55 protein-coding genes and 2 riboswitches (2 of these 57 running past the window's edge) are annotated in these 54966 nt (G+C 68.6%); of the genes, 20 read left to right on the top strand and 35 right to left on the bottom strand.

From position 1 onward, the window contains the following. The 3 genes from SLNSH_RS13110 to SLNSH_RS24885 all read right to left on the bottom strand — a co-directional run. Nucleotides 1-412, bottom strand: partial view of an acetate--CoA ligase family protein gene (locus tag SLNSH_RS13110; RefSeq protein ID WP_106337443.1) — the 5' end (the start) only. 1730 nt of this gene lie to the left of the window's left edge; the window shows 412 of its 2142 coding nt (coding positions 1-412); the start codon lies at nt 410-412; its stop codon lies beyond the left edge, outside the window. A 281-nt stretch (nt 413-693) separates the two neighbouring features. After that, nucleotides 694-1995 (bottom strand): oxalate/formate MFS antiporter, encoded by a 1302-nt coding sequence (gene oxlT, locus SLNSH_RS13105; protein WP_106337442.1) that lies wholly within the window; start codon nt 1993-1995, stop codon nt 694-696. A 188-nt stretch (nt 1996-2183) separates the two neighbouring features. Then, a complete protein-coding gene (locus SLNSH_RS24885) occupies nt 2184-2321 on the bottom strand; it encodes a hypothetical protein (protein WP_158266753.1) in 138 nt (45 codons plus the stop codon). Between the two features lie 353 nt (nt 2322-2674). Between SLNSH_RS24885 and SLNSH_RS13100 the strand changes: the two genes are divergently transcribed. From SLNSH_RS13100 to SLNSH_RS13085, 4 genes are all read left to right on the top strand, one after another. Continuing rightward, nucleotides 2675-3385 carry a GntR family transcriptional regulator gene (locus tag SLNSH_RS13100; RefSeq protein ID WP_106337460.1) on the top strand — a complete coding sequence of 237 codons (711 nt, stop codon included), beginning with the start codon at nt 2675-2677 and terminating at the stop codon, nt 3383-3385. 23 nt (nt 3386-3408) lie between these two features. Then, the gene (oxc, locus tag SLNSH_RS13095) at nt 3409-5139 is read left to right on the top strand and encodes an oxalyl-CoA decarboxylase (RefSeq protein ID WP_106337441.1); all 1731 of its coding nucleotides are present in this window, start codon (nt 3409-3411) and stop codon (nt 5137-5139) included. A 14-nt stretch (nt 5140-5153) separates the two neighbouring features. After that, on the top strand, nt 5154-6431 hold the full coding sequence (gene frc, locus SLNSH_RS13090) for a formyl-CoA transferase (protein WP_106337440.1): 1278 nt from the start codon (nt 5154-5156) through the stop codon (nt 6429-6431). A gap of 257 nt (nt 6432-6688) precedes the next feature. Next, nucleotides 6689-7450: a sulfite exporter TauE/SafE family protein gene (locus tag SLNSH_RS13085; protein ID WP_106337439.1), complete on the top strand. Its 762-nt coding sequence runs from the start codon at nt 6689-6691 to the stop codon at nt 7448-7450. Nucleotides 7451-7612: 162 nt separating this feature from the next. On the opposite strand, the gene SLNSH_RS13080 is transcribed toward SLNSH_RS13085, so the two are convergent. After that, nucleotides 7613-8212, bottom strand: a complete 600-nt coding sequence (locus SLNSH_RS13080; RefSeq protein WP_106337438.1) for a biotin transporter BioY — start codon at nt 8210-8212, stop codon at nt 7613-7615. A 175-nt stretch (nt 8213-8387) separates the two neighbouring features. Between SLNSH_RS13080 and SLNSH_RS13075 the strand changes: the two genes are divergently transcribed. Next, nucleotides 8388-9299, top strand: a complete 912-nt coding sequence (locus SLNSH_RS13075; protein ID WP_106337437.1) for an MBL fold metallo-hydrolase — start codon at nt 8388-8390, stop codon at nt 9297-9299. 60 nt (nt 9300-9359) lie between these two features. Continuing rightward, nucleotides 9360-9581, top strand: coding sequence for a hypothetical protein (locus tag SLNSH_RS13070; RefSeq protein ID WP_106337436.1), 222 nt, complete (start codon nt 9360-9362; stop codon nt 9579-9581). 383 nt (nt 9582-9964) lie between these two features. On the opposite strand, the gene SLNSH_RS13065 is transcribed toward SLNSH_RS13070, so the two are convergent. Both SLNSH_RS13065 and SLNSH_RS13060 read right to left on the bottom strand, forming a co-directional pair. Next, the gene (locus tag SLNSH_RS13065; protein WP_245422327.1) at nt 9965-10681 is read right to left on the bottom strand and encodes a DUF1499 domain-containing protein; all 717 of its coding nucleotides are present in this window, start codon (nt 10679-10681) and stop codon (nt 9965-9967) included. 163 nt (nt 10682-10844) lie between these two features. After that, nucleotides 10845-12473, bottom strand: a complete 1629-nt coding sequence (locus SLNSH_RS13060; protein WP_106337434.1) for a long-chain-fatty-acid--CoA ligase — start codon at nt 12471-12473, stop codon at nt 10845-10847. A gap of 135 nt (nt 12474-12608) precedes the next feature. On the opposite strand from SLNSH_RS13060, the gene SLNSH_RS13055 reads away from it, so the two are divergent. Next, nucleotides 12609-13082, top strand: coding sequence for a MarR family winged helix-turn-helix transcriptional regulator (locus tag SLNSH_RS13055; RefSeq protein ID WP_245422325.1), 474 nt, complete (start codon nt 12609-12611; stop codon nt 13080-13082). Nucleotides 13083-13184: 102 nt separating this feature from the next. Here the strand turns inward: SLNSH_RS13055 and SLNSH_RS13050 are convergent, their stop codons facing one another. From SLNSH_RS13050 to SLNSH_RS13030, 5 genes are all read right to left on the bottom strand, one after another. Beyond that, nucleotides 13185-13886, bottom strand: coding sequence for an HAD family hydrolase (locus SLNSH_RS13050; RefSeq protein ID WP_106337432.1), 702 nt, complete (start codon nt 13884-13886; stop codon nt 13185-13187). A 73-nt stretch (nt 13887-13959) separates the two neighbouring features. Continuing rightward, complete coding sequence (locus tag SLNSH_RS13045; RefSeq protein ID WP_106337431.1) at nt 13960-14334, bottom strand: hypothetical protein; 375 nt, start codon at nt 14332-14334, stop codon at nt 13960-13962. Between the two features lie 141 nt (nt 14335-14475). Further along, nucleotides 14476-16665 carry a glycine--tRNA ligase subunit beta gene (gene glyS, locus SLNSH_RS13040; RefSeq protein WP_106337430.1) on the bottom strand — a complete coding sequence of 730 codons (2190 nt, stop codon included), beginning with the start codon at nt 16663-16665 and terminating at the stop codon, nt 14476-14478. Between the two features lie 239 nt (nt 16666-16904). Beyond that, complete coding sequence (locus SLNSH_RS13035) at nt 16905-17510, bottom strand: cysteine hydrolase family protein (RefSeq protein ID WP_106337429.1); 606 nt, start codon at nt 17508-17510, stop codon at nt 16905-16907. 161 nt (nt 17511-17671) lie between these two features. Further along, nucleotides 17672-18598, bottom strand: coding sequence for a glycine--tRNA ligase subunit alpha (locus SLNSH_RS13030; RefSeq protein ID WP_106337428.1), 927 nt, complete (start codon nt 18596-18598; stop codon nt 17672-17674). A gap of 180 nt (nt 18599-18778) precedes the next feature. Here SLNSH_RS13030 and SLNSH_RS13025 point away from each other — a divergent pair, with 180 nt between their 5' ends. Next, nucleotides 18779-19042, top strand: coding sequence for a hypothetical protein (locus tag SLNSH_RS13025; RefSeq protein WP_106337427.1), 264 nt, complete (start codon nt 18779-18781; stop codon nt 19040-19042). A gap of 116 nt (nt 19043-19158) precedes the next feature. Further along, nucleotides 19159-19464, top strand: coding sequence for a hypothetical protein (locus SLNSH_RS13020; RefSeq protein WP_196240255.1), 306 nt, complete (start codon nt 19159-19161; stop codon nt 19462-19464). Nucleotides 19465-19518: 54 nt separating this feature from the next. Here the strand turns inward: SLNSH_RS13020 and SLNSH_RS13015 are convergent, their stop codons facing one another. Together SLNSH_RS13015 and SLNSH_RS13010 are read right to left on the bottom strand one after the other, a co-directional pair. After that, the gene (locus tag SLNSH_RS13015; protein WP_106337426.1) at nt 19519-20280 is read right to left on the bottom strand and encodes a tRNA1(Val) (adenine(37)-N6)-methyltransferase; all 762 of its coding nucleotides are present in this window, start codon (nt 20278-20280) and stop codon (nt 19519-19521) included. Beyond that, nucleotides 20270-20509 (bottom strand): putative signal transducing protein, encoded by a 240-nt coding sequence (locus SLNSH_RS13010; protein ID WP_106337425.1) that lies wholly within the window; start codon nt 20507-20509, stop codon nt 20270-20272. The genes SLNSH_RS13015 and SLNSH_RS13010 overlap by 11 nt, the downstream gene beginning before the upstream one ends. Before the next feature lie 182 nt (nt 20510-20691). On the opposite strand from SLNSH_RS13010, the gene SLNSH_RS13005 reads away from it, so the two are divergent. Next, entirely contained in the window at nt 20692-21723 is a 1032-nt protein-coding gene (locus tag SLNSH_RS13005) for a polyprenyl synthetase family protein (protein WP_425352995.1), read from the top strand. 44 nt (nt 21724-21767) lie between these two features. Here SLNSH_RS13005 and SLNSH_RS13000 read toward each other — a convergent pair whose 3' ends face one another. The 3 genes from SLNSH_RS13000 to SLNSH_RS12990 all read right to left on the bottom strand — a co-directional run bounded on the left by SLNSH_RS13000 (nt 21768) and on the right by SLNSH_RS12990 (nt 26366). Then, nucleotides 21768-22682, bottom strand: coding sequence for a 4-(cytidine 5'-diphospho)-2-C-methyl-D-erythritol kinase (locus SLNSH_RS13000; protein WP_106337424.1), 915 nt, complete (start codon nt 22680-22682; stop codon nt 21768-21770). 4 nt (nt 22683-22686) lie between these two features. Beyond that, nucleotides 22687-24471 carry a tetratricopeptide repeat protein gene (locus SLNSH_RS12995; protein ID WP_245422323.1) on the bottom strand — a complete coding sequence of 595 codons (1785 nt, stop codon included), beginning with the start codon at nt 24469-24471 and terminating at the stop codon, nt 22687-22689. 215 nt (nt 24472-24686) lie between these two features. Continuing rightward, nucleotides 24687-26366, bottom strand: coding sequence for an electron transfer flavoprotein-ubiquinone oxidoreductase (locus SLNSH_RS12990; RefSeq protein WP_245422321.1), 1680 nt, complete (start codon nt 26364-26366; stop codon nt 24687-24689). Between the two features lie 180 nt (nt 26367-26546). On the opposite strand from SLNSH_RS12990, the gene SLNSH_RS12985 reads away from it, so the two are divergent. Continuing rightward, nucleotides 26547-27350: a uracil-DNA glycosylase gene (locus SLNSH_RS12985; protein ID WP_106337422.1), complete on the top strand. Its 804-nt coding sequence runs from the start codon at nt 26547-26549 to the stop codon at nt 27348-27350. A 144-nt stretch (nt 27351-27494) separates the two neighbouring features. Here SLNSH_RS12985 and SLNSH_RS12980 read toward each other — a convergent pair whose 3' ends face one another. The 8 genes from SLNSH_RS12980 to SLNSH_RS12945 form a co-directional block, all read right to left on the bottom strand. Further along, nucleotides 27495-27983: a F0F1 ATP synthase subunit B family protein gene (locus SLNSH_RS12980; RefSeq protein WP_196240254.1), complete on the bottom strand. Its 489-nt coding sequence runs from the start codon at nt 27981-27983 to the stop codon at nt 27495-27497. A 9-nt stretch (nt 27984-27992) separates the two neighbouring features. Further along, nucleotides 27993-28541, bottom strand: coding sequence for a F0F1 ATP synthase subunit B (locus tag SLNSH_RS12975; protein ID WP_106337421.1), 549 nt, complete (start codon nt 28539-28541; stop codon nt 27993-27995). Between the two features lie 145 nt (nt 28542-28686). After that, complete coding sequence (locus tag SLNSH_RS12970; RefSeq protein WP_091831801.1) at nt 28687-28914, bottom strand: F0F1 ATP synthase subunit C; 228 nt, start codon at nt 28912-28914, stop codon at nt 28687-28689. Nucleotides 28915-28973: 59 nt separating this feature from the next. After that, nucleotides 28974-29720, bottom strand: a complete 747-nt coding sequence (locus tag SLNSH_RS12965; RefSeq protein ID WP_106337420.1) for a F0F1 ATP synthase subunit A — start codon at nt 29718-29720, stop codon at nt 28974-28976. A 105-nt stretch (nt 29721-29825) separates the two neighbouring features. Further along, nucleotides 29826-30185: an AtpZ/AtpI family protein gene (locus SLNSH_RS12960; protein WP_106337419.1), complete on the bottom strand. Its 360-nt coding sequence runs from the start codon at nt 30183-30185 to the stop codon at nt 29826-29828. Nucleotides 30186-30493: 308 nt separating this feature from the next. Next, on the bottom strand, nt 30494-33955 hold the full coding sequence (gene smc / locus SLNSH_RS12955) for a chromosome segregation protein SMC (RefSeq protein ID WP_106337418.1): 3462 nt from the start codon (nt 33953-33955) through the stop codon (nt 30494-30496). Between the two features lie 87 nt (nt 33956-34042). Further along, nucleotides 34043-34684, bottom strand: a complete 642-nt coding sequence (locus SLNSH_RS12950) for a DsbA family protein (RefSeq protein ID WP_196240256.1) — start codon at nt 34682-34684, stop codon at nt 34043-34045. 200 nt (nt 34685-34884) lie between these two features. Further along, entirely contained in the window at nt 34885-35379 is a 495-nt protein-coding gene (locus SLNSH_RS12945; RefSeq protein ID WP_106337417.1) for a DUF721 domain-containing protein, read from the bottom strand. Between the two features lie 77 nt (nt 35380-35456). Between SLNSH_RS12945 and mutY the strand changes: the two genes are divergently transcribed. Next, nucleotides 35457-36545: an A/G-specific adenine glycosylase gene (mutY, locus tag SLNSH_RS12940; RefSeq protein ID WP_106337416.1), complete on the top strand. Its 1089-nt coding sequence runs from the start codon at nt 35457-35459 to the stop codon at nt 36543-36545. Nucleotides 36546-36644: 99 nt separating this feature from the next. On the opposite strand, the gene SLNSH_RS12935 is transcribed toward mutY, so the two are convergent. The 4 genes from SLNSH_RS12935 to SLNSH_RS12920 form a co-directional block, all read right to left on the bottom strand. After that, entirely contained in the window at nt 36645-37820 is a 1176-nt protein-coding gene (locus SLNSH_RS12935; protein WP_106337415.1) for a site-specific DNA-methyltransferase, read from the bottom strand. A 130-nt stretch (nt 37821-37950) separates the two neighbouring features. Next, nucleotides 37951-38601, bottom strand: a complete 651-nt coding sequence (locus tag SLNSH_RS12930; RefSeq protein ID WP_106337414.1) for a ribonuclease HII — start codon at nt 38599-38601, stop codon at nt 37951-37953. Nucleotides 38602-38694: 93 nt separating this feature from the next. Then, on the bottom strand, nt 38695-39147 hold the full coding sequence (locus SLNSH_RS12925; RefSeq protein WP_106337413.1) for a VOC family protein: 453 nt from the start codon (nt 39145-39147) through the stop codon (nt 38695-38697). Nucleotides 39148-39288: 141 nt separating this feature from the next. Beyond that, nucleotides 39289-40425, bottom strand: a complete 1137-nt coding sequence (locus SLNSH_RS12920; RefSeq protein WP_106337412.1) for a PA0069 family radical SAM protein — start codon at nt 40423-40425, stop codon at nt 39289-39291. A 178-nt stretch (nt 40426-40603) separates the two neighbouring features. Between SLNSH_RS12920 and SLNSH_RS12915 the strand changes: the two genes are divergently transcribed. Continuing rightward, entirely contained in the window at nt 40604-41131 is a 528-nt protein-coding gene (locus SLNSH_RS12915) for a glycosyltransferase family protein (RefSeq protein WP_106337411.1), read from the top strand. A gap of 78 nt (nt 41132-41209) precedes the next feature. Here SLNSH_RS12915 and ypfJ read toward each other — a convergent pair whose 3' ends face one another. The 7 genes from ypfJ to SLNSH_RS12880 form a co-directional block, all read right to left on the bottom strand. After that, nucleotides 41210-42109 carry a KPN_02809 family neutral zinc metallopeptidase gene (ypfJ, locus tag SLNSH_RS12910; protein WP_106337410.1) on the bottom strand — a complete coding sequence of 300 codons (900 nt, stop codon included), beginning with the start codon at nt 42107-42109 and terminating at the stop codon, nt 41210-41212. Between the two features lie 221 nt (nt 42110-42330). Further along, complete coding sequence (gene gcvPB, locus SLNSH_RS12905) at nt 42331-43908, bottom strand: aminomethyl-transferring glycine dehydrogenase subunit GcvPB (RefSeq protein WP_106337409.1); 1578 nt, start codon at nt 43906-43908, stop codon at nt 42331-42333. Then, on the bottom strand, nt 43908-45248 hold the full coding sequence (gene gcvPA / locus SLNSH_RS12900; RefSeq protein ID WP_106337408.1) for an aminomethyl-transferring glycine dehydrogenase subunit GcvPA: 1341 nt from the start codon (nt 45246-45248) through the stop codon (nt 43908-43910). The genes gcvPB and gcvPA overlap by 1 nt, the downstream gene beginning before the upstream one ends. 8 nt (nt 45249-45256) lie before the next feature. Next, nucleotides 45257-45628 (bottom strand): glycine cleavage system protein GcvH, encoded by a 372-nt coding sequence (gene gcvH / locus SLNSH_RS12895; RefSeq protein ID WP_106337407.1) that lies wholly within the window; start codon nt 45626-45628, stop codon nt 45257-45259. 139 nt (nt 45629-45767) lie between these two features. After that, nucleotides 45768-46925, bottom strand: coding sequence for a glycine cleavage system aminomethyltransferase GcvT (gene gcvT, locus SLNSH_RS12890; RefSeq protein ID WP_106337406.1), 1158 nt, complete (start codon nt 46923-46925; stop codon nt 45768-45770). A 54-nt stretch (nt 46926-46979) separates the two neighbouring features. After that, nucleotides 46980-47073: riboswitch (glycine riboswitch) on the bottom strand. Nucleotides 47074-47076: 3 nt separating this feature from the next. Continuing rightward, a riboswitch (glycine riboswitch) is annotated at nt 47077-47181 on the bottom strand. Nucleotides 47182-47424: 243 nt separating this feature from the next. Further along, entirely contained in the window at nt 47425-48039 is a 615-nt protein-coding gene (locus SLNSH_RS12885; RefSeq protein WP_106337405.1) for a hypothetical protein, read from the bottom strand. Between the two features lie 88 nt (nt 48040-48127). Further along, the gene (locus SLNSH_RS12880) at nt 48128-48649 is read right to left on the bottom strand and encodes an invasion associated locus B family protein (RefSeq protein ID WP_106337404.1); all 522 of its coding nucleotides are present in this window, start codon (nt 48647-48649) and stop codon (nt 48128-48130) included. 353 nt (nt 48650-49002) lie between these two features. Here SLNSH_RS12880 and coxB point away from each other — a divergent pair, with 353 nt between their 5' ends. The 7 genes from coxB to SLNSH_RS12850 all read left to right on the top strand — a co-directional run. After that, nucleotides 49003-49851, top strand: a complete 849-nt coding sequence (gene coxB, locus SLNSH_RS12875; RefSeq protein ID WP_245422331.1) for a cytochrome c oxidase subunit II — start codon at nt 49003-49005, stop codon at nt 49849-49851. Nucleotides 49852-49913: 62 nt separating this feature from the next. Continuing rightward, nucleotides 49914-51530, top strand: a complete 1617-nt coding sequence (gene ctaD, locus SLNSH_RS12870; protein ID WP_106337402.1) for a cytochrome c oxidase subunit I — start codon at nt 49914-49916, stop codon at nt 51528-51530. A 178-nt stretch (nt 51531-51708) separates the two neighbouring features. Next, nucleotides 51709-52680, top strand: coding sequence for a heme o synthase (locus tag SLNSH_RS12865; RefSeq protein ID WP_106337401.1), 972 nt, complete (start codon nt 51709-51711; stop codon nt 52678-52680). Beyond that, complete coding sequence (locus SLNSH_RS25155) at nt 52680-52841, top strand: hypothetical protein (RefSeq protein WP_196240253.1); 162 nt, start codon at nt 52680-52682, stop codon at nt 52839-52841. The genes SLNSH_RS12865 and SLNSH_RS25155 overlap by 1 nt, the downstream gene beginning before the upstream one ends. 3 nt (nt 52842-52844) lie before the next feature. Further along, nucleotides 52845-53456, top strand: a complete 612-nt coding sequence (locus tag SLNSH_RS12860) for a cytochrome c oxidase assembly protein (RefSeq protein WP_106337400.1) — start codon at nt 52845-52847, stop codon at nt 53454-53456. Nucleotides 53457-53511: 55 nt separating this feature from the next. Continuing rightward, nucleotides 53512-54387 (top strand): cytochrome c oxidase subunit 3, encoded by an 876-nt coding sequence (locus tag SLNSH_RS12855; protein ID WP_106337399.1) that lies wholly within the window; start codon nt 53512-53514, stop codon nt 54385-54387. Nucleotides 54388-54566: 179 nt separating this feature from the next. After that, a protein-coding gene (locus SLNSH_RS12850; RefSeq protein ID WP_106337398.1) for an SURF1 family protein crosses the window boundary here: on the top strand, nt 54567-54966 show its 5' portion. It continues 356 nt past the right edge of the window; only the first 400 of its 756 coding nucleotides appear in the window; it begins with the start codon at nt 54567-54569; its stop codon lies off the right edge, out of view.

Here is a 54966-nt window from a genome sequence, read left to right as displayed (position 1 = left end):
TGCCGAAGGACGGGTCGGTGATGGCGCCGACCAGGGTCTCCACGGCGCCCGAGGGCAGCATCTGCTGAACCTGAATGCCCTCGATCTTGGCGTCTGCCTTATAGGCGCGGCAGTTGGTGAGGATCTTGTCGTAGGCGGCGCGGGCCTCTTCGGCCGACTTCACGCCGACGATGACGCCGCCGGCGTCCGTCTTGTGCAGGATGTCGGCGGAGACGATCTTCATCACCACCGGGAAGCCCATGCCGGTCGCGAGGGTCACGGCCTGGTCGGACGTGGTGGCGAGGCCCTCCTGCGGGAGCGGGATCTGATAGGCGTCGCAGACGCGCTTGGCCTCGGGCGCGGTGAGGGCCGTGCGGCCACTCGCCTTCACCTCCTCGAGCACCTTGCGCACTGCCGCTTTGTCGAAGCTCATGGTGTCCTCCCGTCGGACCTATTTTCGATCGTTTTGCGGTCGGCCCAGGGGCGCCGACTCGCCTCGCGCGCCGCTCCTTGTGAAGCTGGTCAACGCTGGTGCTTGGTATTTGGCATGCCAAGGACACACGCTGTCAAGGGGGGTCCCGGCGGGTTTTTCAGGCGCCGGAGCCGAACGGCTCGGCAACGCCCCGAGAGGCGCGATTCTGTTGCAGCGCACCAATAAAGAGGAAGGGCCGGACTTCCCCTCGGAAGCCCGGCCCTCGCCTTGTTGGAGCCTCGTCAGGCGGGCTGCAGAACCGCCGTCTGGGCCTTGTTGATGACTCCCTTGCGCCAGGGCTTGAGCACCGCGACCGCCAGGATGGAGGCCAGGATATTGGCGCCCGCCGCGATCAGGAACACCGTGTCCCAGCTGTTGGAGGACTGCTGCATGTAGTTGGCGAAGGGCACCAGCAGCGCCGCCGTTCCCTTGGCGGTGTAGAGCAGGCCGGCGTTCGTGGCCGCGTACTTGGAGCCGAAGGTGTCCGTGCAGGTCGACGGGAAGAGGCTGTAGATCTCACCCCAGGCGAAGAACACGAAGCCCGACAGCAGCACGAACCAGACCGGGTCGTGGCCCCAGGCGTAGAGCAGGTAGATGCCGACGCCTTCCATGCCGAAGGCGATGAACATGGTGTTCTCGCGGCCGATCTTGTCGGACACCCAGCCGAAGAACGGGCGGGTCAGGCCGTTCAGGATGCGGTCGATGGAGGCGGCGAAGGTCACCGTGGTCATGGTCAGGCCGATAAGCGTGACGTTGACGGTGTCGATCTTCCAGTCCGCCGCGATGGGCTTCAGGTTGGCGGTGACCATCAGGCCGCCGGCGCCCACGATGACGAACATGAAGTACATCAGCCAGAAGATCGGCTGCTTCAGCACCTCGCCAGGGGCGTAGTTGCGCCGGGTCTGCACGATGTTGGCGTTGGCCACCACGGCGGGGACCTGGCCGGCCTGCGGGGCGAGCAGGAACAGGGCGAGGATGCAGATGATGATGCCCTGGCCGATGCCGAACCAGTAGAAGGTCGCCTGGTAGCCGGAGCCGGCGATCATGGCCTGGATCGGGGCGACCGTGAGCGCCGATCCGGCGCCGAAACCGGCCGCGGTGATGCCGGCCGCCAAGCCGCGCTTGTCCGGGAACCACTTGAGCGCATTGCCCACGCAGGTGCCGTACACGCCGCCGGCGCCGATGCCGGCCACGATCTGACCCAGGTAGAGCATGTTCAGGCTGGTGGCGTAGGAGTTGATCACCCAGCCGATGGCGCAGAAGATGCCGCCGACGAAGACCACGGCGCGGGGGCCATACTTGTCGACGAACCAGCCCTCGATCGGGACGAGCCAGGTCTCGAACAGGACGAAGAGCGTGAAGGCCCACTGGATGGCCGCACGGTCCCACTTAAACGTCTTCTGGATGTCTGGCACAAAGAACGTCCAACCGTATTGCAGGTTGGCGATCATCACCATGGCGGCGACACCCAGCGCGAGCTGGGTCCACCGGTACGCGTCACTGACGCGCGGAGCCGTGGCTCCGCCCTCTGCGTAATTGGTCATTTCCATCCCTCATGCGTTCTTTTGTGACTTGGCGCCACGCATGTAAGGAGGTCAGAGTGGTATATGTTATGCCAACGTGCAAGCGACAAAAAAGCCGGACGCACAGGGCGCCCGGCCTGGAAGTTCTTGGGAGGAGAAGACCGGACCCACGCGCCAGCCTCAGCTTGGCGCGGTGGTCATAACCTTGATCAGAGGCCGAAGGGGCCGACCGCGCCGTTGCGGCGATTGATCTCGCCGACGCGGTTGAGGAACGCGATCACGGAGGCAAGGACGCGATCGAGGAGGGAAGACTGGCGGCGGGCGCCGTACAGAACGTTGGTGGCCATCGGGTGAACTCCAGACAATTGTGAAACTCGCGGGCGGTCCAAGTGGGTCAGCCGCCTTGACCCATTATCTGGCATACCAGACACCAGACCTGTAGTGTGCGGCGCCGCATTCCAGCTGCGCATTTTTTGCAACGCAGCGAAAGTTGAAGTTTCAAAAGGAATTCCACCCAGCGGCTCCGCCGCGTTGACAGCTGGTGTTTGGCATGCCACGAATTTGGCATGCGACGTGCCAGCCCCCACCTTTCCGAAGGTCGCGCATGACCAAGGACGCCAGCGCGCAGGCGAACGGCGAGTCGCGAACGGTCCCGGGAGAAATCCTCTCCTTCGAGCGAGCGAGCGAGAACGCGACAGTCATGCTCGACATCGAACCCATGAAGCCGGAGCTCACCTTCAAGAAGCGCGCCTACACCGCGCTCAAGAAGGCGATCACCGCGATGGATCCCTACGGGACGCCCGAGCCGGTCTGGCTCGACGAGCGTCAACTCTCGGAGCAGCTCGGCGTCAGCCGCACGCCCGTGCGGGAAGCAATCGCCATGCTGGAGCACGAGGGGTTCGTGCGCTCGGTGCCGCGACGCGGCATCGTGGTGGTGCGCAAGAGCCTGCGCGAGATCGTGGAAGCCATTGAGGCCTGGGCCGCGCTCGAGAGCATGGCGGCCCGGCTCGCCGCTCACCACGCCTCCATGGCCGACATCAAGGGCCTGCGCACCCTGTTCGAATCATTCGGCGACCAGCACCCGCCCTCCTCCTTCGTGAGCGAGTATTCGGCAGCGAACATCGCCTTTCATCAGCGCCTGATCGAGCTCGGCGGGTCCGAACTCCTCGTCGACCTCACCGCCAACCTGCTGCTGCACGTGCGGGGCATCCGGCAGCTGTCGATCGGCAAGACGGAGCGCATCGCCCGCTCGTTCGACGAGCACCTGGGCATCATCGACGCCCTGGAACGGCGTGACGCGGACCTCGCGGAACGCCTCTCCAAGGAGCACACGCTTGGCCTCGCGGCCTATGTCGAGAAGCACGGCAAGGAGCTTCTCGGCGGCGGGCCCGTGCGGCCCGGAAGAAACTGAAGAACACGAGTGGAGGAAACAGAATGAGCGCTGCCCTCAGCGAGAGCACGGCCGTTTCCAAAGAGCGCGAGCTCACGGACGGCTTTCACCTCGTCATCGACGCCCTGAAGCTGAACGGGATCGAGACCATCTACAACGTGCCGGGCATCCCGATCACCGACCTCGGACGCATGGCCCAGGCCGCCGGCCTCCGGGTGATCTCGTTCCGCCACGAGCAGAACGCCGGCAACGCCGCCGCCATCGCGGGCTATCTCACCAAGAAGCCGGGCGTCTGCCTCACGGTGTCCGCGCCGGGCTTCCTGAACGGCCTGACCGCGCTGGCGAACGCCACCACCAACTGCTTCCCCATGATCCTCATCTCAGGCTCGTCCGAGCGCGAGATCGTCGACCTGCAGCAGGGCGACTACGAGGAGATGGACCAGCTCGCCATCGCCAAGCCCCTGTGCAAGGCCGCGTTCCGCGTGCTGCACGCGGCCGACATCGGCATCGGCGTGGCGCGCGCTATCCGCGCGGCGTGCTCGGGCCGCCCGGGCGGCGTCTACCTGGACCTGCCGGCTAAGCTTTTCTCTCAGGTCATGGACGCCGAGAAGGGCGCCAAGTCGTTGGTGAAGGTCATCGATCCCGCCCCGGCGCAGATCCCCTCCCCCGAAGCCGTGAAGCGCGCGCTCGAGGTGCTGAAGAGCGCCAAGAAGCCGCTCATCATCCTCGGCAAGGGCGCGGCCTACGCGCAGGCGGACGACGCCATTCGCGAACTCGTCGAGAAGAGCGGCGTTCCGTTCCTGCCCATGAGCATGGCGAAGGGCCTCCTGCCCGACACCCATCCGCAGTCGGCCGGCGCGGCGCGCTCGACCGTGCTGAAGGATTCGGACGTCGTGATGCTGATCGGCGCCCGCCTCAACTGGCTGCTGTCGCACGGCAAGGGCAAGACCTGGGGCGAGGCGCCCAAGAAGTTCATCCAGATCGACATCGAGCCGAAGGAGATGGACTCCAACGTGGAGATCGTCGCGCCGCTGGTGGGCGACATCGGCTCGGTCGTGAATGCGCTGCTGCAGGGCATGGGCGCCAACTGGCCCGCCCCGCCGGCCGACTGGGTGAAGGCCGTCTCGACCAAGAAGGACGAGAACATCGCCAAGATGGCTCCGCGCCTCATGAACAACAAGTCGCCCATGGACTTCCATGGCGCGCTTGGGGCTCTGCGCACGGTCATCAAGGAGCGGCCCGAGACCATCCTGGTCAACGAGGGCGCCAACACCCTCGACCTCGCCCGTGGCGTCATCGACATGTACCAGCCGCGCAAGCGCCTGGACGTGGGCACCTGGGGCGTGATGGGCATCGGCATGGGCTTCGCGATCGCGGCCGCGATCGAGACCGGCCACCCGGTGCTCGCGGTCGAGGGCGACAGCGCCTTCGGCTTCTCCGGCATGGAGGTCGAGACGATCTGCCGGTACAAGCTCCCGGTCTGCGTCGTCATCTTCAACAACAACGGCATCTACCGCGGCACCGACGTGAACACGGCGGGCGATGACCCTGCCACCACGGTGTTCGTGGCCGATTCCCGCTACGACAAGATGATGGAGGCCTTCGGCGGCGTCGGCGTGAACGTCACCTCGCCGGACGAACTGCTGCGCGCGGTGAACGCGGCGCTCGACTCGCGCAAGCCGACCCTCATCAACGCGGTGATCGACCCGGCCGCGGGGTCGGAGAGCGGCCGCATCGGCAACCTGAACCCGCAAAGCGTTCTGAAAAAGAAGTAAGGGAGGAGATTCGAATGGCGTCCAAGGCTCTTGAAGGGGTGAAGATCCTCGACTTCACCCACGTCCAGTCCGGCCCCACCTGTACGCAGCTCCTCGCCTGGTTCGGCGCGGACGTGATCAAAGTCGAGCGTCCCGGCACCGGCGACATCACGCGCGGGCAGCTGCAGGACATTCCGAAGGTGGACAGCCTCTATTTCACGATGCTGAACCACAACAAGCGCTCCATCACGCTCGACACCAAGAACCCGAAGGGCAAGGAAGTCCTCGAGCGGCTGATCAAGGAGTGCGACGTTCTCGTGGAGAACTTCGGACCGGGCGTGCTCGATCGCATGGGCTTCTCGTGGGAGCGCATCCACGCGCTCAACCCGCGCATGATCGTGGCCTCCATCAAGGGCTTCGGCCCCGGCCCGTACGAGGACTGCAAGGTGTACGAGAACGTGGCGCAGTGCACCGGCGGCGCCGCCTCGACCACCGGCTTCCGGGATGACGTGCCGCTCGTGACGGGCGCGCAGATCGGCGACTCGGGCACCGGTCTCCACCTGGCGCTCGGCATCGTCACCGCGCTCTACCACCGGACCCACTCGGGCGAGGGCCAGCGCGTGACCTGCGCCATGCAGGACGGCGTGCTCAACCTCTGCCGCGTGAAGCTGCGCGACCAGCAGCGCCTCCAGCACGGGCCGCTGAAGGAATACAGCCAGTTCGGCGAGGGCGTGCCCTTCGGCGACTCGGTTCCGCGCGCGGGCAACGACTCGGGCGGCGGCCAGCCGGGCCGCATCCTGAAGTGCAAGGGCTGGGAGACCGATCCGAACGCCTACATTTACTTCATCACCCAGGCCCCGGTCTGGGAGCCGATCTGCGACATCATCGGCGAGCCGGAGTGGAAGACCCACCCCGACTACGCCACGCCGCCGGCCCGCCTCCCCCGCCTGAACGAGATCTTCGCCCGCATCGAGCAGTGGACGATGACGAAGACCAAGTTCGAGGCGATGGAGATCCTGAACGAGAAGGACATTCCCTGCGGGCCGATCCTCTCCATGAAGGAGATCGCCGAGGACGAGTCGCTGCGCGCGACCGGAACCCTCGTCGAGGTGGATCATCCGACCCGCGGCAAGTACCTCTCGGTCGGCAACCCGATCAAGCTGTCGGGGAGCCCGACCGAGGTGAAGCGCTCGCCGCTGCTGGGCGAGCACACCGACGAGATCCTTCGGCAGGTGCTCAACTACTCCGAAGCGGAGGTCAACGAGATCGCCGCCTCGGGGGCGACCGGCGCGCCACGGATGGCCGCCGAGTAATCGACCTCCACTCCACCTGGCCGGGACGAAAGTCCCGGCCTTTTTGTNCGCCGCCTCGGGGGCGACCGGCGCGCCACGGATGGCCGCCGAGTAATCGACCTCCACTCCACCTGGCCGGGACGAAAGTCCCGGCCTTTTTGTTTTTCCGTCATTGCGAGCGCAGCGAAGCAATCCAAGGGCCCGCAAGCCTCTGGGTTGCTTCGTCGCTTCGCTCCTCGCAAGGACCGGCCCTTTCGCCCCCACACGGCCTGACTGCCATGCTGCTCTCCTTCGCCCTCCTGATGCTCGCGGCCTTTGCGGCGGGCGTGGTCAACGCCGTCGCGGGCGGCGGCGCGTTTCTTACGTTTCCGGCGCTGGTGCTCGCCGGCGTGCCGCCGCTGGCCGCCAACGCGTCCTCGACGGTCGCGCTGTTCCCCGGCCAGGGCGCGAGCGCGTGGACCTACCGGCGCGATATCGCCTCCATCACGCAGGTCAACGTGCCGGCCTTCGTGGGGGTGAGCCTCGTCGGCGGGCTGCTGGGCGCGCTGCTGTTGCTGTTCACCTCCAACGAGGCGTTCGCGAAACTGGTGCCGTTCCTGATGCTGTTCGCCACGCTGGTGTTCGGCTGGGGCAACTTCGCGGGGCCCGCGGCGCTGAAGCGCTACTCGCTGGGGCCCACGGCCGTGCTTGTCGTCCAATTCCTGATCTCGATCTATGGGGGCTACTTCGGCGGCGGCATCGGCTTCCTGATGCTGGCGGCGCTCACCCTGTTCGGGCTCCGCGACATCCACGCCATGAACGGGCTCAAGATCCTGCTGGCCACGCTTATGAACGGCGCGGCCGTGGTGGCCTTCGCGGGAGCGGGCATCGTCCACTGGCCGGAGACGCTCGCCATGATGGCGGCGGGGATTGTCGGGGGCGTGCTGGGGGCCAAGGGGGCCAAGAAGGTCAGCCCCAAGGTGGTCAAGATGGCCGTGCTCAGCCTGGGGGTGGCCCTGACCATCGTGTTCTTCTGGAAACAGTACGGGGCGGCAGCCTGAGCTGTCGCAACTGGCTCGTTGTCTTTGCGAGGAAGTACAGCGACGGCGATCCAGGCCGTAAAGCGCCGCCCCCCCTGGATTGCTTCGCTGCGCTCGCAATGACGGAGAAACGAAAAACGGCGCCCGAGGGCGCCGTTTCTGCAAGGCTGGATCGGAGGTGGCTCAGCCGCGGCGCTTGTCCGCGAAGGTCCAGAGGGCCGGCACCAGGGCGGTGCCGAGGGCCGTCTTGAGCGCCGTGGCTGCGAAGAAGGGGACGACGCCAGCCGTCCATGCGACATGGGCGCTTGTGGCCATCGCCAGCCAGCCGAAGCCGAAGGCGAAGATCGCGGCGTGGCCGAGGGTCATGGCGACGCCCATGCCGACCAGCGAGCGGCCGAAGCCGCGCTCGGCCAGGTAGCCGACCAGCCAGGCGCCGGCGATGAAGCCGAGCAGGTAGCCGCCCGTCGGGCCCATCATGTAGGCGAGGCCGACGCCGCGCTCGGGGGTGTCGGCGAAGACCGGCAGGCCCAGCGCGCCCTCGAGCAGATAGGCGACCACGGTGGCGGCGGCAAGGCGCGAGCCGTAGGCGGCGCCGAGCACCAGGACGACCAGCGTCTGCATGGTCATCGGCACCGGGTAGAAGGGCACCTTAATCTTGGCCGACAGCGTCAGGAGCGCCGTTCCGACGAGCGCCAGGAACACCGAGCGGGCGAAGCCGGCGGCGTCGGCCCGGGCGGGCCAGAAGGCGGAGGCGAGCGTGGTGGGAAGCGACTGGGCGGCCATCAGGTCCTCGTCGGGTCGGTCTTGGGGAATTCTCGCGGAGAGGACTCAGCCCCTCCCCTTTCGATCGTTCCCTTCGACCTATAGGGTCTCGCGCGGGAGGCCACAAGACCGCCAAGCCTCAGACCAAAGATGGCCCGCACGGGCTTGCTCCACAGCAACAGGCAGATCCTCCGGAATGGCCGACGACATCCCCTTCGAGCGCAGCTTCGACGCCCCCGCGGGCGACCTTCAGGACATCAGCCCCCTCGTGCGCCGGATGGTGGCGGGCAACGCCGGGCCCTTCACCTTCACGGGCACCTGCACCTATGTGGTCGGCCGCGGCGAGGTCGCGGTGATCGATCCGGGCCCCGATGAACCGGCCCACGTGGCCGCCCTCCTGCGGGCCCTCGAGGGGGAGCGGGTCAAGCAGATCGTGATCACGCACACGCATCGGGACCACTCCCCGGCGGCCCGTGCCGTGCAGGAGGCGACGGGAGCCCCGGTGGTCGGCTGCGCCCCGCATCGGGCCTCGCGCCCGCTCGCCGCGGGAGAAGCCAAGCGGCTCGACGCCAGCGCCGACCGGGTCTATGAGCCGGACCGAATTCTCGGCGAGGGAGACCGGGTCGAGGGCGACGGCTGGACGTTGGCGGCCCTTGAAACTCCCGGCCACACCGCCAACCACCTTGCCTTCGCGCTGGAGGAAGAGCGCGCCCTGTTCTCCGGCGACCATGTCATGGCCTGGTCCACCACGATCGTGGCGCCGCCTGACGGCTCCATGGGTGACTACATGGCCTCTTTGGCGAAGCTGCAGGGGCGTGACGACCGGGTGTACTGGCCGGGACACGGCGGCCCGGTGACCAACCCGGCCCGGTTCGTGCGGGCGCTGATCCACCACCGGCGTCAACGCGAGGCTTCCATCCTGGACCGCGTGGCGGCGGGAGACGGGCTCATCTCGGCCATTGTTCCCAAGCTTTACGAGGGCCTCCAGCCCGCCCTGCACGGCGCGGCGGCCCTTTCAGTCTTCGCGCACCTTGAGGACCTGGTGCGTCGAGGAGCGGTCGCGACGGAAGGCGCCCCGAGCCTCGCGGGCCGGTACTGGCTGCCCTGATTTCGGAACAAGTCCCGCCGAGCGGATTTGAGCGAGGCCACTCTTTGCCGAGAGGACCTCATGTCGAAGCACCCGAAGACCAACGAACCGACTGACGCGGACCTGAAAGGCACCATCGTGATCGGCGCCAGCAAAGGCGCTACCATGGCCCAGGCCAGCGACGAGGATCTCGAAGACAGCCTCGGCGAGAACACGATCGAAGGGGACGTGGAGAACGACACCAACGCCTATGGCGGGATCGACAAGGAAGAGGCCCGCATAGGGCGGAAACCGCATTCCTGACGTTTTCGTCGGCGCAAGGACGAGCGCCAGAGGCCGGGCGCCAAACACAATCCCGGCCCCTGGCCGCTCGCCTCCCCCGGGCCTGACCGCCGGGCGCTGGCGGTCGGCCCGCCCCGGAGCCGCATTCGCCCCTGGCAGCGTTCGGCTCCAATATCCTCGTTGGACGACAGCCGAGCCGTCATGCTGAGGCGAAGCTGGCCACAGGCCGAGATCTCATAAAGAGGTAGGGGAGTTCTCCGGCATCCCTCCTTGCGAGGAGCCCGCAGGGCCCCGAAGCCATCCGAGGGGTCTGTGCGCCATTGAGGTCCATGACGGGACTTACTGGCGTTGCTTCTGGATCGCTTCGTCGCTGCGCTCTTTGCAGGGAGAAGGCTGACCAGGCGTTACTCCCGGTTGTCCACCAGCTCCTGCAAAGCGGCGAAGAAGGTCTGGATTCGGCGCGCGTTGGCGCCGAGATCGTGCTGGCCCACGCGCGACGACGACCGCATGTCCACCCGCACGCCAGCGGCCAGCGGCCGCAGGCGCACGGTCACGTCCAGGGGAAAGCGCATCACCAACGAGTGGTCGACCGCCTCGATCCGCCCCACGCCCGTACGACCCCCGGGGGCCGTGCTTTCGATGATCGTCCAGCCACGCTGCTGGGCGGCCTTGAGGGCCAGTTGGTAAGCTTCCTGGGGCGTCACCTCGAGGGTGAGCGGGGTCACGCCCGGGTAGGCCGCCTTCTGCACGGCCCGGCTCTCCGCAGGCGGGTCGGCCGGCACGCGTCCCCCGCGCATTTCCAGCGCCTTGCGGGACCGCGAGAAGGCTGGCGGATCGTTGATGTCGGTGGTCACGTCGGAAAGGCGCGGCAGCCGCACCGCCTCGATGCTCATCCAGGCAGGCAGGGCCACGATGGCGCCGGCGACCAACATGCCGCCCAGGGCCTTGCCAAAGCCCGGGCGGCCGTCACCCCAGATCACGAAGAACGCGGCGACGGCGAGCAGCACCGCCGTGATGGCGACGACGAGCCCGGCGCCCAGCACCACCACGGCCGCCGGAATCTCGATCCGTTCCGTGCGCCCCAAGGCCACCCCGAGCAGGATGACCGCGAGCGCGAACATGGCGAGCCTCCCGCTCCACAGGGCGGCGCGGGATAGTGGGAGATCAACGACGAGACGACGCATGCAGGGAGGTTACAAGGTTCGAATGCGTCCGGCCACGGCGAAGCGGGGCCGGACGCCGAGAGAGGCTCGCCTCAACGGCGCAGGTGCGCTTGGGTTGCGGTCATACGCCGGGAAAGCGGTAGTCCTTGAACCGGTCGCGCAGCGCCATTTTCTGGATCTTGCCGGTGGCCGTGTGCGGGATCTCGGGCACGAAGACCACGTCGTCAGGCATCCACCACTTCGCGATCCTGCCCTGCATGAAGGCGAGGATCTTTTCCTTGTCGGGCTGAGCGTCCGGCTTCGGCACGATGACCAGCAAGGGCCGCTCGTCCCACTTCGGATGGGCGATGCCGATCACGGCGGCCTCGGCCACGTCCGGGTGGCCGACGGCCAGGTTTTCAAGGTCGATCGAGGAGATCCACTCGCCGCCGGACTTGATGACATCCTTGGCGCGATCGGTGATCTGCATGTAGCCGTGCGGGTCGATGGTGGCGACGTCGCCGGTGTCGAACCAGCCGTCCTCGTCCAGGATCTGGCCGCCCTCCCCGCGGAAATAGCTGCGGCTCACGGCGGGCCCGCGCACCTTCAGCCGGCCGAAGGTCTGGCCGTCGCGCGGCAACTCGTTGCCGGCGTCGTCCGTGATCTTCATCTCGACCGCGAAGGGCGCCACGCCCTGCTTCATCTTGATGTCGTAGAGGGCGTCGCCCTCCAGGTCGGCGTAGTCCTTCTTGATCGAGCAGACCGTGCCCAGCGGGCTCATCTCCGTCATGCCCCAGGCATGCAGGACCTGGACGCCGTAGTTGCGCTCGAACTTCTCGGTCATCGCGCGCGGGCAGGCCGAGCCGCCGATCACCACGCGTTTCAACGAGGTCAGCGGCTTGCCGGTCTGCTCCAGGTAAGCCAGCAGGCCGAGCCAGACGGTCGGCACCGCCGCCGTGCAGGTGACCTGCATGGTTTCAAGCAACTCGTAGACCGAAGGGCCGTCCAGCTTGGCGCCGGGCATGACCATCGTGGCGCCCGCCATCGGCCCTGAGAAGGCGAAGGACCAGCCGTTGGCGTGGAACAGCGGCACCACCGGCATGGCGGTGTCGCGCGAGGACAGGTTCAGGCAGTCCGGCTGCAACGACATCATCGAGTGCAGGATGTTGGAGCGGTGCGAGTAGACGACGCCCTTGGGATGCCCGGTCGTGCCGGAGGTGTAGCACATGCCTGCCGCGGTGTTCTCATCGAACTCCAGCCAGCGGAAGTCGCCATCGGCCTCGTTGATCCACTCCTCGTAGGCGACGGCGTTCCTCAGCGTGGTCTGAGGCATATGGGCGGCGTCGGTGAGGATCACGTAGCGCCCCACCGTGGGAAGGCGATCAGCAAGCTTCTCGACCAGGGGCACGAAGGTAAGGTCGAGGAAGAGGATTCGGTCCTCGGCGTGGTTCATGATGTAGAGGATCTGGTCCTCGAACAGCCGCGGATTGACCGTGTGGTAGACGGCTCCGACCCCGGTGATGCCATACCAGCATTCCAGGTGCCGCCAGCTGTTCCAGGCCAGGGTTGCGACGCGGTCGCCCAGCTTGATCCCGTCCCGGCTCAGTCGCTGGGCCAGCTTGAGGGCCCTCTGGCGAATCTCGCGATAGGTGATTCGATGGATCGGGCCTTCGATTGAGCGCGAGATGACTTCGCGGTCGCCGTGCTCCCGGGCCGCGTGGTCGATGACGCGGCTGATCAAAAGCGGCCAATCCTGCATCAATCCGAGCATGGTCCCCTCCCAATGGGCCTCATTCGGCGCGTTTTCCGCGCTCGCGTGTGGTTGTTCATCTTATCCAAGACGATCGCTTGCGGAAGTCGTCCGGCGGTGAATAGTTTGGCCGAGGCGAGGCGACAGGGTCCCGGAGTGACTGCATCTCCCGACAGCGCAGACGTGCTGCGCACATGGTTCCGCTTCCTGCGGCTGCACCATCGGATCACGAATCGCGCGACCCAGGAATTCAAGCGCATCGGCTTGTCGGTCCCCCAGTTCGACCTCCTGTCGACGCTCTCCGAGCGCGAAGGCGTCAGCCAGCAGGAGATCGCCGAGCGGCTCTACGTCACCAAGGGCAACGTCTCCGGGCTGATCGACCGCCTGACCGCCCAGGGCCTGGTGGAGCGCCGGGCGCTCCCGGCTGACAGGCGCAGCTATGCCCTGCACCTCACGCCTCAGGGGCGCGCCCTGACCGAGAAGGGGCTGGCGCTCCAGCGCCAGCTGATCGGCGAAACGCTGGGCAAGCTGCCGGCGGACGACATCGCCCGGCTGGACGACCTGCTCGTCGCTTGGCGCGACAGGGTGCGGGAGTTGCCGGAGCACGGCTCGGGCGAGGCTGCGGCTTAGGCCCTGTGATTGGAACCCCAGGGGGCCTGGCGATCCGTGCGCCCGGCCGCCCTAAATTGCTTCGCCGCTTCGCTCCTCGCAAAGACGGCTCTGGGGTGTGCTTCACAGCCCCCGCAGGAGTGCGGGGAGTTGCGCGATCGATTCCACCACGTGGTCGGCGAAAGGCTGCAGTTCGTCGCGGGGCGCCGGGCCTGAGAGGACGGCGATCGCGACCGCTCCGGCGGCGCGGGCCGCGTGGAGATCGTGGGTGCTGTCGCCCACCAGGGCGACCTCGGAGGGAGCGGCTCCGATGGCCCCGGCGAAAGCCAGAACCATGCCGGGCTCGGGCTTTCCACCATGACCGGAATCGTAGCCGGCGACGAAATCGAGGTGGGGCGACAGGCCCATGCGCTCGGCCTGGGCCAGCGCCGAGGCTTCGGCGTCGTTGGTGGCGATGCCGAGGCGATAGCCGTCCGCCGCAAGCTCTTGCAGCACGGCCAGGGGCTCGCCGATCGGCGCCAGCCAGTGCAGGCCCCAGTGGCGGAACAGATCGTCCATCTCGGCGTGCAACTCGGGACCGTCCTCCCGGCCGAGAGCCTGCGCCCAAAGATGGCCGTAGCTCTTGGACGAGCCCGCGACCAGCGGAGAGCTGCGCAGGAACCGGCGCTCTTCGACGATGTATTGGTTCAGCTCCGCCAGACGGGCCAGGGCGCCCTCGTCTGCGCCCGCCATGGCGCGCATGGCTTCATAGGCGGCCGGTCCCCAGGTGGCGTCGAAATCGATGAGGGTGCCGTCCTTGTCGAAAAGAATGCCTTTGAGCGCCACGCCCGCCTCCGCCTCGCGCCGCCCCGCGGCGGTCCGGTCGTAGTCGGTTTGCGAGGTCCGGTCCAGCGCAAGGTCAGCAGGCGAGGACGTCCGGTCCCGATGCGGGTCCGACCATCCGGGCGAGGTCCATGCGCCGACGCAGCATGGCGAGCCGATAACCGTTCCGGCGCCCGACGGCCGTGAACGGCACGCCGCTCGCGACCTTGGCGGCGATTTCTTCGGCCAGTTCGAGCTGCTGGATGGTGCGTCGGTACAGCCCCTCTTCGAAGGTCGAAACGGCGTAGCGAAGGTGGTCGTATTCCGTCACGGAGACGCGGTCCGCGTCGCGCGCCAGAGCGCGTTCCACCGCGTTGTAGAGACAGATGAACGTCAGGTCCCGTTGCGCCTTGGGCTCCAGCATGGCGAACTGCGCGCCGATGACGGAGAGCGGAAGAGAGGCGTCGAGCATGAGGCAATCCAGCGTTCATCGAAAGCGATGGACGGCAACTTAGCCCCTCAACTCTTAACTTAAGTCAAATTTCTAGTTGTGAAGTTCGTCTTCGCAAGCGAGGCGAGGGCGTTCGCAGGCATGTGGCGCGGCGGTCTCCTCTCAGCCCTGGATGGCCGAGAAATCCGCCACAGTACGCGTCGCCTCGCGCAGCCGTGACAGGAGGCGCAAGCGGTTGGCGCGGAGCGCCGCGTCGTCGGCGTTGACCGTGACCTTGTCGAAGAAGGCGTCCACGGCCGGGCGCAGCCGCGCCAGCGCCGCCATGGCGGCTTCGAAGTCCTCGGCCGCGACCGCGGCGCCCGCCTCGGCCTCGGCGGCGTCGAGAGACGTCGCTAGGGCCTTCTCCTCGGACTGGGCGAGCTGCGTCGGGTCGACGGGCTCGGCGTAGGAGCGGCCGTCCTTCTTCTCCTCGATGCGCAGGATGTTGGCAGCGCGCTTGTAACCCGCGAGCAGGTTGCTGCCGTCCTCCGTGTCGAGGAAGCGGCCCAGCGCCTCGACGCGGCGGACGATCATCAGGAGGTCGTCGTTCCGGGCGGCGCCCTGGCCGAGCACGGCGTCGATCAGGTCGTGACGGGCGCCCTGGTCGCGGAGGTAGACCTTGAGGCGGTCGTGGAAGAAGGAGAGGAGGTCGGAAGCGAGGCCGTCATGGCCGGGCTTGTCCCGGCCATCCGCGCCAGCCCCCGCCGCGTGGATCCCCGGGACAAGCCCGGGGATGACAGCTGAATGAGCCGTGATCGTGCGCGCCAGAGGCAGCCGAATGCCATTTTCCAGCACAATCCGGATCACGCCCAGCGCCGCGCGGCGCAGCGCGTAGGGGTCCTTGGAGCCCGTCGGCTTCTCGTCAATGGCCCAGAAGCCGACCAGCGTGTCGAGCTTGTCGGCCAGCGCCACGGCGACGCTCACCGGGTCGGTGGGGACGCGATCCGTCGGGCCCTGGGGCTTGTAGTGCTCCTCGACCGCGGCGGCGACGGAGGGGTTCTCGCCCTGCAGCTCGGCGTAGCGGCGGCCCATGAGGCCCTGCACCTCGGGGAACTCGCCCACCATCTCGGTGACGAGGTCGGCCTTTGCGAGCTGGGCGGCGCGGGCGGCGAGGGCCGGGTCGGCGCCCACGACAGGCGCCAACTCCCGCGCCAGCGCCGTGATGCGCTCGACGCGCTCGCCCTGGGCGCCGAGCTTTTCGTGGAACACGACGCCGAGCGCCTTCAGCTTGGCGAGGCGCTGGTCGAGGGGCTTGCCGGCCGGCTCCGGGAAGTCCGGCAGGGGCCGCTGGTCCGTGTCCCAGAAGTGGCGGGCGTCGGACAGGCGCGCGCGCACGACGCGCTGGTTGCCGGCGACGATCTTCTCGCCGCCGTCGCTGGCCTCGATGTTGGAGACCAGGATGAAGCGGTTGGAGAGCGCGCCCGTGGCGGGGTCGCGCAGCACGAAGCACTTCTGGTTGGCCCGGATCGTGGCGCGCACCACCTCGGGGGGGATCGCCAAGAAGCTCTCGTCGAAGGAGCCGACCAGCGTCACCGGCCACTCCACGAGGCCGGCGACCTCCTCCAGAAGCCCCTCGTCCTCGACGAGCTCCAGCCCACGCGCGAAGGCGAGGTTCCTGGCGTCCGTGAGGATCATCTGCTTGCGGCGGTCGCCATCGAGCACGACCTTGGCGCGCTCCAGGGCCGTCACGTACTCGTCGAAGCGGCGCACCAGGATCAGGTCGGGCGCCAGGAAGCGGTGGCCGCGGGTGGCGTCCGAGGCGCGCAGGCCGTCGATCTCGAAATGCACGACCTCGGGGGTCTCCATCTCGGTCCCGAAGGTGCACAGGATAGACTGCAGCGGGCGCACCCAGCGCAGCGCGCCCGGCTGGGCCGAGGCGGCGCCCCACCGCATGGACTTGGGCCAGGGGAAGCTGCGGATGACGCCCGGCATGATCTCGGCGATCACCTCGGGCGTGGCGCGGCCAGGCTTCTCGACCACGGCGACGTAGAACTCGCCTTTCTTTGGATCGCTCTGCACCTGGGCCTGCGAGATGTCCGTCAGGCCTGCGCTCTTGAGGAACCCCTGCAGGGCGGCCTCGGGGGCGCCGACACGCGGGCCCTTCTTCTCCTCGCGGAGATCGGGCTGGCGGGCCGGCAGGCCCACCACGTGGAGGGCGAGGCGCCGTGGCGTGGCGAAGGCCTGGGCGCCCTCGTAGACGCAGCCCCGCTCGACCAGCGCGTCGGTGACGAGCTTCTTCAGATCCTCCGCGGCGCGCCGCTGCATCCGGGCGGGGATTTCCTCGCAGAAGAGTTCGAGCAGAAGATCGGGCATGGCGTTCGCGACGGTTCGGGCAGGGAGCGCCCGCGGCCGCGGGCCCGCTACGCTTTAAGGGGCGCGGGCGGGCGTGTCGAGGGAGGAAGGGTTGCGCGCCAATCTCACCCGGGCAACGGGGGAGGTGTCGGCGAAGCCGACAGAGTGGTCTGCGGTTCGCGCGGAGGCCTGGGTGCGCACGACCGCCCCTCCCTGCCCTGCCCCGCTACGCGGGATAGGGTTCCCCGAGACGGCGCGCCTCAGGCCTCGATCTGCGCCGCGCGGCACACGACGGCGAAGCGGTCGGCGAGCTCGGCCAATGCCGTGCGGTGGATGTCGGCGGCCGACAGGGGCGCCCCGCCCAGCGGATCGGGCAGATCGCGCGTGGCGCAAGCGTCACCCGCGACGGTGACGCGGAAGCCGATGTCGAGGGCGGCGCGGGCCGTGGAGGAGACGCACATATGCGTCATGAAGCCCACCAGGATCAGTTCCCGGCGGCCGGTGGCCTTCAGGGCTTCAAGAAGGGTCGTGTGAGCGAAGCTGTTCGGCAGGCCTTTCTCGATCACCGGTTCGGCCCCGACGGGGGCCGCCTCGTCGGCGATCTGGAAGCCGCGGGTCTCAGGGTCGAACGCGCCCCCCGAGCCGGCGCGGCCCTTGTGGACCACATGGAAGACCGGCGTGTCCTGCACCCGCGCCCGATGAAGCAGGCCGGCGAGCACCTGTAGGGCGGGCTTGACGGCCGGCAGCGCCAGCTTGCCGTCCACGTACTCGTTCTGCGCGTCGATGACGACCACGGCCGCCTCCCGGAGGCGGGATGGGGTGAGGTTGGCGCCCGCCATCTGCAGCAGGGTGCGCGGCTCGGTCATGGTGAGTCCTCCCGTTTTGGGGGGAGAGTACACGTTTCCCGCGCGTTTCGCAGAGCCCTCATCCCGTCTTTGCGAGGAGCGCAGCGACGAAGCAATCCAGGGCGGCGGGGAGTCGATTCTCCTGGATTGCTTCGCCTTCGGCTCGCAATGACGGAGGGATGCTACGCGGCGACGTAGCCGCCGGCTTCCGTTTTCAGGAAGGCGGCGCCGCAGGCCTTGGCGAGTTCGCGCACGCGCAGGATGTAGCTCTGGCGCTCCGTGACGGAGATCACGCCGCGGGCGTCCAGCAGGTTGAAGACGTGGCTGGCCTTGATGCACTGGTCATAGGCGGGCAGCGCCATGAGGTGGCGCCCGGCCTCGCCCTGCTCCCCCTTGGCCAGCAGCGAGCGGCACTCGGCCTCGGCGTCCTTGAAGTGCTGGAACAGCATCTCGGTGTTCGCCGCCTCGAAGTTGTGGCGGGAATATTCCTGCTCGGCCTGCAGGAAAACGTCGCCGTAGGTGACCTTCTGGTCGCCCTCGAGGCCATTGAAGTTCAGGTCGTAGACGTTCTCCACGCCCTGCACGTACATGGCGAGGCGCTCGAGACCATAGGTGAGCTCGCCCGAGACGGGCGAGCACTCGAAGCCGGCGACCTGCTGGAAGTAGGTGAACTGGCTCACCTCCATGCCGTCGCACCAGCACTCCCAGCCGAGGCCCCAGGCGCCGAGCGTCGGGCTCTCCCAGTCGTCCTCCACGAATCGGATGTCGTGGAGCCTCGGGTCGATGCCGATGGCGGAGAGCGAACGCAGATACAGGTCCTGCAGGTCCGGCGGGGACGGCTTCAGGATCACCTGGTACTGGTAATAGTGCTGCAGGCGGTTCGGGTTCTCGCCGTAGCGGCCGTCTTTCGGGCGACGCGAGGGCTGGACGTAGGCGGCTTTCCAGGGCTTCGGGCCCAGGGAACGCAGAGTGGTGGCCGGGTGGAAGGTGCCGGCGCCAACCTCCATGTCGTAGGGCTGCAGCACGACGCAGCCCTGCTCCGCCCAGAAGCGGTGGAGCGTGAGGATGAGGCCCTGGAACGAGCGCGTGGGCTCGAGAGCGTCGGACATGGCGGGTTTCCGGCAAGAGGTTGGCGAAGTCGGCGCGACCCTATGCAGGGGGCCGAGGCGGGTCAAGGACGCCCTGTCTTTCGTGCTACGCCCTGCGCGTGTGCGCTGACGCACCGCAGTGATTGGGTTGTGGTCCCATGGTGCCGCCCAAGCCCGAACGGGCATTGCTGGGAGGCTCACATGTCGCTGAAATCCATTCTCGGACTCGCCGGTCTGGCCCTGGCGATCACCCCCGCTGCGATGGTGGCCATCGACGCCGCCTCGGCGCGCCAGCCCGCGCCCGTGCCCGTACCCACCCCCGTCGCCGAGCTGCGCGCCGACATGGAGAACGCTGCGCGCCTTCCAGGGTCCGCGCAGGTGTGCGGACCGGCCGTGCGGGTGGTCGCGACGGGTTACGGCGAGCCCAAAGGACAGCGTTGCACGGCCCGGCAGGCGGCGCGCTGATCGCGCGACCAGGCGAGAGACTTAACCGAGACCGCAAAAATCGCTTTCGCCCTCATAAAGCCCGAGTTTGACCTGTGGTATAACGAACCGACAGCAAGGTTCGGAGGACCACAGGGATGAAGCGACTCGGCCTTTTCCTCAGCGGCGTCTTTGCGCTGTTTCTCGCGTTCTCGTTCGCTCCGCAGTCAGCCAACGCCGCCGCAGTCAATCCTGCCGCGGCGGTCCAGCTTGACCGGCAGGCGCCAGACCTGAGCGCGAAAACGCAGTACTACCACCGTGGCTATTACCACCGGCATTACTATCGGCCGCGGTACTACTACCGTCCGCGCTACTACTATCGGCCGGTGTATCGGCCGCGCGTGGTCTGCCGTGTGCGCTACACCTACTACGGGCCGCGCCGGGTTTGCGTTCGCCGTTGGTGAGAGCGCCCGCGCATTGGACAGGAAGCCGGCCCCTCGCGGGCCGGTTTTCGTTTGTCACCAGGGTACGAGCGCCTCGCCCCGGTGCACCGCTTCGGCGAGCGGCGTGAAGGCTCCGCCTGCGTCGTGCAAGACCAGTCCCGGATGCAGCGTGAAGGGCCCGCGGCTCCCCTTGACGGCGCGCAGCAGCACGCGGGAGGCCGGCTGATTCGCCCGGGGGTGAACGGGAAGCACCGAGATCGCGCCGAGACGCCTTTCGCAGGCAGCCAGCAGCGCCGGCGTGGCGTCGGCGCGGTGAATCGCGATCAGGATCCCCTTCGGACGCAACAGTTTCACCGCCGCCTTGATCCAGGCCGCGAGGCCGCCTTCCGGCATCACATGGGCCAGCGCGCGACCGGCATGCGGCGACGACCGCGCCCGGGCTGCATCGAGGTAAGGCGGGTTGGTCAGGACCAGGTCGGCGGACCCATCCTCCAGGCCAGCGGCTTTCCGGGCGGCGGCGGCGAGCGCGTCCGTCGCGCAAACCGTCACCCTCCCCTGCACATCGTTGAGCCGGACGTTTTCGGTCGCGATTTCGGCCAGCGCCGGATCGATCTCGACCAGGCGAACACGGGCTTCCGGCGCCCGCATCGCGAGCGCCAGCCCAACGGCGCCCGTGGCTGCGCCAAGGTCCACGACATCTCCAGCCGGAGTCTCGGGCGCGGCCGCGGCAAGCAGCACGGCGTCCGTGCCGGCCCGGTGGCCTTGCGCAGGCTGGCGCAGGAGCAGACGTCCGCCGAGCAGGCGATCCGTCGCGACGGCGCCCGCGTCAGAGCCCATGGCCGCCCTCGGGCTTCAGTTCGCCGCCGAGCCCGGCGTCCTTCAGGATTCGGCGCGCCTGGCGTTCGGCGTCCTCAGGCACGAGAACCCGGCGAGGAAAAGCTGCGATGCCGCCTTCCATCGCGCTGACATGGGCGTCGGCCACGAAGTACGGCACCTCGGCCCCGCCGAGCAGCGCCTCCACCAGCGAGATCAGGACCAGGTCGTTGGTGCGCAGGATTTCCCGCATGTGCCCTCCATCGCGCCCATGCGCACTGCCTTTGTGCGGCATCGGGGCAAGTTGCGGCAAGGGCTTGGGCCATGGCAGGTTCCCACATTGGCGCGGCGCCGCGTCCGTGCTACCGAGGCGGCGTCGATCGGCAAGGTTGCGCGTTTGGGGCGCGGAACCGGGCCTGGAGAAAGGTTTTGGACGTGGGTGTCGTGGTTTCCCTCGACGGCAAGCAGCCGTCCGCAGGCGGTGCAGGCGCGCCAAGCATCGAACCGCTGGTCAAGCTCACCGCGCCGGGCATGGAGAGGGTGAACCAGCTCATTCTGGCCCGCGTCGGCTCCGACGTGATGCTGATCCCCGAGATCGCCAAGCACCTCATCAACTCCGGCGGCAAGCGCCTGCGGCCCATGCTGACGCTGGCGACCAGCGCGCTCTGCGCCTACCAGGGCGACGGGGACATGAAGCTCGCCGCCGCCGTGGAGTTCATGCACACCGCCACGCTGCTGCATGACGACGTCGTGGACGGCAGCGAGATGCGCCGTGGGAAGCTCGCCGCCCGCATGCTGTGGGGCAACGAGGCGAGCGTGCTCGTGGGCGACTTCCTGCTCGGCCAGGCCTTCAAGATGATGGTGGAAGTCGGCTCGCTGCAGGCCCTCGACGTGCTGTCCACCGCCGCGGCCGTCATCGCCGAGGGCGAGGTGATGCAACTCGCCGCGGCCAAGAACACCGAGACCACCGAGGACGAGTATCTCGCGGTGATCCGCGGCAAGACGGCGGCCCTGTTCGCCGCCGCCTGCGAGGTCGGGCCCATCATCGCTGGCCGCGCCAAGGCCGAACAGACGGCCTGCCGGAGCTACGGCGCCAATCTCGGCATCGCCTTCCAGCTCATCGACGACGCGCTGGACTATGGCGGCCTCAGCGCCAACCTCGGCAAGAAGGTCGGGGACGACTTCCGGGAAGGCAAGATCACGCTTCCCGTGGTGCTGTCCTTCCGGCGCGGCAGCGAGGACGAGCGGCTCTTCTGGAAGCGCACGCTGGAGAAGAGCGAGGCCTCCGACGCCGACCTCGAGCAGGCGATCGCCATCATGCGCAAGCATCGGGCCATCGAGGACACGGTGGAGCGGGCGCGCCACTACGGGGCCATGGCCAAGGACGCGCTGGCGCTGTTCCAGGACAGCCCCATGAAGCGCGCCATGATCGAGGCCGTGGACTTCTGCATCGCTCGATCGCACTGAGCGGCCCCGGCTTCAGGCCCGCCAGCTCGCCACGCGCTCCTGGGTCAACGAAGAAGCGTTGCGCTGATCCACCAGTCCGGCTGCTTGGCCCGGAGGGCGTGGGCGGCCCTCGCGGCGGCGTGACAGTCCGGGTAGAGGCCGAAGCACGTCGCCCCGGAACCTGACATGCGGGCCAGGGCGCAGTCCGCCGTGCCCCGAAGCGCCGCCAGCACTTCGGCGATCACGGGCGCGACCGCAATGGCGGGCCGCTCAAGGTCGTTGCGCAGGGACGCCAGGGCCGCCACGAGGTCCGCGCGAGTGCCGCTCCCTCCAGGCGGAATGACGGGGCGCGCCGGTTCGCCCTGGATCGTGAACTCCCCGCCCCGCTCCAAGCCCAATTCCCGGAAGATGCTTGGCGTCTCCACTGGAACGCGCGGGTTCACCAGGACGGCGAACAACGGCGGCAGCCCGAGCGGGGGCCCGACCACCTCGCCGGCCCCCTCCATCATGCGCATCTGGGGGCGCAGGCAGACGGGCACATCAGCGCCGGTTAAGCGCGCAGCCTCGACCAGCGCGGGATGGTCCGGCGGAATATCGTTGGCGCGCGCCAGCAAGCGGAGCGCCGCGGCCGCATCGGAAGAGCCGCCGCCGATTCCGGCCGCGACCGGCAGGCGCTTGGTGAGCGAAAACGAGCCCAGTTTCACGCCCGGCCTGCAGGCGGCGAGGTTGCGGGCGGCGCGGAGGATGAGGTTGTCTTCCGCGGGGCCTGCGGCCCTGGCGGTCGGCCCTGCAACGGTCAGCGACAGTTCAGGATCCGGCGCGAAGGCCAGCAGGTCGGCCGCGCCCGCGAAAGCCACCAGACTCGATAGGGAATGGTAGCCGTCGGCCCGGCGCCCGAGGACGTGCAGCGCCAGGTTGACCTTGGCGGGCGCCTTCTCGGACAGGGCCGCGGCGCCGGGCGGCGCGCCGGCCCGTGTCATCGGATCAGCCGCCGTTCGTCTTGCGCTCGGGCTTCGGCTCCGACTGCTTCTGCTCCGCCTCGGCGGCGGGCTTTTCGTCCGGGAGGCCCTTCTCGATCTTCTCGAGGATCTTGGGCAGATCCTCCGGCTCCGGCTTCAGGTCGCGGGCGTGGTTCCACTGGAACTTGGCCTCGAGCCGGCGGCCGACCCGCCAGTAGGCGTCGCCCAGGTGGTCGTTGATCACCGGGTCGGACGGCTTGAGTTCGATGGCGCGCTCCAGGATGCGCACGGCTTCATCGTACTGGCCCAGGCGGTAATGGGCCCAGCCGAGGCTGTCGACGATGTACCCGTCCGTCGGCCGCTGTTCGACGGCGCGCTTCAGCATCTTGAAGGCCTGGTCGAGGTTCATGTTCTGGTCGACCCAGGAGTATCCCAGATAGTTCAGGACCAGGGGCTGCTCGGGGTAGAGCTCCAGCGCCTTCTTGAAGTCCGCTTCGGCCTTGTCCCAGTGCTTGGTGCGCTCGAGCGAGATGCCGCGGAAATAGAACAGGGTCCAGTTGCCCTGGTCCGGGGTCCCCAGGGCGTCGATCGCCCTCGTGTAAATCTCCGCCGCCTGGGCGAAGTCCTTGCGCGAGCGATACACGTTGCCGAGCGCGGTCAGCGCCTCGACATCCTTGGGGTTCTTCTCGACGACGCCCTGGAGCTGCTTGATCGCGTCGTCCTTGCGGTCGAGCTGCTCGAGGTTCAGCGCGATCTGGATGTCCGCGCTGCGGCGCAGGGGCGAATCCTGCGGCACCATGTCGTAGGTGTCATTGGCGCGCTCGCCCTGCTTCATGCGGTCGTAGATGTCCGCAAGGGTGATGATGGCGAGGCCGTTGTTCTCCTCCAGCCAGAGCGAGAGCCGCAGGTAGATCATGGCGGCGAGTTCATCGCCTGTCCGGTTCCCGGCGGCGCCGAGCCCGTAGAGGACCTCCGCCACCCCGGCCGGAACATTGCCCACGGCCGGGTCGAGCGTGCCGCCGGCCTCAAGGGTCGCGATCGCGGCCGTCACGATCGGGTGCCGCGGCATCAGCTTGTCGAAGTTGCGGTAGACCTCGAGCGCTTCCTTCTGCTTGCCGATGCGGGACAGGAAGCGACCGTACACGTCCACCATGCGCAGAGTGCGGCTTTCGGCGTCGTACGCGGCCTTGAGCCGCTTCTCGGCCTCCACCTTGTCGCCGCCCACGGCCGCGATCAGGCCCGCATGGTAATTGCGGAAGACGGCGATCGAGTCCTCGCCCTTCACCGTGTCGACGGTGGCGAGCGCCTTCTTGAGGTCGTTGGAGCCGAGCCAACTCCAGGCCGTCAGGAGCGTGGCTGTGAGGTCGGCGGCGCGGTTGCGGCCGCCCGAGGAGAAGCGCTGGCGGGCCTTGGTGAACTGGCGCGCCTTGATGTCCCGGACGCCGAGCACAAGCTGGGCCAGGGTATTGCGCGCGTCCTTGCCGGTGGTCAGCCGCTCGGCGAGCTTCGTCGCCTCGGCGTAGGAGCCCTCGGCCAGCAGCGACACGAAGGCGCGCTCCGTGAGGTCGGCGCTGCGCGGATCGTCCCGCAGGGCCTCGCGGTAGAAAAAGGCCGCCGCGCTGGTGTCGCGGGCCGCCCCGGCGACCACGGCGGACAGGTAGTTGCCTGACAGCGTATTCCCGGCGTCGACGGCGTCGGAATAGCTCTGCCCGCTGCGCGCCTGCGCGGCGGCGCAGCCCGCGATCAGGGCGACTGCGGCGAGCAGCGGGCGAATGCGGTGAAGAGGAAGGCGGGAGGTCGCAATCGTCACGCTGTCATCGCTTTCGATCGTCGCGCCGCGTCGCGGAGCGACCGTGATTTCAGGACGGGCTTTGTGGTGCCGCAACATGGCGTTTTTGCGGGGCGCGGGCAAGCCGGGAGCGGGGGCAAGTAACCGCCTGTGTCTCGGCGATCCGGGCGCGGGAAGGCAGGCGGCAGGCGCCCGCCCTCCTCGCGGTCTCGTTGCTGCGCTCCTCGCTGCGACGATCACATGTTCGGGTAGTTCGGGCCGCCGCCGCCCTCGGGCGTGACCCAGGTGATGTTCTGCGACGGGTCCTTGATGTCGCAGGTTTTGCAGTGCACGCAGTTCTGGGCGTTGATCACGAAGCGGGGGTCGGTCCTGGCCTCGGGATCCGCGTAGACCACTTCGTAGACGCCTGCCGGGCAATACAGCCGGGCCGGCTCGCCGTAGAGCGGCAGGTTCCGGTCGACCGGAATCGAGGGATCGGTCAGCCGGAGGTGGGAGGGCTGGTCCTCTTCGTGGTTGGTGGCCGAGAGGAACACCGAGGACAGCTTGTCGAAGGACACGACGCCGTCGGGCTTCGGATAGGTGATCGGCTTCACCTGGTCGATTCGCTTGAGCGAAGCGTAGTCGGGCTTGCCGTGCTTCAGCGTGCCGAAGAACGACCCGCCGAAGAGCTGGTTGGTCCACATGTCCAGACCGCCAAGGGCGACGCCCACCGCGGTTCCGAACTTCGACCAGAGCGGCTTGACGTTGCGGACCCGCTTGAGGTCCTTGCCGATGGCGCTTTCGCGCCAGGCGTCCTCGTAGCTCCTCAACTCGTCATTGGCCCGGCCCTCCGCCAGCGCCGCAACGACGTGTTCGGCGCAAAGCATGCCGGAGAGCACCGCGTTGTGGGAGCCCTTGATGCGCGGGACGTTTACGAAGCCGGCCGCGCAACCGATGAGGGCGCCACCCGGGAAGGACAGCTTCGGCACGGATTGCCAGCCGCCCTCCGTGATGGCGCGGGCGCCATAGCTGATGCGCTTGCCGCCCACGAAGGTGTCGCGAACCAGCGGGTGCTGCTTGAAGCGCTGGAACTCGTCGAAGGGCGAGAGGGTCGGGTTCTCGTAGTTGAGGTGGACCACGAAGCCCACGGCCACGAGGTTGTCCTCGAAATGATAGAGGAAGGAGCCGCCTCCCGTCTTCATGTCCAGTGGCCAGCCGAAGCTGTGCTGGACGAGGCCGGGCCGGTGCTTCTCCGGCGCCACCTGCCAGAGCTCCTTCAGGCCGATGCCGAATTTCTGCGGCTCGCGATCGGCGTCCAGGGCGAAGCGCTTGATCAACTGCTTGCTGAGGCTGCCGCGGGCGCCCTCGCCGAAGAGCACGTACTTGCCACGCAGCTCCATGCCACGGGTGAAGCCGTCCTTCACGTCGCCCGTCTTTGACACGCCCATGTCGCCCGTGGCGACGCCAACCACCTCGCCGTTGTCGCCGTACAGCACCTCGGCGGCGGCGAAGCCCGGGTAGATCTCCACCCCGAGCGCCTCGGCCCGCGCCCCGAGCCAGCGGGCGACGTTGCCCAGCGAGGCGATGTAGGCGCCGTGGTTCGACATCAGGCCCGGCATCAGCGCATTGGGCAACCGCACGCCGCCGGCCGGGCCGAGCACGTAAAAGCGATCGTCCGTCACGGGCGTCTTGAGCGGCGCGTCGGGATCCTCGCGCCAGTCGGGGATCAGGCGGTCGAGCCCGATCGGGTCGATCACCGCGCCCGAGAGGATATGGGCGCCCACCTCGGAGCCTTTCTCAACCACGACCACGCCGAGGTCTGGGTTCAGTTGCTTGAGACGGATCGCCGCCGAGAGGCCGGCCGGGCCGGCGCCCACGATCACCACGTCGTAATCCATGCCCTCGCGGGGCATGGCCTGAGCCTCGGCCAGATCCATCGTCACCCTCGTTCAGCCCTACGGCTTGCCTCGCGGGCCGCATCGTTACGCACGAAGACGACCTGCCGGGCGCTCGCCCCCAGTGCGCGCGCTTCTGCGCCCTGAAGTAACAAAGGCATGCAGCCAACGCCATAGGCCGAAGCGCTGGTTTCGCGCGGAACAGGCCGCTACAATCGCCACATGGAATTCCCTGACATCGACAGAGGCGTCGCCGCGGCCGACCTGCTGGCCTGGTATGCGGCCATGGGCGTCGACGCGCTGGTCGACGACGACCCGCACGACCGCTTCGCCGAGGCGCCGCAAACGCCGCGGCGGGACGCCGCTCCGTCCCCCACACCGGAGGTGGCGCGGCCGGTGGGCTTCGCCGGCGCATCGTCGGCGGCCGACGACGTGGCCGCCGAGGCCCGCATGCTGGCCCGCTCCGCGCAGTCGCTCGACGAGTTGCGGGGCTTGCTGGAGAAATTTGAGGGCTGCGCGCTGAAGCTCACCGCACGCAGCCTGGTGTTTGCGGATGGCAATCCCGAAGGCCGCGTGATGTTCGTGGGCGAAGCGCCGGGGGCCGAGGAGGATCGGACAGGCCTGCCCTTCGTGGGCCGGTCAGGCCAGTTGCTCGACCGCATGCTGGCCGCCATCGGCATGGATCGCACACAGGTCTACGTCGCCAACATCATCCCGTGGCGGCCTCCGGGGAACCGAACCCCGACGCCGCAGGAATTCGCCGTCTGCCAACCCTTCATCGCGCGCCAGATCGAGCTCTCGAAGGCCGAGGTCCTGGTCTGCCTCGGAGGCCCGTCCGCGCAGGGGTTGCTGGGGGTGAAGGACGGGATCCAGCGCACGCGGGGGCGCTGGATGGAGTACAACGCCGGATCGCGCCGCGTGAAAGCGATCGCGACCCTGCACCCGGCCTATCTGCTCCGGCAGCCGCTGCAGAAGCGCCTGGCCTGGCGGGACTTCAAGATGATCCGGGCCGCGCTCGACGGGTGAACCACCGCCCTCCCCGGCACAGCCAGTAGCCAGTCTTCCTGGATTGCTTCGCTTCGCTCGCAAGGACGGCTCGTAGGGCGCGACGCCCTCCCAAAACGAAAACGGCCGCCCGAAGGCGGCCGTTTTGCGTGTTGTCTTGCTGGCTCAGTTGAGCTTGGAGCGAACCTCGGAGAGGCCCTTGGCGACCAGCGCCTCGGAGCTCACGGCGCTGTCCTTGCGCAGGATCTGCTCGGAAGCCTTGACTGCGGCCTCGGCGGCGGCGGCGCGCACGTCGGCGGCGGCCTGGGCCTCGGCCTGGGCGATCTTCTGCTCGGCCATCTTGGTGCGGCGGGCGACGAAGTCGGCCAGCTTGGCCTGGGTCTCCTCGGCGAGGCGCTCGGCCTCGGCGCGGGCGGTGCGGACGATCTCCGCGGCCTCGGCCTCGGCCTCCTGGCGCTTCTTCTGGTAGTCCGCCAGCACCTTTTGCGCTTCCTCGCGCAGGATGCGGGCGTCCTCGAGCTCGGCGCGGATCTTCTCGCCACGCTTGTCGAGACCGGTCACGATGGCGCTGAAGCCTCCGACCTTCCAGACGATACCGACGAAGATGAAGAAGGCGACAGCGACCCAGAACTCGGCGTCATAAAGCAGGTGCATGATGCGTCCTCACTGGCCGATGGACTGGGAGACGGCGGCGTCGACTTCGTCCGCCGAGGGAGTGCGGCCGACCAGCTGCTGGACGATAACGGACGTGGCGTCGGCGGCGATGCCGCGGACGTTCTGCATGGCCTTGGCCTTGCCTTCGACGATCTGGCGTTCTGCCGCGTCGAGCTTGCCGTGGAGATCAGCCTCGAGCGCCTTGCGCTTGGCGTCCGTCTCCGCCTGGAGCTTGTCGCGGGTCTCGCCGGCGATCGCCTGAGCGTTGGCGCGGGCGTCGGCAAGGGCCTTTTCGTAGGTCGCGATGGCCTCGTCCGTCTGCGCCTTGAGCTTCGCGGCGGCCTCGAGGTCGCTCGAGATCTTGCCGTGACGCTCGTCAAGAATTCGGGTCACGCGCGGCAGCGCGACCTTGGACATCAGGAGGTACAGGGCGCCGAAGGCGATCGCCAGCCAAACGAGCTGCGAGCCGAAGGTGCTGCTGTCGAACGGGGGGAAAGCCCCGCCGGCCTCGTGGGCTCCGCCATGCGCCTCAGTGGTAGCGTGCGTGGTCTGCGCCATGACTTACCTCAGAAAAACTGGGGGCGCCCTTTCAGGCCGCGCCCGGGGCGGGATTTCCGCTCCGGGCGCGTGAAGGGCGACCGACCTGAGCATTCGCCGCGCGAGGCGGCCCGCCGGCCTCAGCCGGCGCAATGCCGAGCGTCGATCAGACGGCGAAGAGCAGGAGCAGCGCGATCAGCAGCGAGAAGATGCCGAGCGCTTCCGTCAGGGCGAAGCCGAGCAGCAGGGTGCCGCGCTGGCCGTCGGCCGCAGACGGGTTGCGCAGGGCGCCCGAGAGGAACTGGCCGAACAGGTTGCCGAGGCCGATGCCGGCGCCAGCCATGCCAAGGCAGGCCAGACCAGCGCCAATGTACTTCGCAGCGACGGGATCCATGGAAAACTCCTTGAGGTCGGATCGGTAGGTAGGAGGGATTGTCCCGGCCGGGGTGGAACTCAGTGGCCGGGGTGGAGGGCGTCGTTGAGGTAGATCGAGGTCAGCGTGGCGAACACGTAGGCCTGGAGAACCGCAACAAGGACTTCGAGGGCGGTCAGGGCGACCGTCAGGGCCAGCGGCAGCGGGGAGATGATTCCCCAGGCGCCGGCCGCCAGCAGCGAGCCGATGAAGCCCGCAAAGATCTTCAGCGCAATGTGGCCCGCCAGCATGTTGGCGAAGAGACGGACCGAGAGGCTGATCGGACGCGAGATGAACGAGATCACCTCGATGGGAACCAGGATGGCGAGCATCACCGGCGGCACGCCGCCCGGCACGAAGAGGCCGAGGAAGTGCGTCCCGTGCTTCATGAAGCCGTAGACGATGACCACGCCGATCACGAGCACGGCCAGGGCGGCCGTGATGATGATGTGGCTGGTGACCGTGAAGCTGTAGGGGATGAGGCCCGCGAGGTTCAGGATCAGCACGAACATGAACAGCGAGAACACGAAGGGGAAAAAGCGCATCCCCTCGTTGCCCGCCGAACTTCGCACTGTATTGGCCACGAACTCGTAGGAGAGCTCCACCATGGACTGGATGCGGCCCGGAACCAGCCCGCGCCCGCTCGTGCCCCACAGCATGAACATGGTGATGAGACCCACCGCGATCAGCATGAACAGCGACGAGTTGGTGAACGCGATCTCCGTGTGACCGATGTGGCCCAGGGTCGTGTAGGTCTTCAGCTGGAACTGATGGATCGGATCGGCCATGGCCGGTCTGGCTCTCTCTCGTTTCCGCGCTGACCGGGAGCGGTCCACGCTGGTCGCCGCCGAGGCGGCTGGTTCGTCTCGATCCCGCCGGCGAAGCCGGCAGGCCTACCTGGACGGCGGCTTGGTGAAGCCGGACGCCCGCATCACGTTCCAGACGCCGGCGCCGAAGCCCAGCATCGTCCCCACGATGAGCCCCCAAGGCTTGGAGCCCGCCATGGCGTCAACCGCCCAGCCGATACCGCATCCAGCGATGATGCCGGCCACGAATTCCGTCGACAAACGGAAGGCCTTGCCCATCGCGGAGGGTTCACCCCCGCTCGTCCCGGTCGGGCGCCGCTGCTCCTGGCCCGTCGACCGGACCTCGTCAAGGCGCTTTCCCAGACGTTCAAGCCTGGCAGAGAGATCGACGTCCTCGGAGGCGCGGGACTTGTCCCCGTTCCCGTGTGGCGTTCCGTCATTGGGCATGGCGAAGCCGCGCTCCCGGGCTCGGAGCGCCTCCCTGGCGCCCCCCTGAAAGTCGCGCGCACCATAGTTTCCGGCCCCTCAGGTGTCAAGAATGCGGCACGAGGGGCTATGTTGCTGATTTAACTTCGTTTTCGGGCCGTGCGACGAAGGGATGGGATGGCGGTTTGCACAGGTTGCGGCTTGGTTGAACCTGCCGCGCGCCGAAAGCGTCTTCCGCAGGCATGGGACAGGAGCTGCAATGGGGCTGCAAGGGACCGCGTTCCTCCCGTCACGGCCTGCCTTTGCCCCGCGCGCCGGACCGATCAGCGTCACACAGCCTCAGCGACCAGCCTCTCGGCCACCCCAAGGTCGACCGACACGAGCTGGCTGACGCCCCGCTCGGCCATGGTCACGCCGAACAGCCGGTCCATCCTGGCCATGGTGATGGGGTTGTGCGTGATCACGAGGAAACGCGTCTCGGTGCTCTGGGCCATCTCGCGCAGCAGGTCGCAGTAGCGCTCGACGTTGGAATCGTCGAGCGGCGCGTCGACCTCGTCGAGCACGCAGATCGGCGACGGGTTGGTGAGGAACACCGCGAAGATCAACGCGATGGCGGTGAGAGCCTGCTCGCCGCCGGAGAGCAGCGTCATGGTCTGCGGCTTCTTGCCGGGCGGCCGGGCCACGATCTCGAGGCCGGCCTCCAGGGGATCGTCCGACTCGATCAGCTCCAGTTGCGCGGTGCCGCCGCCGAACAAGCTGGTGAACAGCCGCTCGAAGTGACCCTGGACGACCTCGAAGGCGGACAGCAGGCGCTCCCGACCTTCCTTGTTCAGGCTCTGAATGGCCGTGCGCAGGCGCTTGATGGCCTCGGTGAGGTCGTCCCGCTCGCTGCTCAACGAATCGCGCTGCTGCTCGACAGCCGCGAGTTCCTCCTCGGCCCGGAGGTTCACGGCCCCCAGGCGCTCGCGGTCGCCTCGCAGCGATTCGAGGCGGCGCTCGACCGATGCGGCGTCGGGGAGTTCAGCGCCCGGCGCCACTCCGCTCAACTCAGGCAACCTGTCGGGGGTGACCTCCAGCCGCTCCGCCACGGCGCGCACCAGCTCGGAGAAGCGATCGCGCGCGGCCTCCAGCCGCGATTCGGAACGCACCTTCTCCTCGCGGGCCGCGGCCAGAGCGGCGAGAGCCTCCTGGGCCACGCGATCGGCGGCCGACTGCGCCTGCGCGGCTTCGGCCAGCCGATCGCCCGCGGCCTTGCGGGCGTTCTCGGCCTCGGCGATCTGGGTCAGGATCTGGCGGCGCTTCTCCAGGAAGAGCTCCGGGGCGTCGCGCAGCGTTTCCCGCTCGTCCTCCAGTTCGGCCTGCCGGCGCTCGACCTCGTCGATCTGCCCGGCGGCGCGGGTGCGGCGCTCGGTCCAGGCCTGCCGCTCGGCCGCGATCGCCTGGCGGCGGCGGGCTCGCATCTCGACCTCGCGCTGCATGGTCTGCACGAGGATGCGGGCTTCGTTGGCCGCCTGGCGGTCCTGGGCGGCGCGCGCCTTGGCCTTGTCCAGGGCAGCTTCCAGCTCCGGCGCGCCGGGCATGAGCGCGAGTTGCTGGGCCAGGTGCTCACGCCGGGCTTCGGCCTCCTCGGCCTCCGCGGAAAGGCGGGAATGGGCTTCGGCGAGCGCCGAGCGCTTGGCCGCGACCTCTCCGCGGCGGCGCTGGGCGGCGGCGAGGCGCTCGCGCACGGCGTCGAGCCCACGGCGCATCATCTGCACCGTCTCGAAGCTCAGGGTTTCGTCCTGCGCGGCCGCGCGCACGGCCGCCTCGGCGAGATCGCCCTCGTGGCGCAGCGACTCGGCGGCCTCCCGGGCGGCCTCGGCCTCGGCCTTCAGGTCGGAAAGGCGGGCGCGCTCGGCCAAGCGGCGCGCGGCGGGGGTCGGCGCCTCGGCGGCGGTGGTGAAGCCGTCCCAACGCCACAGGTCGCCCTCGCGGCTGACGAGACGCTGGCCGGGACGAAGTTCGGCGCGCAGGCGCAGGCCGTCCTCGCGTGAGACCACGCCGATCTGGCGCAGGCGCCGCGTCAGCGCCGGCGGGCCCTCGACATGGTCGGACAAAGGCGAGCAGCCGGCCGGGAGCGCGGGGTCCGCCTCCCCTGCCCCGGTGTCGGCCCAGTGCGCCGGCGCAGCCGGGTCGACGGAGGCGTCGAGATCGTCGCCAAGCGCGGCGCCCAGCGCGGTCTCGAACCCGCGCTCGGCCGTCAGCCCGTCGAGGGCGCGCGGCCAAGCCTTGCCGGCGTCGGCGGCCAGCATCTTCTCGAGCGTGCGCGCCTCGGTTTCGAGGCGCTGGGCCTTGCGGTCGGCCTCCTGGGCGGGCCCTCTAAGGCGGTCGCGGCGCTCTCGGGCGTCGGCGTGGGCCTCGCGGGCGGCCTGGGCGCGATCCTCGGCTTCCGCGTAGGACTCGGCCACCTGCTCCATCTCGGCTTCGAGCGCCTCCAGGTCGGCGTCGCCGCCGAGGCTGACGTCCAGCGCCGCAAGGTCGCGGCCGACGCGCTCGGCCTCACGCGACAGGCGGGCGACGCGCTCCTCCGCCTCCTTGATGGCGCGCTCGGCGGCGGCGCGGCGCGCGTTGCGGTCGGCCAAGGCGGACTGGGCGGCCGCGAGGGCGGCTTCCGAATCGAAGAGGACATCCTCCAGCTCCGCGAGGCGCTCGCGCGCTTCCGCCTGCTGCTCGGCCGCGTCGCCGAAGTCCTCGTCCAGCCCCTCTTCCTCTGCGGCGAGGCGCTCCAGGGCGGCGGCGGCGTCGTCCACCAGGGCGCGCTCGCGCTGCAGGTCGCGGGTGAGCTCGAAGGCGCGGCGCTCCAGCTCCACCGCGCGCTCGCCGGCGCGCTTCTCCTCGGCGTCCAGGTTGTCACGGGCGAGCAGGAGGCGCTGAAGCGCGGCCGCGGCCGCAGCCTCGGCGTCGCGTAGCGCGGGCACGGCGTGCGCCGCCACGGCCTGGTCGCGCGCGGCCTGACCCTGCGCGGTGGTGCGCTCGGCGACGAGGCGCAGGTCCTCCTCCACCTTGCGCTCGGCGGCCGCGACCGCGTCGCGGGCCTCGCGCCAGCCGATATAAAGGAGCAGGGCCTCGAGCCTGCGGATGTCGGCCGCCACCGTGCGGTACCGGGACGCCTGGCGGGCCTGGCGCTTCAGGCTGTCCACCTGGCCATCGATCTGCTGCAGCACGTCCTCAACGCGCAGCAGGTTCTCCTCGGCGGATCTGAGCCGCATCTCGGCTTCATGCCGACGCGAGTGAAGGCCGGCGATTCCAGCCGCGTCCTCCAGGATGCGGCGTCGAGCCTGGGGCTTGGCGGCGATGATCTCGCCGATCTGGCCCTGGCGGACCATGGCGGGCGAGCGCGCGCCCGTTGCGGCGTCGGCGAACAGGAGCTGTACGTCGCGAGCGCGGACCTCCCGGCCGTTGATGCGGTAAGTCGAGCCCGCCTCGCGCTCGATGCGGCGGGAGACGTCCAGGAGATCGGCGTCGTTGAAGGCGGCGGGAGCGGTGCGGGACCCGTTGTCGACGAGGAGGGCGACTTCCGCCGTGTTGCGGCTCGGGCGGTTGCCGGAGCCTGAGAAGATGACATCGTCCATGCCGGAGGCGCGCAGGCTCTTGAACGAGCTCTCGCCCATCACCCAGCGCAGGGCCTCGACCAGGTTGGACTTGCCGCAGCCGTTCGGCCCCACCACGCCGGTGAGGCCGGGCTCGATCAGGAACTCGGTCGGCTCGACGAAGGTCTTGAAGCCGACAAGGCGAAGGCGCGTCAGCTTCATGCGCGCCCCCGCCGCAACCGGCGATCACAACCGGACAATTTAACGCACGCCGCCGCGGGCCGGGGCGCCCGCGCCGGGCCCAGCCGATCAGCCCCCGACGAGAGGGGTGAGGATCTTGTCCAGTTCCTCAATCGAAAGCGCCCCGCGCTGCACCTGCCCGTTGATGTAGAAGGTGGGGGTGGAGTTCACGCCCAGCTTCTCGGCCGCGCGGTCCTTCACCCAGTTCACGGCGTCATAGATCTGCTGGTTCTTCAAGCAGGCTTCGAACTTTTCCTGTGTGAAACCGGCCTGCTTCATCAACTTGGACAAGGCGTCCACGGGCTTGTCGGTGAAGGCCCATTCGCGCTGCTTGTCGAACAGCAGGTCCGTGATGGCGTAGTATTTGTCGTTCCCGTCGCAACGGGCGAGCATGAAGCCCGCGGTGGCGAGCGGATCCAGCGGGAACTCGCGCAGCGTGAAGCGGACCTTGCCGCTGTCGATGTATTTCGACTTCAGGGTCGGCCAGGTCTTCTCGTGGAAGTGGGCGCAATGCGAGCACGTCATCGAGGCGTACTCGATCATCGTGACCTTGGCGTCTTCCTTGCCCATCCAGACGTCGCCGAGCGGGCCCGCCACCGCGAGGTCGGCGGCCGTCGTGGATTGCGCGAAGGCGGCGCTCGGGAAGCCCGGCAGGGCGGCCATGACGCCGGCGACGGCGAGACCTTGGACGACAGTGCGGCGGGTCGTGATCACGAACTTCTCCTTGGGCAGCTTGGGTCCGCCAGGCTCGCCGGCGGCGCTCGTTCCGCTGGACTGTGAAACGAGGGCGTGAATGAGGCAAGACGCGCGACGGCGCAAGCGGTTCACGAGATTGCGTTCAGGCTGGGCTCTGCGCGCCGTGCCTTCCCCCTCCGCTGCACGGCTCCGGCCGGGGATGACGCCGAGCGGACTTAACCGTCCTTCCGGGCCATGATGCCGGCGCCGAGGCGCACCAGGGCGTCCCGGAGCCCTTCGTCCTCGACCTCGCCAACGCGGCGGCGCGCCTCCTCCACCTGGCGCAGATCCGGCAGCGGCACGGCCTTCTTCGGCGCGCGGTCGCGGCCGACAGGGCCCTGGCGAAACGTGAGGCGGCCGATGCAGCGCCAGCCATAGCGGGTGTTGACGCGCTCCACGATCAGTGGCGCCAGGTGCTGGAGCTCCAGCGCAAAGGCGCTCTCGACGCGCACGATGAGCACTGCGGGCTCGGACGGCTCGTCCGGGGCCATGCCCTTGGGCCGCTTTGGCCACTGGATCTTGACCGGCTCGCAGTAAGGAGCCAGGCGGTCGCCGACGATCTCGGGCCAGGCCACCACTACGTCGGAGGCGGCGAAGCCCTGCGCCGCCAGCGCGGGCGCGATGCAATCCTCGACGAGCTCGGCCAGGGGCCGCAGGCGGGTCTTCTTCACAGGCTTTGTCCGGGCTTTCCCAAACGCGACGACGCGTTCGCTTCACCGCCGTCCTGGGGGCGGCTACACATGCGCTGATGTTAGCCGCTCCGCCCTCCCCCGCAAAGCCGGCCGCCACAGGCTCCCGCCCGGACCCAGCCGCGCTGCTCATCTGGTACGACCGGCACCGGCGCGCGCTGCCCTGGCGCGCCTTGCCGGGCGAAACGCCCGACCCGTACCGGGTCTGGCTCTCCGAGATCATGCTGCAGCAGACCACGGTTCGGGCGGTGAAGCCCTATTTCGAGCGGTTCCTGACGCTGTTTCCGACGGTGGCCGACCTCGCGGCCGCTCCCGCCGAGGACGTCATGAAGGCCTGGGCGGGGCTTGGATATTATTCGCGGGCGCGCAACCTGCACGCCTGCGCGCAGGCAGTGGTCGAGCGCTTCGGCGGGCGTTTTCCAGACTCCGAAGAGGAGTTGCGCAGCCTGCCAGGGGTCGGCGCCTACACGGCCGCGGCCATCGCCGCCATCGCCTTCGACCGCCGGGCCGTGGTGGTGGACGGCAATGTCGAGCGCGTGGTGGCGCGGCTCTACACTGTGGAACAACCGCTCCCGAAGGCGAAACCGCTCATCCGCGACCTGGCGGACGGACTTACGCCGGAGCAGCGGCCCGGCGATTTCGCGCAGGCGATGATGGACCTCGGCGCCACCATCTGCACGCCCAAGAGCCCGGCCTGCGGCCTCTGCCCCTTCCGTGAGCCTTGCGCCGCGCGAACCGAAGGGACCCAGGAGACCTACCCGCGGAAAGAGAAGAAATCCTCGGGCGCCCTGCGCTTCGGGGCGGCATTTGTGGCGGTGCGCGAGGACGGCATGGTGCTGCTGCGCACCCGGCCTGCCAAGGGCCTGCTCGGCGGGATGGCGGAGCCGCCTGGCACGGAGTGGAGCGCCGGGTTCGATCCTGCCGCCGCGCTTCCCTTGGCCCCGTTCGCAGCGGAGTGGAGACGGCTCACGCGCGTCGTCGAGCACACCTTCACGCATTTCCCGCTGCGGCTGACCGTGTACCGCGCCACCGTGCCGGCCAGCGCCCCGCCCCCGGAGGGCTGCTGGTGGGCGCCAGTCGCCACCCTGGACGGCGAGGCGCTGCCGACCGTGATGCGCAAGGCGATGATGGTGGGGCTGGAGGGCTGAGGCGACGCTTATCCCCGAGCGAACACAGCGGCGGTCCAGGGAGGCAAGCCTTTGCTGGATCGCGTCGTCGCTGCGCTCCTCGCGATGACGGCCAGGAACCTAGGCCAGCGCCATCCCTTCCCTGAGCGTCTTGCGCAGGGCGTCGATCGGCTGGAGGCCCTTGGGCCCGTCCACGTGCCAGAAGGTCCAGCCGTTGCAAGCCGGCAGGCCCTGGGCGAGCGCGCCGATCTTGTGGATAGAGCCAATGAGGTTGCCGAGCGCGAGCGTGCCGTCGGCGCGGACAACCGCCTGATGGCGGCCGCGTTCGTCCCGCAGCACGGCGCCTGGCGCGAGCAAGCCGGCTTCCACCACGGACATAAAGGGGATCCGTGGCTCGCTTCGCTTCTCGGGCGGCGCCTGGAGCGCATCGGGAGGCAGCGGCTCGACAGCGGCGATGCGGGCCAGAGCCGCGTCCGCGTAGGTCCGGTCGCGCTCCACGCCGACGAAGTTGCGGCCGAGGCGGCGCGCCACCGCTCCGGTGGTGCCGCTGCCGAAGAAGGGATCGAGCACCACGTCGCCGGGGTTCGTGCTCGACATGAGCACGCGCGCCAGCAGGGCCTCGGGCTTCTGGGTTGGATGAAGCTTACGGCCCTCCGCATCCTTCAGGCGCTCGCCGCCGGTGCACAGGGGCAGGTACCAATCCGAGCGGACCTGCAGGTCCTCGTTACCGGCCTTCAGGGCGTCGTAATGGAAGGTATAGCCCTTTGCGTCCGGGCCCTTGCTGGCCCAGATCATGGTTTCATGCGCGTTGGTGAAGCGTCGACCCCGGAAATTCGGCATCGGGTTCGCCTTGCGCCACACCACGTCGTTCAGGATCCAGAAGCCCAGGTCCTGGAGGATCGCGCCGACACGGAAGATGTTGTGGTAGGAGCCGATCACCCACAGCGTGGCGTTCGGCTTCATCACGCGCCGGACCGACAGCAGCCAGGCGCGGGTGAAGTGATCGTACGCCTCGAAGCTGGCGAACTTGTCCCAGTCGTCGTCCACCGCGTCGACCAGGGACTGGTCGGGCCGCGTGAGCGCGCCTTCGAGCTGCAGGTTGTAGGGAGGATCCGCGAAGACCAGGTCGACGCTGGCGTCCGGCAACTTGGAGAGCTCGGCGACGCAGTCGCCGACCATCACCGTATTCAAAGGAAGAGCGTACTGCTCCATCCGAGGTGACGACGGCGGACGCCCGGTACGCGAGACCTTATTCCGGGATCCGACGTCGACTGCCTCGGTACGCTGGGCACCCATGACGCAGCACCATTTACGCAACCGAACAGGCGCTACAGTGGGGGCCGCAAGGTAAAGGCGAGGTTTCCAAGTTGAAAAAAGTTCGTCTCAATTGAGAACGATGCTAGGCAAATTCTGCCTATTCTATAGTTCAGTCTTCATTAACCATGGCGCCGCCGAGCGGCGAGAACGTAAAGCGATGAAACGGGCATGGGCCCTTGTCGGCAAGGGCCGCCCTGTGCGCCGCGGTCGCGTAGCCAGCATGCCTTTCGAAGCCGTATTCCGGATAGGTTGCGCCGAGCCGGCTCATGAGCCGGTCGCGGGTGACCTTCGCGACAATGGAGGCGGCCGCGATGGAGCAGACCAGCCTGTCGCCCTTGACGACGGCCTCGCCGGGTCCATCCCAGGTCGGCAGGTCGCGGCCATCGACCAGGATGTAGGCCGGCCGCCCGGCGAGGCCCGAGAGCGCGCGGCGCATGGCCTCCAGGGTCGCCTTCCGGATGTCGGTCGCGTCGATGGTGGCCGCCGACATGGAGCACACGGCAACGTCGGCCGTGGCCAGGATTTCCTCGAACAGTTCGTCGCGTCGCGCCGGAGTCAGCAGCTTCGAATCGGCGAGGCCCTTCGGCACGCGCTTCGGGTTGAGCACCACCGCTGAGGCGACAACGGGGCCGGCCAGCGGCCCCCTGCCCGCTTCGTCCACTCCAGCGACCAAGCCGAAGCCCTTGCGCATGAGGGCTCGTTCGCGCCGGAAATCGGGCGCGGCGGGCAGCGGCTCGGGAGCGGCGGCGATTCGCGGCATGCCGCCATCCTCCCCGGATCGCGCCGCCGGGCAAGCGCCTCGGAGCCGCAGTCCCCGCTATCCCCCTCTCTCCCGTCACGACGCTGAGCGGATCTAGTCCTGCGGCCCTGGCAGGACGATGCGACCCGCGGCGTCCAGGGGCCATTGCGGGTTGTGGGCGATCTCCCAGACATGCCCGTCCGGGTCGGCGACATAGCCGACATAGCCGCCCCAGTGGGTCTCGTGCCCGCTCTTCACGATCAAACCGCCGGCCGCAACCGCGCAGGCGAGCACACGGTCCACCGCCTCGCGGCTGCGCTGGTTCTGCGCCAGCGTGAAGGCGGGCGCGGCTTCCGGTCCCGCAGCCGGGTTCGCCGCCCGGCCCAGGTCGGACGCAAGCGCTTCGCGGCCGTAGAGGGACAGAACCAGGCCGTTGAGGTCGAAAAAGGAGACCTCCGGCTGGCTGGCCGATGAGAGCGGCCAGCCCAGCGCCTTGTAGAAGACCGTGGACCGGGCGACATCGGCCACCGCCAGGGTGATCAGGCTCACGCGCGGCGGAACGGGCATGGGGAAGTCCTTCCTTTCCCGGGACGTGGTTCGCCTACCGGATGTGCTTCGCCGTCTTTGCGAGCGAAGCCAAGCCGGTGACGATTGGCCCGTGGCCCCTTCTGGGCTGCTTTGTCGCTGCGCCCCTCGCAGTGCGGCAACTCAGAACAGGCTCAATTGCTCCCCAGCCCGCTTGGGCGGGCTGAACAGGTCCGTGCGCAGCTTCAGACGGCGCTTGTTGAAGCCCAAGCGCTCGGCGGCGATCTCGAAGCGGCGGCCGATCATCCAGGCATAGGGACCGTCGCCGGTCATGCGCTCTCCCCACTTGGCGTCGTAGTCCTTGCCGCCACGGGTGGAGCGGATCAGCGACAACACGTGGCGTAGTTTGGCGGGGTGATGCTCCAGCAGCCATTCGCGGAAGAGATCGCGCACCTCCAGCGGGAGGCGCAGCAGCACGTAGCCGGCTTCGCGTGCGCCGGCCGCGTGGGCCGCCTCCAGGATGCTCTCGATCTCCGAATCGTTCAGGGACGGGATCACCGGGGCCACCATGACCGAGGCCGGGACGCCCGCCTCGGCCAGTTGGCGAATGGCGTCCAGCCGCTTCGCCGGCGTGGAGGCGCGGGGCTCCATGGTGCGGGCGAGCTTGGGGTCGAGCGTCGTCACCGAAAGGGCCACCTTGGCGAGGCCCTTCTCGGCCATGGGGCCGAGAATATCGAGGTCGCGGGTCACCAGCGCCGACTTGGTCACAATGCCTACCGGGTGGTTGGCCCGGGCGAGCACCTCCAGGATCGAACGCATGACGCGCCGCTCGCGCTCAATGGGCTGGTACGGGTCGGTGTTGGTGCCGATCGCGATGGTGCGCGGCGCGTAGCCGGGCGCAGAAAGCTCCCGCTCCAGCAGTTCCGGCACACCCTCCTTCACGAACAGCTTGGTCTCGAAGTCGAGGCCGGGCGACAGGCCCATATAGGCGTGGGTCGGGCGCGCGAAGCAGTAGACGCAGCCGTGCTCGCACCCCCGGTAGGGGTTGATCGAGCGGTCGAAAGAGATGTCCGGCGAATCGTTGCGCGTGATGACCGTCTTCGGCTTCTCGAGGGTCACCTCGGTCTTGAAGGCGGGCAGCTCCTCGCTGGAGCCCCAGCCGTCGTCCTCGACCACGCGCTCGGTGGGCTCGAAGCGGCCGGAGCGGTTGGTCACGGCGCCGCGGCCGCGCCGGCGCGCGGCGTCGACCGGGTCGGCGTCGCGGACGCCATCTCCGATCTGGTAGTTCAAGGGCCTGGGCTCGGGACGGAGCTTCAGCATGGAGCGATTCCGGTTGCGAACAGAATAAGAACAGACACCGGAACGGCTCACTTGGCAAGATGTTCCCGCAATGTTCCGCCCGCGCCCGGCTTGGCGCCGCACATTTGGGCGATCCGGAGCGACTTGGGCTACTCGGCCCTGTCGAGGCTGAATTCCATGCGTGCTAAGGATTCCAGCCATGATTTCCGTGCTGATCCCGCTGCTCGACGACGAGCCCGCGCTTCTCGACACCATCGCGGCGCTCGCGCCGGCCGTGGCGGAGGGCGTCGTGCGGGACCTGTGGCTGGCGACGCCGCTGACGGATGGCTATGCGGCTACCGTGGCGGACGCCGCCGGGTGCGGGCTGGTCGAAGCCGCCGGGACCAGGGTCGAGATGCTGGCGAGGGCCTCCCGGGAGGCGCGGTCGCCGTGGTCGCTCGTGCTGGAGCCTGGCCTTGTGCCGACCGGCGGCTGGATGGCCGAGGCTGCGGAGTTCGTGTCCCGCGCCGAGGACGACCGGGCGGCCGTGTTCACGCTCGCTCCTCGTGGAGGTCGGAGTCGCCTGATCGCCGCACTGGCCAACTGGCAGGCGAGCCTGCTGGGGCGAGGTCGGCCCGAGCAGGGGCTGATCGTCTCGACCGCGCGGCTCGTCAAGCGGCAGGCGCCGCCACGGGCCGTGCGGCTGGCGAGCCTGGTGGTGGACCGGCGGGTGCGGGCGAGGGCTTGACCCTCACCTCTCGCGCGGGGCTGCGCCGCTGGCCTGGATCGCTTCGCCTCCCTGCGGGCTCCCCGCGATGACGACCCATCACAACCGCTGCGTCTGGAACGTGTTGCAGCTGCGCAGGTCGCCGCTCTTGAGGCCGGTCATAAGCCAGCGGACGCGCTGTTCCGACGAGCCGTGGGTGAAGCTGTCCGGGACGGCGTAGCCCTGCGACTGTTTCTGCAGGCGGTCGTCACCGATGGCGGAGGCGGCGTTCACGGCGTTGCGGACGTCACTCTCGTCGATGTTGCTGTGGCGCTGGTTCATCTTGGCGGCCCAGACGCCGGCGAGGCAGTCGGCCATCAGCTCAACGCGGACGGACAAGCTGTTGGCCTCGGCCTTGTCGCCGGCGCGGCGCTGGGCCTGCTGCACCTTGGGCAGAATGCCGATCAGGTTCTCGACGTGGTGCCCGATCTCGTGGGCGATGACGTACGCGTAGGCGAAGTCGCCGCCGCCGCCGAAGCGGCGCTGCATGTCCTGGAAGAAGGAGGTGTCGAGGTACACCTTCTGGTCCAGCGGGCAATAGAAGGGGCCCATGGCGGACTGCGCCGTGCCGCAGCCGGACTGGGTGGCGCGCGAGAACAGGACGAGGCGGGGGGCCGTGTAGTCGCGGTTGGCCTGGGCCGGGAGAAGTTCGGACCAGACGTCCTCCGTCTCGCCGAGGATGCGGGAGACGAACTGGCCGGTCTGGTCGTTCGGCGTTCCGGTCGGGCCGTTGCGGGTCTGGTGGGTCGGGGCGCGCTGGGTCACCATCTCGGCGCCGCCGATCAGGATGCGCGGGTCGATGCCGAGCGCCCAGCCAGCCAGGCTGAGCACGATCACCGCGCCGATGCCGAGACCGCCGCCACCCAGGCCGATGCCCGTGCCGCCGCCTCCGCCCCAGCCTCCGCCTTCGCCACGGCGGTCCTCGATGTTCTCCGAGGTGCGCAGATCATCCCAACGCATGGCGGCCTCATTCCCTCGTCATCGCGACGCCCCAGGGCAGCCGCATAGTCCCAGGCACAAATGGCAAGGGCAGGGCGTTGGTTGCAAGGGGTACGAAGGATTGGGGACCTGCGCCCTCTCGCGTCATGCGGGAGGGCGCAATTTTGTGAGGCGTTTCAGAGGCGGCGTCGGCCCTCACCGCCGCCCCTCTCCCACCGGGGTGGGAGAGGGAAACGTGCGGCCTACTCCGCCGCTTCGCGGATCGGCTCCGGGGGCGTCCAGCGCAGCACCGGCTGGCGGGCGGCGCGGGTTTCATCGAGGCGCCGGCGCGGGGCGTGGTAGGGCGCGCCCGTGAAGCGCTCCACGTCCCCGCGTCTGACGGCCATGGCGAGGTCGCGCAGCGTCGCGATGAAGAGGTCGAGCGAGGCCTTGGACTCGGACTCGGTCGGCTCGACCAGCATCGCGCCGTGGACGACCAGCGGGAAGTACACCGTCATCGGGTGATAACCCTCGTCGATCATCGCCTTGGCGAAGTCGAGCGTGGTCACGCCGGTATCCTTCAACCAGGCGTCGTCGAACAGCACCTCGTGCATGCAGGGACGATTGCCGAAGGGCAACGACATCAGGTCGGCCAAGCAGGCGCGGACGTAGTTGGCGTTGAGCACCGCGTCCTCGGAGGCCTGCTTCATGCCGTCCGCCCCGTGCGAGAGCATGTAGGCCATCGCGCGCACGAACATGCCCATCTGGCCGTGAAAGGCCGTGAGGCGACCGAAGGGACGGGCGCCCTGCCTCGCCGCATCCGCCTCGTCCTCGACCAGCCGGAAGCGCTCCCCATCGCGCACCACGAAGGGTACGGGCGCGAAGGCGGCGAGCCTGTCGGAGAGCACCACCGGGCCCGAGCCCGGGCCGCCGCCGCCGTGGGGCGTCGAGAAGGTCTTGTGCAGGTTGATGTGCATGGCGTCGACGCCGAGGTCCCCCGGCCGCGCCTTGCCCACGATGGCGTTGAAGTTGGCCCCGTCGGCGTAGAAGTAGGCCCCCGCCTCGTGGACAATGCGGGCGATCTCCACCACGTCTCGCTCGAAAAGCCCGCAGGTGTTGGGGTTGGTCAGCATGATGGCGGCGACGTCCGGGCCGATCGCGGCCTGCACGGCCGCGGGGTCGACCGTACCGTCCGGGCGGGCCGGGACGGGGCGCACGGTGAAGCCGATGAGCGCAGCGGTGGCCGGGTTGGTGCCGTGGGCCGAGTCGGGCACCAGCACCACCCGCCGTGTGGCGGCTTCGCCCTTCGCGGCGATTGCGGCCTTGATGGCCATCATGCCGCAGAGCTCGCCATGGGCGCCGGCCTTGGGCGACATCGCCACGGCCTGCATGCCGGTAAGCTCCAGCAGCCAGGCGGCCAGCGTGTCCATGAGCTCGAAGGCCCCCTGCACCGTGGAGAACGGCTGCAGAGGGTGCACGTCGGCGAAGCCCGGCAGGCGCGCCATGCGCTCATTGAGGCGCGGGTTGTGCTTCATCGTGCAGGAGCCGAGCGGGAAGAGCCCCGTGTCGATCCCGTAGTTCTTCTGGGACAGCCGCACATAGTGGCGCATGGCTTCCGGCTCGGAGAGGCCCGGCAGACCGACGCCGTCCGTGCGCTCCAGTCCGCCGAGGCGGGGCTCGAAGGGAGCCGGCTCGTCGACGTCCACGCCGGTGGTCTCCGGGCGCCCGATCTCGAAGATCAGCGGCTCTTCCTGCTGGAGGGCGCGGTTTCCCGTGAAGGTGGGATGGGCGGCGACGGCGGCCTCGCCCGGCTGGCTGGGGCGACCCTGACGGTTCAGCATCACAGCACCTCCTTCAGGCCGGCCACGAGGGCGGCGCGATCCTCATCGGTGTTCATTTCGGTGGACGCGACCAGCAGCAGGCCGTCGAGGCCTGCGCCTGGATGGAGGCGCGAGACCGGGACGCCCGCCATGATTCCCTTGTCCGCCAGAGCCTGGACCACTGCGGCGGCGGGCTTGTTCAAGCGGAGCGTGAACTCGTTGAAGTAGCGCTTGTTGAGCACTTCAACTTGAGGAAGAGATTCAAGCGCCTCATGCAGCCTGACAGCATGGGCGTGGTTCAGCCTGGCCAGGCGCTGGAGCCCAGCGGAGCCGAGGAGCGTCATGTGGATTGTAAAGGCCAGACTGCACAATCCTGAGTTTGTGCAGATATTCGAGGTGGCCTTGTCGCGCCTGATGTGCTGCTCGCGGGTGGAGAGCGTCAAAACGAAGCCGCGACGGCCCTCGGAGTCGACGGTCTCGCCGCAAAGGCGACCGGGCATCTGACGCACGTATTTGGACCGCGTGGCGAAGAGGCCCACATAGGGACCGCCGAAGTTGAGGCCGTTGCCGATCGACTGCCCCTCGCCCACCACGATGTCCGCGCCCATGGCGCCGGGCGGGGTGACAAGGCCGAACGACAGGGCCTCCGTGACCACCGCCACCAGAAGCGCGCCCTCGGCGTGGCACTTGTCGGCCACGGCCCGCAGGTCGCGCAGGTTGCCGAACAGGTCGGGCGTCTGGACCACGACGCAGGACACGGAGCCGTCGATTGCGGCGAGCAAGTCCTCGGTCCCGGCCACATCAGGCGGCAGCGTGACCACCTCGTCCTCGGCCATGCCGGACAGCGTGCGGACGACTTCGGCGTATTGGGGATGAAGGCCGCCGGAGAGCACGGCCTTGCGGCGTCTCGTGACCCGGTGGGCCATCAGCACAGCCTCGCCGCAGGCGGTTGAGCCGTCATACATGGAGGCGTTCGCGACCTCCATGCCGGCGAGCGCGGCCACCTGGGTCTGGAATTCGAACAGATACTGCAGCGTGCCCTGCGCGATCTCGGGCTGGTAGGGCGTGTAGCTCGTCAGGAACTCCGAGCGCTGGATCAGGTGGTCCACGGTCGCGGGCACGTGGTGCTTGTAGGCGCCGGCGCCGACGAAGAACGGGACCGATGATGCCGGCGTGTTCTTCGCCGCCATGCGGCCGAGCAGGCGCTCCACTTCGAGTTCGCCCTTGCGGGTCGGCAGGTTCGGCAGGCCGGGGCGGCGCTTGTCGGCGGGGATGTCGGCGAAGAGATCGTCGATCGAGCCCACGCCGATGCGCGCCAGCATGTCGGCGCGTTCGATGTCATTGAGTGGCAGGTAGCGCATGGCGGACCTCAGAGCGAAGCCACGAAGGCCTTGTAGGCGTCCTCGTCCATGAGGGCGTCGAGTTCGCCGGGGTTCGTGAGCTTCAGCTTGACGAACCAGCCCTTGCCCAGCGGGTCCTCGTTGACCGTCGCGGGCGAGCCCTCGAGTTCGGAATTTACCTCCGCCACCTCGCCGGAAACCGGCGCGTAGACCTCGCTCGCCGCCTTGACGCTCTCCACGACCGCCGCCTCGGCTCCCTTGGCGAGGCTCTTGCCGAGCGCAGGAAGCTCCACGAACACCACGTCGCCGAGCTGCTGCTGGGCGTAGTCGGTGATCCCGACCGTCCCAACGTCACCGTCGACGCGGATGTATTCGTGATCCTTGGTGAACTTGATGGTCATGCGTGGCTCCTGCGGCAGGTCGGGCGGAATCGGGAAAAGAGGGTCGGGGTGAGGGGCTGGCGAGCGCGATGGCGCCCTTGCGGCCCTTCGTGCCCCCGTCTCCCCGTGCCGGGGAGGAGGGCTCGGGTCATCGTGGCGCTCATGCGCCGGTCTTGCGGGCGTAACGGTGGGGGACGAAAGGCAAGGCTGCGATCCTGGCGGGGAGCGCCTGGCCCCGGACCATGAGGGCGAGCGGCGCGCCCGACGTGGCCAGGGCCGCCTCCACGTACCCCATCGCGACCGGGCCCCCGACGGTGGGGCCGAAGCCGCCCGAGGTGACCTTGCCGACCACACGACCCTCGGCGGTCACGATCTCCGCGCCCTCGCGGGCCGGGGCGCGTCCTTCCGGCAGCAGGCCGACACGAACGCGGGCGGGCCCATCGGCCAGTTCGCGCCGGATGCGCTCGAACCCCGGGAAGCCGCCTTCCTCGCGGCGGCGCTTCTGCATGGACCAGACGAGCGCGGCCTCCACGGGCGACGTCGTCGTGTCGATGTCATGGCCGTAGAGGCAGAGCCCGGCTTCGAGCCGGAGCGAATCGCGGGCGCCGAGGCCGATCGGCTTCACCAACGCGTCGGCCAGCAGCGCATCAGCGACCTGCGCGACCTTGGTCGCCTTCACGGAGATTTCGAACCCGTCCTCGCCGGTGTATCCGGACCGCGAGACGTGGACCGGGACGCCATCGAAGGTGGTGACGAGGCCGGTCATGAACGCCATGTCGGCGACGCCGGGCGCGTGCCGCGCCAGGACCTCCGCCGCCTTCGGCCCCTGCAGCGCCAGCAAGGCGCGGTGGTCGGCGCGAATCAGACGCACGCCCGCCGGCAGCCTGGATTCAATATGGGCCCAGTCCTTCTCCTTGCAGGCGGCGTTCACCACCAGCATGAGCACGCCATCCTGGTCCTCGGCGGCCGGACGCGTGATCATGAAGTCGTCGAGGATGCCGCCGTCCTCGTTCAGCAGTTGCGAATAGCGCTGCTGGCCGGGCTTCAGGTTCAGGATGTCGGCGGGGCAAAGCGCCTCCAGGGCGCGCGCGACGGCGGCATGGTCCGAGCCGGCGAGGAAGCCCTGCCCCATGTGGGAGACGTCGAAGAGCCCGGCGTTCTCGCGGGTCCACTGGTGCTCGGCGAGGATGCCGGTCGGGTATTGGACCGGCAACTCGTAGCCGGCGAAGGGGACCATGCGGGCGCCGAGCGCGCGGTGGCGCGCATTGAGGGGCGTGACAGCGATGGGCGTGGAGGAATCGGCGCTCGGTTCGGCCATTCGGGTCTCCCGGACAGGTCAGGGCGAACGGACCTGCGGTCCGTTTCGCGCCCCCTCTGTCCGAAGACCTGAGAGATTTCCTCGCTCCCGAAGGATCGAGTTACCCCCGTCGGTGGGCGTGCGCCTGCGCGAACGCCTCTTTCCAGAGCGCCAGCTCTCCGCGGTCCTTTGGCCTGAGCGTTTCCGGGGCGGTTGCGCCTTCGGCGCCGGCGACCGGGACCTTGCGGCCCCCGCCGGACTCTTCCGCGGAGATCAGAAGCTTGTCCGTGGTAGGCGAGCCGCTGCGTCAAGTCAACGCGATGCGACCATCAATTGGGCTTAGGCGACGTGCGCGCGGCGCGAACACTGCGCCGTCATCCCCGGCCGGAGCCGCGCAGCGGCGCAGGGGAAGGGGATCCGGGGCCGCGCGCCCTGCCCTGGTCCCCTTTCCCGGCCTGCTGCGCAGGCCGCCGGGGATGACGGCAGACGGGGACGAGAGATGCGAGCGGCGCAGAGCCGCTCAGCCGTGCTTGCGCTTCTTCTTAGCCGGGCCCGCAGCACGGCCCATGGGGTCGAAGCCGATGTAGATCTCGAGATCGCCCGGCCCGTCCTTGGGGGCCATGAGGCCCTCCTGCACCATGGTGAAGCTGGCGCGCACGTCGTTGGCCGGAATGGTCACCGTGCCTCGCTGGAGCTGGGACGCGACGACCTTGTCGCCCTTCTTCACCACGAAGCGAACCGGCGCCACGAAGGTCCCGGGCCTGCCGCCGGGACCCAGCATGGCGGCGCCTTCGACGCCCACCTTGATGGCGATCTGGTTGCCCACCACGCGGCACTCGCGGGCCGTATTGCCCAGCGACAGCTGGCTGCGCAGGTCGCCGCCGGCCTCCTGCTTCAGCGCGGCCGCGCCGTCCAGAATCTGCACGGAGGGGCAGTCCACCTCCTCCTCGGGCGGGTTCATGGACGGGGGCACGGTCGTGCCGCCGTACTTGAAGATGTTCAGGAGGCTCGATCCGCCGGACGTATCCTGGGCCTGGGCCTCGCTCGACCCGCCGAAGGTATTGCAGGCGGCCAGCAATCCCGCGGAGCCCAGCAGGACGGCGAGGCGGATGGCGCGCGATACGGACGCAGTCATGAACATCTCCAGGCAAGCGCAACCGTTGCGATGCGGGCGGCCGTCCATAGCACGGAGCGCACGCCCGGCGCGAGACGGCAGCGAGGGATCACGGGAGCGAATCAAAGGCCTTCGGGAACCCGTTGAGGGAGACCGGGATGCCGATGCCCTCCTCGGGGGTCTGAAAGACGATGAAGGTGGCGGCCTTGCCGCTGCGCAGCTTGTTGAGGAGCTCGTCCTCCATGATGACCTCGGCCACGCAGCCGGTCGGCAGGCAGCGCACGAAGCCGGCGCGGCCGACGTCATTCTGGTCGATCTTGAGGCCGAGGCCCGCGGGCAGCAGCACGCCGAGCGGCGCGATGACGCGCAGGAGGCGGCTCTTGCCGTCCGCCGTCTTCAGCACGATCACCACGAGGGTGACGTTCGGCTTGTCCTCGGCCTGAACGCTCTGGACGATGGCGCACTGCTCGGCCTTGGCGCCGGCAGGCGTCTCGCAGCGCATCTGCCAGTCGCCGAACGTGTTCTTCACGGGACCCTGGGCGACGGCGGGCGCGGTCCCGAGCCAGGCCAGGCCGAGGGCTCCGGCCAGCACGGCGGCCGGGCGGGCCAGCTTGTCGACGATCCTCGGCATGGCGAGCGCTCCTGTTTCTGTGGACGGCCCGAGCGGAGCTGCGGCGCCCGGCGGCGTTGTCCGACCATGGCCGGAAACTCGTGTCAAGGCGAGCGAGTCGCGCCCGGCGGGGCCCGGATGGTGCGCGAATGCCCTCTCTCGCGAGCTTATGCCGCACAAAAAACCTAAACCGGCCCGATTGCGCTAGTGACCTGTTTGTGGTCTTTGCGCTAGATCAAGCTCGCGAGGTTTATGTAAGCGCGTCGAGCGCGGCACCGTTCTCCACCTCCCCCGGGAGAACGCCGCACTCCTTCCCCGAGACGCGACGCGCCGATGAGCCGGGCCAATTCAGGGCAGGAGATTCGCAGGTGACGATTCGTAACTGGAACCGGTCAGCGCTCGCCGCGCTCGGTCTCAGCATCCCCGGGCATGCCTTCGCGGCGGCCGGACATCCCGAACCCTACCAGATCGGGTTCCAGGACGCGGTCTCCCCCGTTGCGGAGTTCGTGCACGACTTCCACACCGCCCTGGTGTGGATCATCAGCATCATCACGCTGTTCGTGCTGGCGCTGCTGGTCACGGTGGTGGTGAAGTTCAACGAGAAGGCCAACCCGGTCCCCTCGCGCACGACCCACCACACGGGCCTGGAGATCGCCTGGACGATCATCCCGGTGCTCATCCTGGTTGGCATCGCGATCCCGTCGTTCCGCCTGCTCAAGTACCAGATCGAGCTGCCGAAGGCCGACATCACCATCAAGGCCATCGGCAACCAGTGGTACTGGTCTTATGAGTATCCGCAGGACCAGGGCGGCGGCTTCAAGTTCGACAGCTACATGCTGACGCGCGAGGACGCGGCCAAGGCCGGCCAGCCGGCCCTGCTCGCCGTGGACAACGAGGTGGTTCTGCCCGCCGGCAAGACCGTAGTGATCCAGGTGGTCGGCGCGGACGTGATCCACTCCTTCTCGGTGCCGTCGCTGGCGTTCCGCATGGACGCCATCCCGGGCCGCCTGAACCAGACCTGGTTCAAGACCGACCGCGAGGGCATCTACTACGGCCAGTGCTCGCGCCTGTGCGGCCAGAACCACGCCTTCATGCCGATCGCGATCCGCGTCGTGAGCCCGGAGAAGTACCAGGCGTGGCTCGGCGAGGCGAAGAAGAAGTTCGCCTCCAACGGAGGCGACGAGACGGTGAAGGTCGCCGCGCGCTCGACGACCGTCGAGTGACGACCTGAACATTCGAACAGGACAGCGGAAGCAAGACTTTCAGCGATCTGGGACACGACACAATGGCAACTGCTGCGGCTACCGCGCATGACGCGCACGCGCACCACCCGACCGGCTGGCGCCGGTGGGTGCTGTCGACCAACCACAAAGACATCGGGACGATGTACCTGATCTTCGGCCTGGTGGCCGGCCTGATCGGCGGCGCGCTCTCGATCGCGATGCGCCTCGAGCTCCAGGAGCCCGGGCTCCAGTACTTCACGAACCCGCAGACCTATAACGTCTTCGTGACGGGTCACGGCCTCATCATGGTGTTCTTCCTGGTGATGCCCACCCTGATCGGCGGCTTCGGCAACTGGTTCGTGCCGATCATGATCGGGGCGCCGGACATGGCGTTCCCGCGCATGAACAACATCTCGTTCTGGCTGCTGCCCTCCTCCTTCGCGCTGCTGCTGATCTCCCTCTTCGTCGAGGGCGCGCCCGGCTCGAACGGCTTCGGCGGCGGCTGGACGGTGTACCCGCCGCTGTCGACCTCCGGCCACCCCGGCCCGGCGCTCGACTTCGGCATCCTGTCGCTGCACATCGCCGGCGCGTCGTCGATCCTCGGCGCCATCAACTTCATCACCACGATCCTGAACATGCGCGCGCCGGGCATGACCCTGCACAAGATGCCGCTGTTCGCGTGGGGCATGCTGGTGACGGCGTTCCTGCTGCTGCTGTCGCTGCCGGTGCTCGCGGGCGCCATCACGATGCTGCTGACGGACCGCAACTTCGGGACGACGTTCTTCGACCCGGCCGGCGGCGGCGACCCGGTGCTGTACCAGCACCTGTTCTGGTTCTTCGGCCACCCCGAAGTGTACATCATGATCCTGCCGGCCTTCGGCATCGTCAGCCACATCATCTCGACCTTCTCGCGCAAGCCCATCTTCGGCTATCTCGGGATGGCCTACGCGATGGTGGCGATCGGCGCGGTCGGCTTCGTCGTGTGGGCGCACCACATGTACACGGCCGGCCTGTCGCTCGACACGCAGCGCTACTTCGTGTTCGCCACCATGGTGATCGCGGTGCCGACGGGCGTGAAGGTGTTCTCCTGGATCGCGACGATGTGGGGCGGCTCCATCCGCTTCACCGCGCCGATGACCTGGGCGATCGGCTTCATCTTCCTGTTCACCGTCGGCGGCGTGACCGGCGTGGTGCTGGCCAACGCGGGCGTCGACCGCCAGCTGCACAACACCTACTACGTCGTGGCGCACTTCCATTACGTGCTGTCGCTCGGCGCGGTGTTCGGCATCTTCGCGGCCTGGTACTACTGGTTCCCGAAGATGAGCGGCTACGTGATCCCGGACTGGATCGGCCGCCTGCACTTCTGGATCGCCTTCGTGGGCGCCAACCTGCTGTTCTTCCCGATGCACTTCACGGGCCTGGCCGGCATGCCGCGCCACTACGTGGATTACCCGGACGCCTTCGCGGGCTGGAACCGGATCTCCTCGATTGGGTCGTACATCTTCGCGCTCGGCCTGCTGGTGTTCTTCTATGGCGTGTTCGTGGCGTTCAGCCGCAAGGAGCGCGCCGGGGACAACCCGTGGGGCGCGGGCGCCACGACGCTGGAGTGGACCCTTTCGTCGCCTCCTCCGTTCCACCAGTTCGAGACCCTGCCGCGCATCACCGGCTCGGACCACTGAGAACCTACCCGGGGCCGGCCCTCGCCGGCCCCGGATCGCCAAAACCCTGGGCCGGCCCTCGCCGGCCCCGGATCCCCTCCCCGGGGAAGCCGATCCTTCGCCAGACCGCCCGCCGGGCGGCCACGCCGAGGACCGGTCCACCAGGACCAAGACACACAACGGAGCGTCAGGCGCATTCATGTCGGCCGTCAGCGACAGCATCGTCACCGAGAGCCGTTCGGGCTTGTCGAACGGCACCGCCGGCGACTTCTTCGCCCTGCTGAAGCCGCGGGTGATGTCGCTCGTGGTGTTCACGACGCTGGTCGGCATGATGACCGCGCCGCATGTGAACCCGGTGATCGGGTTCACCGCGCTGCTCGCCATCGCGGTCGGCGCGGGCGCCTCCGGCTGCCTCAACATGTGGTACGACGCCGACATCGACGCGGTGATGCGCCGCACGGCGAAACGGCCCATTCCGGCCGGGCGGATCACCAAGGACGAGGCGCTCGGCTTCGGCATGACGCTGTCGGTCGGCTCGGTGGTGACGCTTGGCCTCGTGACGAACTGGGTCGCGGCCGGGCTGCTGGCCTTCACCATCTTCTTCTACGTCGTGATCTACTCGATGTGGCTGAAGCGGGCGACGGCGCAGAACATCGTGATCGGCGGCGCGGCCGGGGCGTTCCCGCCCATGGTGGGCTACGCGGCCATGACCGGCTCCTTCTCGCTCGAGACGGTCGTGCTCTTCTCCATCATCTTTCTCTGGACGCCGCCCCACTTCTGGGCGCTCGCGCTGGTCAAGTCGGACGACTACCGCCGCGCGGGCATTCCCATGCTGCCGGTGGTGGCGGGCGACGACGCCACGCGCCTGCAGATCATCCTCTACACGTTGGTGCTGGTCCCGGTTGGCCTGCTGCCGGCCTTCATGGGCTTCGCGGGCCTGCCCTACGCGCTGGTTTCGGGCGTCACCGGCGCCATGATGCTCGTGCTCGCCTGGCGCGTGTACCGCCGCCGGGAAGGCGACGCGGCCCGCAAGGCCGCCTATGGCCTGTTCGGCTTCTCCATCCTGTATCTCTTCCTGCTCTACGCGGTGCTCCTGGCCGAGCTCATCGTCGGCCATGACCGCGTGGCCGCCCTGGGAACGGCTGCGGCCCGCCTGGTGGGGGCTGCGTGATGGCGGACAGGAAGCCCGGCGTCGTGCTGAGCGACGAGGAAGTGCGGAAGCGCCGCTCCCGCTCGGTGGCGCTCGCCCTCGTGCTTGGCGGCCTCGTGATCCTGTTCTTCATCGTCACCATCGCCAAGCTCGGCGGCAACGTGATGAACCGGCCTTTGTAAGCCATGACCGAAACTCCGCGCCCCTCCCCTGCCCCCGACCGGTCGCGCGCCGCGCGCCGCACGGTGATCGCCTGCGCGGCGACCGTGGCCGGCATGGTCGGCCTGTCCTATGCGGCCGTGCCGCTCTACCGGATCTTCTGCCAGGCGACCGGCTTCGGCGGGACGCCGCAGGTGGCGACCGAGGGTTCGAAGACCACCGGCGAGCGCGTGTTCACGGTGCGCTTCGACTCGAACGTGGCGCCGGGACTCAGCTGGCGCTTTGAGCCGGAGCAGCCCACCGTGGACGTGAAGGTGGGCGAGACCACCACGATCTTCTACAAGATCACTAACACGGGCTCGCAGCCCGTCTCGGCGCTGGCGTCCTTCAACGTCGCACCAGAGCTCACGGGAGCCTATTTCACCAAGCTCCAGTGCTTCTGCTTCAACGAGATCACCCTGAAGGCGGGCGAGACCCTGGAGGCGCCGGTCGTCTTCTACATCGATCCCGCCATCACGAAGGATCGCGACCTCGCCACCGCGAGCGAGATCACGCTGTCCTACACCATCTTCCCGTCCAAGGGCTCCTCCAAGCCCGTGGCCGAGAACAACGACCCAACCCGCAAACCAAAACTCTAAGGGGGCTCGCAGGGCTGGGCACAGCCCCTGCGGGACGTATCGGAGAGCGACCACGATGGCCGAGGCCCACGTCAAAAACCACGATTATCACCTCGTCGACCCAAGCCCCTGGCCGTTCGTGGGGTCGATCAGCGCCTTCGTGACCGCCGTCGGCGCGATCATGTGGATGAAGACCCTCGCCATCGGCGGCCTGCACGCCGGCCCGGTGCTGTTCGGCGCTGGGTTCATCGGCATCCTCTACACGATGTTCTCGTGGTGGGGCGACGTCATCAACGAGGCCGAGTACAAGCACGACCACACGCGCGTCGTGCAGCTGAGCCACCGCTACGGCATGATCATGTTCATCGCCTCCGAGGTGATGTTCTTCGTCGCGTGGTTCTGGGCCTATTTCGACGCCAGCCTGTTCGCCAACGAGGCGAAGCAGTTCGCCCGCTTCGAGTTCACCGGGGGCCATTGGCCGCCGAAGGGCATCGAGGTCTTCAACCCCTTCCACCTGCCCCTGCTCAACACGCTGATCCTGCTCACCTCGGGCACCACGGTCACCTGGGCTCACCACGCGCTGCTGCACAACGACCGCAACGGCCTGAAGTGGGGCCTGATCCTCACCGTGATCCTGGGCGCGCTGTTCTCCGTCGTGCAGGGTTACGAGTACGCGCACGCCCATTTCGCCTTCAAGGGCTCGATCTACGGCTCAACCTTCTTCATGGCGACCGGCTTCCACGGCTTCCACGTGCTGATCGGCACCATCTTCCTGCTGGTCTGCCTCATCCGCGCGCTGCGGGGCCACTTCTCGCCGAAGCAGCACCTGGGCTTCGAGTTCGCCGCCTGGTACTGGCACTTCGTCGACGTGGTGTGGCTGTTCCTGTTCGTGGCGATCTACCTGTGGGGCTCTAACTGGGGCGCCGCCGCCGGCGTCGCCGCCGCGCACTGACGCCTCGCGTCATTGCGGGGACCGCAGCGACGAGGCAACCCGGAAGGCGGGTCGCCCAGTCCCCCTGGATCGCCTCGCCTTCGGCTCACAATGACGGAACCGATCAAGGGCGGCCCACCGGGCCGCCCTTTCGCTTTTCGCCGATTGCTTTATTCCGTCCCCCGAACAGGACAGACGCCGTGGACCGCCGCATCACCCGCCTTATCGCCCCTGCCCTCGCTACCCTGGTCGGCTTCGCCATCCTGGTCGGGCTCGGCTGCTGGCAGATCGAACGCATGGGGGCGAAGCATCGGCTGATCGCCCGGGTGGAGGCGCGGATGAAGGCCGAGCCTGGCCCATTGCCGCCGGAGAGCCGGTGGCCGACGCTCAACGCCAAAACAGCCGACTACGAGCGCGTGCGCGTCACTGGACGCTACCTCCACGACAAGGAGGCCTACCTCAACGGCTTCGTGGTGGCGCCCTCCAATGGCCCTGCCCCGCCTCCGACGCTGATGGGCTTCTTCATCCTCACGCCGCTGCAACTGGCGGACGGCTCCGTGGTCATCGTCAATCGCGGCATCGTGCCGACCGAACTGCGCG

Origin of the sequence: Alsobacter soli (genome assembly GCF_003004785.1) — a bacterium.
GTDB lineage: Bacteria > Pseudomonadota > Alphaproteobacteria > Rhizobiales > Beijerinckiaceae > Alsobacter > Alsobacter soli.
The sequence above is the reverse complement of the archived record's forward strand: the minus strand, read 5'-3'. Positions and strand labels throughout refer to the sequence as shown.

Excerpts from the sequence above, each read along its gene's own strand:
- oxlT (WP_106337442.1), bottom strand. The coding sequence starts at position 1,995 with ATGACCAATTACGCAGAGGGCGGAGCCACGGCTCCGCGCGTCAGTGAC.
- SLNSH_RS24885 (WP_158266753.1), bottom strand. The coding sequence starts at position 2,321 with ATGGCCACCAACGTTCTGTACGGCGCCCGCCGCCAGTCTTCCCTCCTC.
- SLNSH_RS13100 (WP_106337460.1), top strand. The coding sequence starts at position 2,675 with ATGCTCGACATCGAACCCATGAAGCCGGAGCTCACCTTCAAGAAGCGC.
- oxc (WP_106337441.1), top strand. The coding sequence starts at position 3,409 with ATGAGCGCTGCCCTCAGCGAGAGCACGGCCGTTTCCAAAGAGCGCGAG.
- frc (WP_106337440.1), top strand. The coding sequence starts at position 5,154 with ATGGCGTCCAAGGCTCTTGAAGGGGTGAAGATCCTCGACTTCACCCAC.
- SLNSH_RS13085 (WP_106337439.1), top strand. The coding sequence starts at position 6,689 with ATGCTGCTCTCCTTCGCCCTCCTGATGCTCGCGGCCTTTGCGGCGGGC.
- SLNSH_RS13080 (WP_106337438.1), bottom strand. The coding sequence starts at position 8,212 with ATGGCCGCCCAGTCGCTTCCCACCACGCTCGCCTCCGCCTTCTGGCCC.
- SLNSH_RS13075 (WP_106337437.1), top strand. The coding sequence starts at position 8,388 with ATGGCCGACGACATCCCCTTCGAGCGCAGCTTCGACGCCCCCGCGGGC.
- SLNSH_RS13070 (WP_106337436.1), top strand. The coding sequence starts at position 9,360 with ATGTCGAAGCACCCGAAGACCAACGAACCGACTGACGCGGACCTGAAA.
- SLNSH_RS13065 (WP_245422327.1), bottom strand. The coding sequence starts at position 10,681 with ATGTTCGCGCTCGCGGTCATCCTGCTCGGGGTGGCCTTGGGGCGCACG.
- SLNSH_RS13060 (WP_106337434.1), bottom strand. The coding sequence starts at position 12,473 with ATGCTCGGATTGATGCAGGATTGGCCGCTTTTGATCAGCCGCGTCATC.
- SLNSH_RS13045 (WP_106337431.1), bottom strand. The coding sequence starts at position 14,334 with ATGCTCGACGCCTCTCTTCCGCTCTCCGTCATCGGCGCGCAGTTCGCC.
- glyS (WP_106337430.1), bottom strand. The coding sequence starts at position 16,665 with ATGCCCGATCTTCTGCTCGAACTCTTCTGCGAGGAAATCCCCGCCCGG.
- SLNSH_RS13035 (WP_106337429.1), bottom strand. The coding sequence starts at position 17,510 with ATGACCGAGCCGCGCACCCTGCTGCAGATGGCGGGCGCCAACCTCACC.
- SLNSH_RS13030 (WP_106337428.1), bottom strand. The coding sequence starts at position 18,598 with ATGTCCGACGCTCTCGAGCCCACGCGCTCGTTCCAGGGCCTCATCCTC.
- SLNSH_RS13025 (WP_106337427.1), top strand. The coding sequence starts at position 18,779 with ATGTCGCTGAAATCCATTCTCGGACTCGCCGGTCTGGCCCTGGCGATC.
- SLNSH_RS13020 (WP_196240255.1), top strand. The coding sequence starts at position 19,159 with ATGAAGCGACTCGGCCTTTTCCTCAGCGGCGTCTTTGCGCTGTTTCTC.
- SLNSH_RS13015 (WP_106337426.1), bottom strand. The coding sequence starts at position 20,280 with ATGGGCTCTGACGCGGGCGCCGTCGCGACGGATCGCCTGCTCGGCGGA.
- SLNSH_RS13010 (WP_106337425.1), bottom strand. The coding sequence starts at position 20,509 with ATGCGGGAAATCCTGCGCACCAACGACCTGGTCCTGATCTCGCTGGTG.
- SLNSH_RS13000 (WP_106337424.1), bottom strand. The coding sequence starts at position 22,682 with ATGACACGGGCCGGCGCGCCGCCCGGCGCCGCGGCCCTGTCCGAGAAG.
- SLNSH_RS12990 (WP_245422321.1), bottom strand. The coding sequence starts at position 26,366 with ATGGATCTGGCCGAGGCTCAGGCCATGCCCCGCGAGGGCATGGATTAC.
- SLNSH_RS12985 (WP_106337422.1), top strand. The coding sequence starts at position 26,547 with ATGGAATTCCCTGACATCGACAGAGGCGTCGCCGCGGCCGACCTGCTG.
- SLNSH_RS12980 (WP_196240254.1), bottom strand. The coding sequence starts at position 27,983 with ATGCACCTGCTTTATGACGCCGAGTTCTGGGTCGCTGTCGCCTTCTTC.
- SLNSH_RS12975 (WP_106337421.1), bottom strand. The coding sequence starts at position 28,541 with ATGGCGCAGACCACGCACGCTACCACTGAGGCGCATGGCGGAGCCCAC.
- SLNSH_RS12970 (WP_091831801.1), bottom strand. The coding sequence starts at position 28,914 with ATGGATCCCGTCGCTGCGAAGTACATTGGCGCTGGTCTGGCCTGCCTT.
- SLNSH_RS12965 (WP_106337420.1), bottom strand. The coding sequence starts at position 29,720 with ATGGCCGATCCGATCCATCAGTTCCAGCTGAAGACCTACACGACCCTG.
- SLNSH_RS12960 (WP_106337419.1), bottom strand. The coding sequence starts at position 30,185 with ATGCCCAATGACGGAACGCCACACGGGAACGGGGACAAGTCCCGCGCC.
- smc (WP_106337418.1), bottom strand. The coding sequence starts at position 33,955 with ATGAAGCTGACGCGCCTTCGCCTTGTCGGCTTCAAGACCTTCGTCGAG.
- mutY (WP_106337416.1), top strand. The coding sequence starts at position 35,457 with ATGTTAGCCGCTCCGCCCTCCCCCGCAAAGCCGGCCGCCACAGGCTCC.
- SLNSH_RS12935 (WP_106337415.1), bottom strand. The coding sequence starts at position 37,820 with ATGGGTGCCCAGCGTACCGAGGCAGTCGACGTCGGATCCCGGAATAAG.
- SLNSH_RS12930 (WP_106337414.1), bottom strand. The coding sequence starts at position 38,601 with ATGCCGCGAATCGCCGCCGCTCCCGAGCCGCTGCCCGCCGCGCCCGAT.
- SLNSH_RS12925 (WP_106337413.1), bottom strand. The coding sequence starts at position 39,147 with ATGCCCGTTCCGCCGCGCGTGAGCCTGATCACCCTGGCGGTGGCCGAT.
- SLNSH_RS12920 (WP_106337412.1), bottom strand. The coding sequence starts at position 40,425 with ATGCTGAAGCTCCGTCCCGAGCCCAGGCCCTTGAACTACCAGATCGGA.
- SLNSH_RS12915 (WP_106337411.1), top strand. The coding sequence starts at position 40,604 with ATGATTTCCGTGCTGATCCCGCTGCTCGACGACGAGCCCGCGCTTCTC.
- ypfJ (WP_106337410.1), bottom strand. The coding sequence starts at position 42,109 with ATGCGTTGGGATGATCTGCGCACCTCGGAGAACATCGAGGACCGCCGT.
- gcvPB (WP_106337409.1), bottom strand. The coding sequence starts at position 43,908 with ATGCTGAACCGTCAGGGTCGCCCCAGCCAGCCGGGCGAGGCCGCCGTC.
- gcvPA (WP_106337408.1), bottom strand. The coding sequence starts at position 45,248 with ATGCGCTACCTGCCACTCAATGACATCGAACGCGCCGACATGCTGGCG.
- gcvH (WP_106337407.1), bottom strand. The coding sequence starts at position 45,628 with ATGACCATCAAGTTCACCAAGGATCACGAATACATCCGCGTCGACGGT.
- gcvT (WP_106337406.1), bottom strand. The coding sequence starts at position 46,925 with ATGGCCGAACCGAGCGCCGATTCCTCCACGCCCATCGCTGTCACGCCC.
- SLNSH_RS12885 (WP_106337405.1), bottom strand. The coding sequence starts at position 48,039 with ATGACTGCGTCCGTATCGCGCGCCATCCGCCTCGCCGTCCTGCTGGGC.
- SLNSH_RS12880 (WP_106337404.1), bottom strand. The coding sequence starts at position 48,649 with ATGCCGAGGATCGTCGACAAGCTGGCCCGCCCGGCCGCCGTGCTGGCC.
- ctaD (WP_106337402.1), top strand. The coding sequence starts at position 49,914 with ATGGCAACTGCTGCGGCTACCGCGCATGACGCGCACGCGCACCACCCG.
- SLNSH_RS12865 (WP_106337401.1), top strand. The coding sequence starts at position 51,709 with ATGTCGGCCGTCAGCGACAGCATCGTCACCGAGAGCCGTTCGGGCTTG.
- SLNSH_RS25155 (WP_196240253.1), top strand. The coding sequence starts at position 52,680 with ATGGCGGACAGGAAGCCCGGCGTCGTGCTGAGCGACGAGGAAGTGCGG.
- SLNSH_RS12860 (WP_106337400.1), top strand. The coding sequence starts at position 52,845 with ATGACCGAAACTCCGCGCCCCTCCCCTGCCCCCGACCGGTCGCGCGCC.
- SLNSH_RS12855 (WP_106337399.1), top strand. The coding sequence starts at position 53,512 with ATGGCCGAGGCCCACGTCAAAAACCACGATTATCACCTCGTCGACCCA.